51 protein-coding genes and 3 tRNA genes (1 of these 54 running past the window's edge) are annotated in these 57,122 nt (G+C 73.2%); 23 read left to right on the top strand and 31 right to left on the bottom strand.

Translation table 11 applies throughout. The annotated features are described in order from the left end of the window. Positions 1 to 1,244, bottom strand: partial view of a PucR family transcriptional regulator gene (locus tag QWJ41_RS16010; RefSeq protein WP_302709396.1) — the 5' portion only. The gene continues 454 nt to the left of window position 1, outside the view; only the first 1,244 of its 1,698 coding nucleotides appear in the window; the start codon lies at positions 1,242 to 1,244; the stop codon falls past the left edge of the window. A 97-nt stretch (positions 1,245 to 1,341) separates the two neighbouring features. Here QWJ41_RS16010 and QWJ41_RS16005 point away from each other — a divergent pair, with 97 nt between their 5' ends. The 3 genes from QWJ41_RS16005 to QWJ41_RS15995 are packed head-to-tail and all read left to right on the top strand — an operon-like array spanning position 1,342 to position 5,104. Then, the gene (locus QWJ41_RS16005) at positions 1,342 to 2,181 is read left to right on the top strand and encodes an oxamate carbamoyltransferase subunit AllH family protein (protein WP_302709395.1); all 840 of its coding nucleotides are present in this window, start codon (positions 1,342 to 1,344) and stop codon (positions 2,179 to 2,181) included. After that, on the top strand, positions 2,178 to 3,680 hold the full coding sequence (locus QWJ41_RS16000) for an AllF/FdrA family protein (RefSeq protein WP_302709394.1): 1,503 nt from the start codon (positions 2,178 to 2,180) through the stop codon (positions 3,678 to 3,680). The genes QWJ41_RS16005 and QWJ41_RS16000 overlap by 4 nt, the downstream gene beginning before the upstream one ends. Continuing rightward, on the top strand, positions 3,677 to 5,104 hold the full coding sequence (locus QWJ41_RS15995) for a YlbE family protein (RefSeq protein ID WP_302709393.1): 1,428 nt from the start codon (positions 3,677 to 3,679) through the stop codon (positions 5,102 to 5,104). The genes QWJ41_RS16000 and QWJ41_RS15995 overlap by 4 nt, the downstream gene beginning before the upstream one ends. A 195-nt stretch (positions 5,105 to 5,299) precedes the next feature. Here the strand turns inward: QWJ41_RS15995 and QWJ41_RS15990 are convergent. Beyond that, positions 5,300 to 5,386, bottom strand: a tRNA-Leu gene (locus QWJ41_RS15990). Between the two features lie 186 nt (positions 5,387 to 5,572). On the opposite strand from QWJ41_RS15990, the gene QWJ41_RS15985 reads away from it, so the two are divergent. Genes QWJ41_RS15985 through pknB form a run of 7 tightly spaced genes read left to right on the top strand, consistent with a single transcriptional unit; the run spans position 5,573 to position 14,412 of the window. Continuing rightward, entirely contained in the window at positions 5,573 to 6,286 is a 714-nt protein-coding gene (locus QWJ41_RS15985) for an FHA domain-containing protein (protein ID WP_302709392.1), read from the top strand. Continuing rightward, a complete protein-coding gene (locus QWJ41_RS15980) occupies positions 6,279 to 6,767 on the top strand; it encodes an FHA domain-containing protein FhaB/FipA (protein ID WP_302709391.1) in 489 nt (162 codons plus the stop codon). Before QWJ41_RS15985 ends, QWJ41_RS15980 begins: the two co-directional genes overlap by 8 nt. Continuing rightward, positions 6,764 to 8,086, top strand: coding sequence for a PP2C family protein-serine/threonine phosphatase (locus QWJ41_RS15975; RefSeq protein ID WP_302709390.1), 1,323 nt, complete (start codon positions 6,764 to 6,766; stop codon positions 8,084 to 8,086). The genes QWJ41_RS15980 and QWJ41_RS15975 overlap by 4 nt, the downstream gene beginning before the upstream one ends. Next, positions 8,083 to 9,489 (top strand): FtsW/RodA/SpoVE family cell cycle protein, encoded by a 1,407-nt coding sequence (locus QWJ41_RS15970; protein WP_302709389.1) that lies wholly within the window; start codon positions 8,083 to 8,085, stop codon positions 9,487 to 9,489. Before QWJ41_RS15975 ends, QWJ41_RS15970 begins: the two co-directional genes overlap by 4 nt. After that, positions 9,486 to 10,988, top strand: coding sequence for a peptidoglycan D,D-transpeptidase FtsI family protein (locus tag QWJ41_RS15965; protein WP_302709388.1), 1,503 nt, complete (start codon positions 9,486 to 9,488; stop codon positions 10,986 to 10,988). Before QWJ41_RS15970 ends, QWJ41_RS15965 begins: the two co-directional genes overlap by 4 nt. Beyond that, entirely contained in the window at positions 10,985 to 12,586 is a 1,602-nt protein-coding gene (locus QWJ41_RS15960) for a protein kinase domain-containing protein (protein WP_302709387.1), read from the top strand. Before QWJ41_RS15965 ends, QWJ41_RS15960 begins: the two co-directional genes overlap by 4 nt. Further along, a complete protein-coding gene (gene pknB / locus QWJ41_RS15955; RefSeq protein WP_302709386.1) occupies positions 12,583 to 14,412 on the top strand; it encodes a Stk1 family PASTA domain-containing Ser/Thr kinase in 1,830 nt (609 codons plus the stop codon). The genes QWJ41_RS15960 and pknB overlap by 4 nt, the downstream gene beginning before the upstream one ends. Before the next feature lie 39 nt (positions 14,413 to 14,451). Here the strand turns inward: pknB and QWJ41_RS15950 are convergent, their stop codons facing one another. Beyond that, positions 14,452 to 15,276, bottom strand: coding sequence for a DUF881 domain-containing protein (locus tag QWJ41_RS15950; RefSeq protein WP_302709385.1), 825 nt, complete (start codon positions 15,274 to 15,276; stop codon positions 14,452 to 14,454). Between the two features lie 95 nt (positions 15,277 to 15,371). Between QWJ41_RS15950 and QWJ41_RS15945 the strand changes: the two genes are divergently transcribed. Next, complete coding sequence (locus QWJ41_RS15945; RefSeq protein WP_302709384.1) at positions 15,372 to 15,830, top strand: cell division protein CrgA; 459 nt, start codon at positions 15,372 to 15,374, stop codon at positions 15,828 to 15,830. Positions 15,831 to 16,201: 371 nt separating this feature from the next. Here QWJ41_RS15945 and QWJ41_RS15940 read toward each other — a convergent pair whose 3' ends face one another. Together QWJ41_RS15940 and QWJ41_RS15935 are read right to left on the bottom strand one after the other, a co-directional pair. Then, positions 16,202 to 17,134 (bottom strand): rhomboid family intramembrane serine protease, encoded by a 933-nt coding sequence (locus QWJ41_RS15940; protein WP_302709383.1) that lies wholly within the window; start codon positions 17,132 to 17,134, stop codon positions 16,202 to 16,204. 45 nt (positions 17,135 to 17,179) lie between these two features. Further along, a complete protein-coding gene (locus QWJ41_RS15935; RefSeq protein WP_193670554.1) occupies positions 17,180 to 17,692 on the bottom strand; it encodes a peptidylprolyl isomerase in 513 nt (170 codons plus the stop codon). 205 nt (positions 17,693 to 17,897) lie between these two features. On the opposite strand from QWJ41_RS15935, the gene QWJ41_RS15930 reads away from it, so the two are divergent. Further along, on the top strand, positions 17,898 to 18,698 hold the full coding sequence (locus QWJ41_RS15930; RefSeq protein ID WP_302709382.1) for a hypothetical protein: 801 nt from the start codon (positions 17,898 to 17,900) through the stop codon (positions 18,696 to 18,698). A gap of 13 nt (positions 18,699 to 18,711) precedes the next feature. On the opposite strand, the gene QWJ41_RS15925 is transcribed toward QWJ41_RS15930, so the two are convergent. The 17 genes from QWJ41_RS15925 to dnaA form a co-directional block, all read right to left on the bottom strand. Further along, positions 18,712 to 19,731: a 1-acyl-sn-glycerol-3-phosphate acyltransferase gene (locus QWJ41_RS15925; protein ID WP_302709381.1), complete on the bottom strand. Its 1,020-nt coding sequence runs from the start codon at positions 19,729 to 19,731 to the stop codon at positions 18,712 to 18,714. A 20-nt stretch (positions 19,732 to 19,751) separates the two neighbouring features. Next, entirely contained in the window at positions 19,752 to 20,591 is an 840-nt protein-coding gene (locus QWJ41_RS15920) for a patatin-like phospholipase family protein (protein ID WP_302709380.1), read from the bottom strand. A 22-nt stretch (positions 20,592 to 20,613) separates the two neighbouring features. Continuing rightward, on the bottom strand, positions 20,614 to 21,003 hold the full coding sequence (locus tag QWJ41_RS15915; RefSeq protein ID WP_302709379.1) for a DUF3817 domain-containing protein: 390 nt from the start codon (positions 21,001 to 21,003) through the stop codon (positions 20,614 to 20,616). Beyond that, entirely contained in the window at positions 21,000 to 21,794 is a 795-nt protein-coding gene (locus QWJ41_RS15910) for an SURF1 family protein (protein WP_302709378.1), read from the bottom strand. The genes QWJ41_RS15915 and QWJ41_RS15910 overlap by 4 nt, the downstream gene beginning before the upstream one ends. A 46-nt stretch (positions 21,795 to 21,840) precedes the next feature. Continuing rightward, the gene (locus QWJ41_RS15905) at positions 21,841 to 22,746 is read right to left on the bottom strand and encodes a hypothetical protein (protein ID WP_302709377.1); all 906 of its coding nucleotides are present in this window, start codon (positions 22,744 to 22,746) and stop codon (positions 21,841 to 21,843) included. Positions 22,747 to 22,829: 83 nt separating this feature from the next. Next, positions 22,830 to 24,290, bottom strand: coding sequence for a plasmid pRiA4b ORF-3 family protein (locus tag QWJ41_RS15900; protein WP_302709376.1), 1,461 nt, complete (start codon positions 24,288 to 24,290; stop codon positions 22,830 to 22,832). A gap of 35 nt (positions 24,291 to 24,325) precedes the next feature. Further along, positions 24,326 to 24,401, bottom strand: a tRNA-Ala gene (locus QWJ41_RS15895). 15 nt (positions 24,402 to 24,416) lie between these two features. After that, positions 24,417 to 24,542, bottom strand: coding sequence for a DLW-39 family protein (locus QWJ41_RS15890; protein WP_302709375.1), 126 nt, complete (start codon positions 24,540 to 24,542; stop codon positions 24,417 to 24,419). A gap of 48 nt (positions 24,543 to 24,590) precedes the next feature. Next, a tRNA-Ile gene (locus QWJ41_RS15885) sits at positions 24,591 to 24,667 on the bottom strand. A 118-nt stretch (positions 24,668 to 24,785) separates the two neighbouring features. Beyond that, positions 24,786 to 25,478, bottom strand: a complete 693-nt coding sequence (locus tag QWJ41_RS15880) for a DUF3566 domain-containing protein (protein ID WP_302709374.1) — start codon at positions 25,476 to 25,478, stop codon at positions 24,786 to 24,788. Next, positions 25,478 to 28,189, bottom strand: coding sequence for a DNA gyrase subunit A (gene gyrA / locus QWJ41_RS15875; RefSeq protein WP_439117341.1), 2,712 nt, complete (start codon positions 28,187 to 28,189; stop codon positions 25,478 to 25,480). The genes QWJ41_RS15880 and gyrA overlap by 1 nt, the downstream gene beginning before the upstream one ends. Positions 28,190 to 28,327: 138 nt before the next feature. After that, on the bottom strand, positions 28,328 to 30,451 hold the full coding sequence (gene gyrB, locus QWJ41_RS15870; RefSeq protein ID WP_439117340.1) for a DNA topoisomerase (ATP-hydrolyzing) subunit B: 2,124 nt from the start codon (positions 30,449 to 30,451) through the stop codon (positions 28,328 to 28,330). A gap of 299 nt (positions 30,452 to 30,750) precedes the next feature. After that, the gene (locus QWJ41_RS15865; RefSeq protein WP_302709371.1) at positions 30,751 to 31,326 is read right to left on the bottom strand and encodes a DciA family protein; all 576 of its coding nucleotides are present in this window, start codon (positions 31,324 to 31,326) and stop codon (positions 30,751 to 30,753) included. After that, entirely contained in the window at positions 31,316 to 32,515 is a 1,200-nt protein-coding gene (recF, locus tag QWJ41_RS15860) for a DNA replication/repair protein RecF (RefSeq protein ID WP_302709370.1), read from the bottom strand. The genes QWJ41_RS15865 and recF overlap by 11 nt, the downstream gene beginning before the upstream one ends. 1 nt (position 32,516) lies before the next feature. Further along, positions 32,517 to 33,434, bottom strand: coding sequence for a phosphogluconate dehydrogenase (NAD(+)-dependent, decarboxylating) (gene gnd / locus QWJ41_RS15855; RefSeq protein WP_302709369.1), 918 nt, complete (start codon positions 33,432 to 33,434; stop codon positions 32,517 to 32,519). A gap of 58 nt (positions 33,435 to 33,492) precedes the next feature. Further along, complete coding sequence (dnaN, locus tag QWJ41_RS15850) at positions 33,493 to 34,632, bottom strand: DNA polymerase III subunit beta (RefSeq protein ID WP_302709368.1); 1,140 nt, start codon at positions 34,630 to 34,632, stop codon at positions 33,493 to 33,495. Between the two features lie 386 nt (positions 34,633 to 35,018). Continuing rightward, positions 35,019 to 36,503: a chromosomal replication initiator protein DnaA gene (gene dnaA / locus QWJ41_RS15845; RefSeq protein ID WP_439117339.1), complete on the bottom strand. Its 1,485-nt coding sequence runs from the start codon at positions 36,501 to 36,503 to the stop codon at positions 35,019 to 35,021. 509 nt (positions 36,504 to 37,012) lie between these two features. Here dnaA and rpmH point away from each other — a divergent pair. From rpmH to QWJ41_RS15805, 8 genes are all read left to right on the top strand, one after another. Further along, positions 37,013 to 37,150, top strand: a complete 138-nt coding sequence (rpmH, locus tag QWJ41_RS15840) for a 50S ribosomal protein L34 (RefSeq protein WP_302709367.1) — start codon at positions 37,013 to 37,015, stop codon at positions 37,148 to 37,150. A 19-nt stretch (positions 37,151 to 37,169) separates the two neighbouring features. After that, complete coding sequence (gene rnpA, locus QWJ41_RS15835; RefSeq protein ID WP_302709366.1) at positions 37,170 to 37,505, top strand: ribonuclease P protein component; 336 nt, start codon at positions 37,170 to 37,172, stop codon at positions 37,503 to 37,505. Next, entirely contained in the window at positions 37,502 to 37,798 is a 297-nt protein-coding gene (gene yidD / locus QWJ41_RS15830) for a membrane protein insertion efficiency factor YidD (RefSeq protein ID WP_302709365.1), read from the top strand. Before rnpA ends, yidD begins: the two co-directional genes overlap by 4 nt. A gap of 3 nt (positions 37,799 to 37,801) precedes the next feature. Beyond that, complete coding sequence (gene yidC / locus QWJ41_RS15825; protein WP_302709364.1) at positions 37,802 to 38,806, top strand: membrane protein insertase YidC; 1,005 nt, start codon at positions 37,802 to 37,804, stop codon at positions 38,804 to 38,806. Next, positions 38,803 to 39,354 carry a Jag family protein gene (locus tag QWJ41_RS15820; RefSeq protein WP_439117338.1) on the top strand — a complete coding sequence of 184 codons (552 nt, stop codon included), beginning with the start codon at positions 38,803 to 38,805 and terminating at the stop codon, positions 39,352 to 39,354. Before yidC ends, QWJ41_RS15820 begins: the two co-directional genes overlap by 4 nt. Before the next feature lie 40 nt (positions 39,355 to 39,394). Next, entirely contained in the window at positions 39,395 to 40,123 is a 729-nt protein-coding gene (gene rsmG, locus QWJ41_RS15815) for a 16S rRNA (guanine(527)-N(7))-methyltransferase RsmG (protein WP_302709363.1), read from the top strand. A 204-nt stretch (positions 40,124 to 40,327) separates the two neighbouring features. Beyond that, the gene (locus tag QWJ41_RS15810) at positions 40,328 to 41,290 is read left to right on the top strand and encodes a ParA family protein (RefSeq protein WP_439117337.1); all 963 of its coding nucleotides are present in this window, start codon (positions 40,328 to 40,330) and stop codon (positions 41,288 to 41,290) included. Then, complete coding sequence (locus QWJ41_RS15805) at positions 41,287 to 42,345, top strand: ParB/RepB/Spo0J family partition protein (protein WP_302709361.1); 1,059 nt, start codon at positions 41,287 to 41,289, stop codon at positions 42,343 to 42,345. Before QWJ41_RS15810 ends, QWJ41_RS15805 begins: the two co-directional genes overlap by 4 nt. A 160-nt stretch (positions 42,346 to 42,505) precedes the next feature. Here QWJ41_RS15805 and QWJ41_RS15800 read toward each other — a convergent pair whose 3' ends face one another. Together QWJ41_RS15800 and QWJ41_RS15795 are read right to left on the bottom strand one after the other, a co-directional pair. Then, positions 42,506 to 43,273 (bottom strand): lysophospholipid acyltransferase family protein, encoded by a 768-nt coding sequence (locus tag QWJ41_RS15800; protein WP_302709360.1) that lies wholly within the window; start codon positions 43,271 to 43,273, stop codon positions 42,506 to 42,508. Positions 43,274 to 43,316: 43 nt separating this feature from the next. Beyond that, positions 43,317 to 44,630, bottom strand: a complete 1,314-nt coding sequence (locus QWJ41_RS15795) for an aminotransferase-like domain-containing protein (RefSeq protein ID WP_302709359.1) — start codon at positions 44,628 to 44,630, stop codon at positions 43,317 to 43,319. A gap of 91 nt (positions 44,631 to 44,721) precedes the next feature. On the opposite strand from QWJ41_RS15795, the gene QWJ41_RS15790 reads away from it, so the two are divergent. Further along, positions 44,722 to 45,405, top strand: coding sequence for a GNAT family N-acetyltransferase (locus tag QWJ41_RS15790; protein ID WP_302709358.1), 684 nt, complete (start codon positions 44,722 to 44,724; stop codon positions 45,403 to 45,405). Between the two features lie 36 nt (positions 45,406 to 45,441). Here the strand turns inward: QWJ41_RS15790 and trxA are convergent, their stop codons facing one another. From trxA to QWJ41_RS15755, 7 genes are all read right to left on the bottom strand, one after another. Then, positions 45,442 to 45,765 carry a thioredoxin gene (trxA, locus tag QWJ41_RS15785; RefSeq protein WP_302709357.1) on the bottom strand — a complete coding sequence of 108 codons (324 nt, stop codon included), beginning with the start codon at positions 45,763 to 45,765 and terminating at the stop codon, positions 45,442 to 45,444. Between the two features lie 116 nt (positions 45,766 to 45,881). Further along, the gene (gene trxB / locus QWJ41_RS15780; protein ID WP_302709356.1) at positions 45,882 to 46,883 is read right to left on the bottom strand and encodes a thioredoxin-disulfide reductase; all 1,002 of its coding nucleotides are present in this window, start codon (positions 46,881 to 46,883) and stop codon (positions 45,882 to 45,884) included. Between the two features lie 141 nt (positions 46,884 to 47,024). After that, a complete protein-coding gene (locus tag QWJ41_RS15775) occupies positions 47,025 to 47,822 on the bottom strand; it encodes a hypothetical protein (RefSeq protein ID WP_302709355.1) in 798 nt (265 codons plus the stop codon). Between the two features lie 136 nt (positions 47,823 to 47,958). Further along, positions 47,959 to 48,681, bottom strand: a complete 723-nt coding sequence (sigM, locus tag QWJ41_RS15770) for an RNA polymerase sigma factor SigM (RefSeq protein WP_302709354.1) — start codon at positions 48,679 to 48,681, stop codon at positions 47,959 to 47,961. Positions 48,682 to 48,688: 7 nt separating this feature from the next. Further along, positions 48,689 to 50,782: a hypothetical protein gene (locus QWJ41_RS15765; protein ID WP_302709353.1), complete on the bottom strand. Its 2,094-nt coding sequence runs from the start codon at positions 50,780 to 50,782 to the stop codon at positions 48,689 to 48,691. Between the two features lie 54 nt (positions 50,783 to 50,836). Next, a complete protein-coding gene (gene murJ / locus QWJ41_RS15760; protein ID WP_302709352.1) occupies positions 50,837 to 52,489 on the bottom strand; it encodes a murein biosynthesis integral membrane protein MurJ in 1,653 nt (550 codons plus the stop codon). After that, positions 52,486 to 54,852 (bottom strand): DUF6049 family protein, encoded by a 2,367-nt coding sequence (locus QWJ41_RS15755; protein ID WP_302709351.1) that lies wholly within the window; start codon positions 54,850 to 54,852, stop codon positions 52,486 to 52,488. Before QWJ41_RS15755 ends, murJ begins: the two co-directional genes overlap by 4 nt. A gap of 71 nt (positions 54,853 to 54,923) precedes the next feature. Between QWJ41_RS15755 and QWJ41_RS15750 the strand changes: the two genes are divergently transcribed. Together QWJ41_RS15750 and QWJ41_RS15745 are read left to right on the top strand one after the other, a co-directional pair. Then, on the top strand, positions 54,924 to 56,339 hold the full coding sequence (locus tag QWJ41_RS15750) for a CCA tRNA nucleotidyltransferase (RefSeq protein WP_302709422.1): 1,416 nt from the start codon (positions 54,924 to 54,926) through the stop codon (positions 56,337 to 56,339). Between the two features lie 34 nt (positions 56,340 to 56,373). Then, complete coding sequence (locus tag QWJ41_RS15745; RefSeq protein WP_302709350.1) at positions 56,374 to 56,883, top strand: SRPBCC family protein; 510 nt, start codon at positions 56,374 to 56,376, stop codon at positions 56,881 to 56,883. Positions 56,884 to 57,122: the final 239 nt, after the last annotated feature.

The raw sequence follows: 57,122 nt of genomic DNA, 5'->3' as shown, positions 1-57,122 counted from the left end.
TCGCCCTGCACCGCGGCGACCAGCCGGTCCACCGGGCTGGCCCCGTCGGGCCCCGGCTCGCCCACGGGCACCAGGGCCACCACCTCGGCGGTGAAGTCCACGGTCGGCACGACCGGCCGGCGGCCCTCGCAGACCTGGCGCCACGCGGTCGCGAAGCGCTCCTGCCAGCTGCGGCGCACCCGGCCCGAGACCGGCGGCTCGTCGGGCGCCATCGGGTCGAGCTCGGCGGAGACGACGTGCATGTGCCCGTCGAGGTCCCAGCCCAGGCTGGCGGCGTGCTCGGTGACGTAGGTGCTGTCGCCGGCCCGGCCCAGGAACACGTCGCGCAGGAAGTCGCCTCGGTACTTGTTCTCGACCGCGGCGACCGCCTCCTGCCGGGTCACCAGGAGCGCGGCCACGGTCGCGGCACGCTCCATGGCCACCACGTCGTCGTGGGAGAGGGGCCGGTGCGGGCTGAAGCACACCAGCCGGGCCAGGTCGGTGCCGCCGGCCACGATCGGCTGCAGGCGGACCTCGCCGTCGCCGACGGGCGCCGGGCGGGTGCTGGCCCGCTCCACGCGGAACCGGCCGCCCGGCTCGAGCAGGTCGGCCTCCTCGAGCCGGCGGCGCAACGGGTCGGGCAGCGCGGCGGCGCGCTCGCGGCCGTCCGTCGAGGTCACCAGCACGCCCAGGTCGAGCACCCGGGCCACCTCGGCCGCGATCTGGTCGAGGTCGCCGCCCTCGAGCACCAGCAGGGTCAGGGCCCGGTGCAGGGCGTCGATGCGCTCCAGGACCCCCGCGGTGAGCTCGTTGAGCCGGCCGTAGGCCTGGCGCAGCAGCTCGTCGAAGGCCAGAGCCATCGGCAGCCCCAGCACCGGGAAGTCGAGCTCGTCGGCCAGGGCCAGGGCCTCGGGGTCGAGGGTGTCGACGTAGCGCCCGAGCTTGACCCCGAGGCCGGCGAGGCCCCGGGTGTGCAGGTCGCGCACCAGCCGGGCGAACGGGACCGCGCCGCCGCGCTGGTCCCCGCCCGAGGCCAGGGGGAAGCCGGTGGTGACCAGCAGGTCGTGCGGCTTGACCCAGTCGGCGATGTCGGGGACCTCCATCACGTTGACCCCGAGGACCATCCGGTCCAGGCCGCCGTGGCCCGCGAGCACGGTGACGCCCTTCATCCCCTCCAGGCGGAGCAGGTCGCGCAGCGCCACGCCGTACGTCGGACTTATCAACGGTTGCACCCCCAGCGACCAAGACTTGGCAATACCTACCATCGGCAGACCCTACGCCAGCGCACTAGCGTCGAGGGCGCCCCCGGAAGTGCAGGGGTCACCGGACCCGGAAGGACGCATGAGGACCCACCGTCGCGTCGTGGCTGCGGCTCCCGCCCTGGTGGGCGAGCTGCTGGCCGGGCCCGCCCGGACGGTGCCGGTGCTGCACAGCGGCGCCGACGCGGTCTACCTCGACCTGCGCGGCTCGACGCCCTCCACCTCGCCCTCCTCGGCGGCACCGGACCTCGCCGTCCTCGGCGTGCTGTCGACGGCGGCGACCGCCGTGCCCTGCGGCCTGCAGACCACCCTGCCCCGGCTGCCGGCCGACGTCGCCGGCGCGACCCGGGCGGTGCTCGGTGACGGGAGGGTGCTGCTCGGTGGCACCGAGGCGGTCGTGACCCGCACCGTCGACGCCACCGTGCCCCGGGTCCCGGCCGCGGCCGTCGTGCCGGCTGCCCGGGTGCTGGCTGAGGTCGTCGGCGACCGGTCGGCGGGGGTGCGCGCAGAGCTGCCCGCAGAGGCCCTCGCCGCGCTCGCCGAGGGCTCCGCCGGCTGCGCGCCCGGGCTGCTCGGCCGCGGCAGCGGTTTGACCCCCGTCGGCGACGACGTGCTCTGCGGTTGGTTGGCCACGGCGGTCGCGACCCGCGCCCCCGTCGGGGGCGCCGTGGGGACCGATCTCGCCGACGCCGTACGCCGCCTCGCGCCCGCTGCGACCACCGCACTGTCGGCCACGCTGCTGGGCTGCGCGACGCGCGGCGAGGTGCTGCCCCAGTTCCGTCGGCTGGTCATGGGCCTCGCCGACCCCGCCCCCGATCTCGACGCCCGCGTCGCTGTCGACGTCGACGCGCTGCTGCGGGTCGGCCACACCTCCGGCGCCGGGCTCCTGCTCGGCGCCTCGATCGCCCTCCACCACCTCGCGTCAAGGAGCCTCACACCATGACCAGTCCCCCGCTCGCCGCCCACCGCCAGCACGTGGAGGTGCGCTCCGGTGCGTACGCCGACTCCGTCGCCCTGCTCCAGGTCAGCAAGGACGTGGCCGCGACCGCCGGCGTGAGCAGCGCCCAGGTGGCGATGGCGACCCCGCTCAACCTCGAGGTGCTCGAGTCGATGGGCTTCGACCTGCCGGTCACGACGCCCAACGACATGGTCGTGGCCCTGATGCTCGACGAGGACGGCGACGTGCAGAGCGCGCTGGCCGCGGTCGACGCGGCGCTGGCCGCCTCGAGCCGTCGTGGTGGCGGCAGCGTCGAGGAGGCCCCGACCCGCACCACCGGTCGCGCGCTCGCCGAGTCGGGAGCCGACCTGGCGCTGGTCTCGGTGCCCGGCCAGCACGCGATGGTCGAGGCCATGGACGCCCTCGACGCCGGGCGCGACGTGATGATCTTCAGCGACAACATGCCCGTCGAGCAGGAGATCGCGCTCAAGGACGTCGCTACCGAGCGCGGGCTGCTGGTGATGGGCCCCGACTGCGGCACGGCGATGGTCGGCGGCCTGGGCCTCGGCTTCGCCAACACCACCCGGCCCGGTCCCGTCGGGATCGTCGCGGCGTCGGGCACCGGCTGCCAGCAGCTGATGTGCCTGCTGGACGCGGCCGGCGTCGGCGTGGGCGCCGCCCTCGGCGTCGGCGGCCGCGACCTGGGCAGCCAGGTCGCGGGCCGCTCCACCCGTGAGGCGCTGCGCCGCCTCGACGCGGACCCGACCATCGAGATGGTCGTGGTGGTCTCCAAGCCCCCGGCCGAGGAGGTGGCCGCCGAGCTGCGCGAGCTCGCCGCGACCCTGTCCACCCCGGTCCACCTGGCCCTGCTCGGCGCCGGCCAGCCCGACCTCACCGAGGCGGCCGAGGCCGTCCTCGGCGCCCTCGGCACCACCGCGCCGGACTGGCCCTCGTGGGGCAGCACCGCGGACACCACCAGCGGCACCCACCTGCGCGGCCTTTTCGTCGGCGGCACCCTGTGCGACGAGTCGATGCTGATCGCCGCGGCCGAGCTCGGCGGCATCCGCAGCAACATCCCGCTCTCCCCCGAGCTGGCGCTCGACTCCTCGCTCACCGCCGACGCGCACACGATGATCGACTTCGGCGACGACACGCTGACCGCCGGGCGCGCGCACCCGATGATCGACCCGACGCTGCGCCTGGACCACCTGGCCCGCGCCGCGGCCGACCCCGCGACGGCCTGCATCCTGATGGACGTGGTGCTCGGCCACGGCGCCGAGCCCGACCCGGCCGGCGCGCTGGCCCCCGCCATCACCGCCGCCATCGAGACCGCTCGCGCCGACGGCCGGGACCTCCCGGTGGTGGTCGCGTGCGTCGGCACCGAGTCCGACCCGCAGCAGCTGTCCCGCCAGGCCCGCACCCTGGCCGAGGCCGGCGCCGAGGTCCACCTGTCCAACGCCCGGGCCACGCGCCGGGCCATCGCCCTGACCGGAGGCACCCGATGACCGCCCGTACGACGCCCGCCCGCCCCACCGCCGCTCCCGAGGGCGTGGCCGCCACCGGCGTCGACCTCTTCGCCGACGCCGTCGACCTGCAGGCCGTGCCGGTCTCCCGGGTCGACTGGCGCCCCCCGATGGAGGGCACCGCCGACGACCTCGCGGTCGTCTCCGCCGACCCGCTGCGCCGCGACGCCAACGCCCGCGCCGTCCAGGCGATGCTCGACGTGCAGGCCGTGCTCGTCGACGTGGCCCCCGCCTCGGAGGTGCTCGGCCTCGAGGCCGGCCAGTTCCTGCATGCCGGGCCGCCCATCGCGTGGGAGGCCGCCACCGGCCCGCTGCGCGGCGGGCTGATGGCCGCGGCCGCGCTCGAGGGCCTGGTCGACGACCCGGAGGACGCGGTCGCGCTCTTCGAGCGGGGCGACGCGGTCTCCCTGGAGCCGTGCCACCACCGCAGTGCCGTCGGGCCGATGGCCGGCGTGGTCTCGCCCTCGATGTGGATGTTCGTGCTGGAGGACCCCGCCAGCGGTCGCCGCACCTACTGCTCGCTCAACGAGGGCCTCGGCAAGGTGCTGCGCTACGGCGCCTACGGCCCCGAGGTGCTCGAGCGGCTGCGCTGGATGTCGGCGGTGCTCGGCCCCCTGCTGGCGCAGGCCGTCAAGGCCACCGGCCCGGTCGACGTCACCGGCATCCTGACCCAGATGCTGCAGATGGGCGATGAGGCCCACAACCGCAACCGCGCGGGCACCCTGATGCTCCTGCGCGACCTCGCCCCGGCGCTCGCGGAGTCGTCGGCCGACGCCAAGGACGTCGCCGACACGCTGCGCTTCATCGGCGGCAACGACCACTTCTTCCTCAACCTGGCGATGCCGGCGTGCAAGCTCGCGCTCGACGCCGCCCGCGGGATCGAGGGCTCCACGATGGTGGTGGCGATGGCGCGCAACGGCACCGAGTTCGGCATCCAGGTCGCCGGCACCGGCGACCAGTGGTTCACCGGCCCGGCCCAGGTGGCCGACGGCCTGTTCCTCGGCGGCTACGGCCCCGAGGACGCCAACCCCGACATCGGCGACTCCGCGATCACCGAGACCGCCGGCATCGGCGGCTTCTCGATGGCCACCGCGCCGGCGATCGTGCGGCTCGTGGGCGGCACCGTGCCCGACGCCCTGGCGACCACCCGCCGGATGCGGGAGATCACGCTCGCGGAGAACCCGCGCTGGAGCATCCCGGTCCTGGAGTTCGCGGGAGCCCCGACCGGCATCGACGTGAGCCTGGTCTGCCGCACCCAGGTCCTGCCGCAGATCAACACCGGCATGGCCGGCAACAAGGCCGGCGTCGGCCAGGTCGGCGCCGGCCTGGTCACGCCGCCCGCGGAGATCTTCCCCAAGGCGCTGGCCGCGCTCGCGGACCGCGCCCGGGAGCGTGCCGCGCGCTGAGGCCTCCTCGTCCTGACGATCCGCACCCCGGCACCGCGTGTCGTGGTGTGGATCGTCAGGACGACGACCGGGCCTGGCCGCGCTGGACGGCGGCGCGGTGCGCGACATGCGGATCGTGCCGGGCGTCTGAGCCCGCACGACATTTCTACCAAACACAGGAACCCGGCCCAGATCTCTCTGGGCCGGGTTCCTGGGTGGTGCGCGAGGGGGGAGTTGAACCCCCACGTCCTTTCGGACACACGGACCTGAACCGTGCGCGTCTGCCTATTCCGCCACTCGCGCTTGAAGCGTGATGAGGTTAGCCCAGCGGCTCTCCGTTCCCCAAACCGGGCCGCCCCCGGGGGCTGGGGGTGCCCACTCCCACCGCCCGACCCCGTTACGATCGGGTGCGACCCGGCACCCCCGCCGGGCCGGTCGGCCTGCACGAGGAGCCGGCTCCCCGCGTCGCCGAGGACGGAAGGAGGCCGAGTGAGCGCCTTGCAGCGGTTCGAGCAGCGGCTCGAGCAGATGATCTCCGGAGCGTTCGCCCGGGCGTTCCGCTCGGCGGTGCAGCCCGTGGAGATCGCGGCCGCGCTGCAGCGCGAGTGCGACAACAACGCGCAGATCCTCTCCCGCCAGCGACGCCTGGTGCCCAACGACTTCCACGTCGAGCTCTCCGGCACCGACCTCGAGCGGCTGGCGCCGTACGACACCGCGATGGCCGACGAGCTGGTGCGCCAGCTCGAGGAGCACGCGCAGGCCAACGCCTACTCGTTCCCGGGGCCCATCACCATCGAGTTCGAGGGCGCCGACGACCTGACCACCGGCCGGTTCCGGATCCGCAGCCAGGCCCAGGCGCGGGTCACCGGCAACAGCACCCACACCCAGGTCGGGCGCGCCAAGGCCCTGCTGGAGGTCAACGGCACCCGCCACCCCCTGCTCGGCGGCAGCGTCGTGGTCGGGCGGGGCACCGACGCCGACGTGCGCATCAACGACCCGGGCGTCAGCCGGCGCCACATCGAGTTCCGCGTCGACGCCACCGGGGAGCACCCGCGCGTCGACGTGCGCGACCTCGGCTCGACCAACGGCATGCTGGTCGACGGGCAGAAGCTGACCAGCTCGATCGCCGGCGACGGCACCGAGGTCAAGATCGGCAACACCACCATGACCGTGCGGATCGAGCAGGAGCACGCCGATGTCTGAGCTGACCCTGCTGCTGATCCGCATCGCCTACCTGGCGGTGCTGTGGATCTTCGTGCTCTCCGCCATCTCGGTCATCCGCTCCGACATGTTCGGCGCCCGGGTGCCCGAGACCGCCCGCGGCGGCCAGGCCCCGCCGGCCAAGAAGGACAAGAAGGGCAAGGCGGCCAAGCCCCCGGGCAAGCGTCGCGGCGCCCCCACCCACCTGCTGGTCGTCGAGGGCGGCAACGCCGGTGAGCGCGCCGACCTGGCCGACGCACCGCTGCTGATCGGGCGCGGCTCCGACGCCGCCATCCGCCTCGACGACGACTACGTCTCCACCCGCCACGCCCGGGTCGCGGCCTCCGGCGACCAGTGGTTCGTCGAGGACCTCGGCTCCACCAACGGCACCTACATCGGCACCGTGCGCATCACCCAGCCCACCACGATCACCATGGGCACCCAGGTGCGCATCGGCAAGACGATCCTGGAGCTGCGCAAGTGAGCGGCCCCCTCCGGCTCCACTACTCCGCGATCTCCGACGTCGGACGGGTCCGCAAGGACAACCAGGACTCCGGGTACGCCGGTCCGTGGCTGCTCACCGTCTGCGACGGCGTGGGCGGCGCCGCCCGCGGCGACATCGCCAGCGGCACCGCCGTGCAGCAGCTGCGCCGCCTCGACGAGGACCCGCCGGGCGAGCTGACCCCCGACGACCTGCTCGGCCGCGTCGCGGGCGCCCTGCACCGCGCGCACGACCGGATCGGCGAGATCGTCGACGACGACCCCGCCCTCAACGGCACCAGCACCACCGCCACCGTCCTGTACTTCGACGGGCAGCGCGTGGGGGTGGGCCACATCGGCGACAGCCGCGCCTACCTCTACCGGGCCGGCGAGATCAGCCAGCTCACCCACGACCACACCTTCGTGCAGAGCCTCATCGACGAGGGCCGCATCAGCGAGCCGGAGTCGCGGGTGCACCCGCACCGCAACCTGATCCTCAAGGCCCTCGACGGCGTCCACGAGGCCGAGCCCGACCTCTTCCTCGCCGACCTGCAGACCGGCGACCGGCTGCTGGTCTGCTCCGACGGCGCCAGCGGCGTCCTCGACGACGCCCGCCTGGCCGACGTGCTCTCGACCGGCACCCCCGACTACGCCGCCGTCGAGCTCGTGCGGGCCAGCCTCGAGGCCGGCTCGTCCGACAACGTGACCTGCGTGGTCGCCGACGTGCTCGACGAGGAGGCCGCGGGCGCGCGCGCCGACGACCTCGACGACCTGCAGCCGATGCTGGTCGGCGCGGCCGCCGAGCTGCGCCGCCGCGCCCCCAAGGGCTCCCGCCCCACGGGCATCTTCCGCGGGCACCGCTCGGGCGACACCGGCGAGCTCGAGCCGGTGCAGGCCGACCTGCCCGACCTGCCCGACGACGTGCACGCCATCCCCAGCGACCCGATCGACCCCGAGACCGCCCGCTACGCCCCCCGCGAGCCCGCCCGCTTCCAGTGGCTGCGCCGCCTGCTGGGCCTGCTGATCGTCGTGGGCGCGGTGTGGATGGTCGCCGCGGCGGCCTGGTCGTGGAGCCAGGCGCAGTACTACGTCGGTGAGCAGGACGGCACCGTGGTCATCTTCCGCGGCGTCAACACCAGCCTGCCCGGCATCGACCTCTCCGAGCCCTTCGCGACGACCAACGTCGAGCTCGACCGGCTGCCGGCCTTCGTCTCCGAGGGCGTGCGCGACGGCATCGCGGCCGACGACTTCGCCGACGCCGAGTCGATCGTCGACAACCTGGCCGGCGAGATGTCCCCGGCGACCGGCGAGGTCGCCCCGTGACGACCACCTCGCCCGCCCCCTCGGGCCCCCTGGCCTTCGTGCACCGGCGCCGCCGCGGCGCCGAGCTGTTCCTGCTCGTCCTGGCGCTCCTGGTCGGCATCGGCGCCTACGCCGCCGTCGGCATCGGCGTCGAGGAGAGCGTGCCCGCCGACCTCGTCGGCTACGGCGGCTGGCTGGCCGCGCTGATCATCACCTGCCACGTCGTGGTCCGCCTGGCGGCGCCGTACGCCGACCCGGTGCTGCTGCCGGTCGTGGCCGCGCTCAACGGCCTCGGGCTGGCCGTGATCCACCGCATCGACCTCGACCAGGGCAGCGGCTTCGCCTCGCGCCAGCTGACCTGGATGAGCGTCGGGGTGGGCCTGTTCATCGCCACCCTGCTGCTGCTGCGCGACCACCGGGTGCTGACCCGGTTCACCTACACCAGCGGGCTCGGCGCCATCGTGCTGCTGCTGACCCCGATGATGCCGCTGATCGGCAACGAGGTGCGCGGCGCGCGGATCTGGATCCAGCTCGGCCCCTTCAGCCTGCAGCCCGGCGAGGTCGCCAAGGTGCTGCTGGTCGTCGCCTTCGCCGGCTACCTGGTCCAGCACCGCGACGCGCTGGCCCTGGCCGGGCGGCGGGTGCTCTTCGTGGACCTGCCCCGCGGGCGCGACCTGGGACCGGTGCTGGGCATGTGGCTGATCAGCCTGGGCATCCTGGTCTTCCAGAAGGACCTCGGCTCCAGCCTCCTCTTCTTCGGCCTGTTCCTGGTGATGCTCTACGTCGCCACCGAGCGCCCGGGCTGGCTCGTGGTCGGCGGCGCGCTGTTCCTCGGCGGCGCCCTGGCCGCCTGGCGGATCTTCGGCCACGTGCAGACCCGCGTCGACATCTGGCTCGACCCGTTCTCCCACTACGGCGCCGGCACCGACGGTCGCGGCGAGCAGCCCCTCGAGGCGCTCTTCGGGATGGCCTGGGGCGGGCTGATCGGTCGCGGCTTCGGTGACGGCGACCCGGCGCGGGTGCCGTTCGCGGAGTCCGACTTCATCATCGCCGCCATCGGCGAGGAGCTCGGCCTGACCGGGCTGATGGCCGTGCTGCTGCTCTACGGCATCATCGTCGAGCGCGCGCTGCGCGCCGCGCTGATCTCCCGCGACGGCTTCGGCAAGCTCCTGGCCGCCGGTCTCGGCGCGGTCCTGGCGCTGCAGGTCTTCGTCGTGGTCGGCGGTGTCACCGGGCTGATCCCGCTGACCGGCCTGACCACGCCGTTCCTGTCCTACGGCGGCAGCTCGCTGGTGGCCAACTGGGTCATCGTGGCGCTGCTGCTGCGCGTCTCCGACCTCGCCCGGCGCCCGCTGCCCGACCTGACGGGCAGCGCCGACCAGGGCTCCGACGACGACACCCAGGTGGTGAGGGTCCAGCGATGAACAAGCCGATCCGCACGATCTCGGTCTTCTGCCTGCTGCTCTTCGTGGCGCTGCTCGCCAACGTCACCTACCTGCAGTTCTGGCGCGCCGACGGGCTCAACGACGACCCCAACAACCGCCGTGCCCTCGACGAGCGCTTCTCCCAGCAGCGCGGCGCGATCCTGGTCGGCAACGACCCGATCGCGCGCAGCGAGCCGGTCGACGACCGCTACGACTACCAGCGCACCTACCTCAAGCCGCTGCTCTACAGCCACCTGACCGGCTGGTTCAACTTCTACAACGCCCAGCCGGCCACCTGCGCCGGCTGCCAGCAGCGCGTCGAGCAGACCTACAACGAACTGCTCTCCGGCGAGGACGACCGGCTCTTCGTGACCCGCCTGGTCGACCTGCTCAGCAACAAGGAGACCCAGGGCGGCAACGTCCAGCTCACCATCGACCCCGCGGCCCAGCAGGCGGCGTACGACGGCCTGCGCGCCGTGGTGGGCCCCGAGGGCGAGGGCTCCGTCGTGGCGATCGAGCCGCGCTCGGGCAAGGTGCTGGCGATGGTCTCGCTGCCGACCTTCGACCCCAACGCCCTGGCCTCCCACGACCTCAGCGAGGTCAACGAGGCCGCCGAGCGGCTCGAGGCCGACGACGACGAGCCGCTGCTGAACCGCTCGATCCAGACCACCCTGCCGCCGGGCTCGACCTTCAAGATCGTCACCGCCGCCGCCGCGATCGAGAGCGGCGACTACGAGGCCGACGACCTCGTGCCCGGCGGGCCGAGCTACCAGCTGCCGCTGACCAGCGACGACTCCGGGCTGATCGACAACGAGGGCCGCGACTGCGGCTCCGACCGGATCCCCTTCGCCCAGGCGATGGAGAACTCCTGCAACACCACGTTCGCGCGGCTGGCCGTCGACCTGGGCGCCGAGGCGATGCAGGAGCAGGCCGAGGCGTTCGGCTTCAACCAGCAGTACTTCGAGGACCTGCTGCCGCAGGCCACCTCGCGCTTCCCCGAGGGCATGAACGAGCCGCAGACCGGCCAGACCGGCATCGGGCAGTTCGAGGTCGCCGCGACCCCGCTGCAGATGGCCATGGTCGTGGCCGGCATCGCCAACGACGGCTCGGTGATGAAGCCCTACCTCGTCGACGAGGTGCAGAGCCCCGAGTTCGACCAGATCGACGCCACCGACGAGGAGGAGCTCTCCGAGGCGGTCTCGGCCTCCACGGCCGACCAGCTCACCGAGCTGATGGTCTCCACCGTCGACGTCGGCACCGCGAACCCGGCCGCGATCCCGGGCATCCAGGTCGCCGGCAAGACCGGCACCGCCCAGAGCGGGCAGGACGACGTGGCGCCGTACGCCTGGTTCGTCTCGTTCGCGCCCGCCGACGACCCCGAGGTCGCGGTCGCGGTGATGATCCAGGACGCCCCCGGCCGGGCCCGCGGCGAGATCGCCGGCGGCCTGCTGGGCGGCCCGATCGCGAAGGCCGTCATGGAGGCGGTGATCAACCGATGAGCGACGACACCCCCACCGGCGTCATGCCCACCGGCGGCGACGACGAGCGCTTCGCCGACGACGCGCGCCGCTACCGCCTCGACTCGCTGCTGGCCACCGGCGGGATGGGCACGGTGTGGCGCGGCACCGACACCACCCTGGGCCGCTCGGTGGCCGTCAAGCTGCTCAAGCCGGAGTACGCCGAGGACCTGGAGTTCCGTCGTCGCTTCGAGACCGAGGCCCAGCACGCCGCCTCGCTGCACCACCCGGGCATCGCCGCGGTCTACGACTTCGGCGAGGCGGGCGACCGGGCCGGCTCGACGATGGCCCAGCCCTACCTGGTGATGGAGCTGGTCGAGGGCCAGCCGCTCTCGGCGCTGCTGCGCCCGGGGCAGCCGATGGATCCCGAGGTCGCCTCCGACCTGATGGCCCAGACCGCGACCGCGCTGGCCGCCGCGCACGCCGCCGGGATCGTGCACCGCGACGTCAAGCCGGCCAACCTGCTGGTCACCCCCGACCGCCGGGTCAAGGTCACCGACTTCGGCATCGCGCGGGCCGCCGAGGCGGTCGGCGTCACCCAGACCGGCCAGGTGATGGGCACCCCCCAGTACCTGTCCCCCGAGCAGGCCCGCGGCCAGACCGCGACCGCCGCCTCCGACGTCTACGCGCTGGGCGTGGTGGCCTTCGAGTGCCTCGCGGGCCGCCGGCCCTTCCAGACCGACTCGCCGGTGACCACGGCGCTGGCGCACCTCAACCAGCCCGTCCCCGAGCTGCCCGACGAGGTGCCGGCACCGCTCGCCGCCGTCGTACGCCGCGCGCTGGCGAAGGCGCCGGCCGACCGCTGGCCCGACGCGACCGCCATGGCCGCGGCCCTGCGCGACCCCAGCGGGCACAGTGCCGCCGCCGCGGGCGACGCCCCGACCGCCGTCGTCGACCAGCCCTCCCCCGACGCCACCCAGGTGCTGCCGGCCGCCGGCGCGGGGGCCGGCGCCGCCGCGGGGCTCGCCGCCGCCGCCGCGGCCGGGTCCGGCTCGGCCACGCCGGTGCACGGCACCCCCGCGACCGGCCCGGCCACCACCACGACGACCACGACCGGGACCCCCGGCGAGGGCACGGGCGACGGCCGCTCCCGGCGCGGACCGTGGGCGGTGGCGCTGATGGTGCTGCTGCTCGCGGCCGTCGGTGCGCTGATCATCGTGCTGCTGGTGACCGGCGGCGACGACGAGGAGCCGGTCGAGGAGCCCACCCGCGAGCCGTCCCCCACGTCGTCGTCCGCCGAGCCGAGCCCGACCCCGCCGACCCCGACGGCGACCCAGCCGGCCACCGTCGAGGTCGTCGCCTCCGACTACGTGGGACGACCGGTCGGCGACGTCGAGGCCGACCTGCGCGGCCAGGGCCTGTCGGTGACCCTCGACGAGCTCGACAACGACGGCACGCAGGAGGAGGGCGCCGTGGAGTCGGTGAACCCGACCGGCACCCTGCAGGAGGGCGACACCGTCACCGTGCGCTACTGGGGACAGGCCCCGGCTCCCGAGCCCACCCCGACCGAGGAGCCCGAGCCGACCGAGGAGCCGAGCGCGACGCCCACCGAGACCCCCACGGACGGAGCCACCGGATGAGCGGCACCCCTTCCACCGTCGGCGGGCGCTACCAGCTCGGCGAGATGCTCGGACGCGGCGGCATGGCCGAGGTCCGCAAGGGCACCGACGAGCGGCTCGGCCGGGTGGTGGCGGTCAAGCGGCTGCGCACCGACCTGGCCAGCGACGCGACGTTCCAGGCCCGGTTCCGCCGCGAGGCGCAGTCGTCGGCCTCGCTCAACCACCCCGCCATCGTCGCCGTCTACGACACCGGCGAGGAGGAGGCCACCGACGGCTCGGGGGTCCAGCAGCCCTACATCGTGATGGAGTACGTCGCCGGCCGCACGCTGCGCGACATCCTGCGCGAGGGCCGCAAGATCCTGCCCGAGCGGGCGCTCGAGATCACCAGCGGCGTGCTGGCCGCCCTCGACTACAGCCACCGGGCCGGGATCATCCACCGCGACATCAAGCCCGGCAACGTGATGCTCACGCCCACCGGCGACGTCAAGGTGATGGACTTCGGGATCGCGCGCGCCATCAGCGACGCCTCCTCGACGATGACCCAGACCGCCGCGGTGGTGGGCACCGCGCAGTACCTCTCCCCCGAGCAGGCGCGCGGCGAGACCGTCGACTCCCGCTCCGACGTCTACTCCGCGGGCTGCCTGCTCTACGAGCTCCTCACCGGTCGGCCGCCGTTCGTCGGCGACTCCCCGGTCGCGGTGGCCTACCAGCACGTGCGCGAGCCGGCCCAGCCGCCCTCCGACCACGACACCGACCTGCCGCCCGAGGTCGACGCGATCGTGATGAAGGCCCTGGCCAAGCGGGTCGAGGACCGCTACCAGTCGGCGGCGGCGATGCGCTCCGACATCGAGCGCTACCTGGCCGGGCGACCCGTCCAGGCGACCGCGCCCCCGCCGCCGCCCGCGCCGGCCACCGCGGTGGCGGCCCGCCCGGTGCCCGCCACCCAGCCGGCCCCGCTGCCCACCGCCGAGGACGAGCGTCGCCCCGTGGGGTGGCTCGTCGCGCTCGGCCTGCTCATGATCGGGCTCGTGGTGGCCGGGGTGCTGCTGTGGCCCCGCCTCTTCCCGGCCGCGCCCGACGAGGTGGCCGTGCCCGACGTCGTGGGGCGCCAGGAGGCCGCCGCCAGCCGGATCCTCGGTGAGGAGGGCTTCGGCGTCGACACCGAGTTCGAGACCTCCGACCGTCCCGCCGGGCGGGTCATCGGCCAGGACCCCTCCGGCGACAGCTTCGTCGACCCGGGCTCGACCGTGCTGCTCACCGTCTCGGCGGGCCTGCCCGAGGTGGCCGTTCCCCAGGTCACCGGCTTCTTCCGCGACCAGGCGGTGACCACGCTGGAGGGCCAGGGCTTCGAGGTCGACGTGCAGCGCCGCTCCTCCGACGAGGACCGCAACCTCGTGCTCGAGCAGCAGCCCCCCGCCGGCACCCAGGTCGAGGACGGCTCCACCGTCACCATCATCACCTCCGAGGGCCCCGAGAAGGTGCCCGACGTCGTGGGCGACCCCCAGCAGGTCGCCGAGCAGAAGGTCCGCGACGCGGGCTTCAACCCGGTGATCCGCGAGGACTCCGACCCCGACGCCGAGCCCGGCACCGTCACCGAGCAGATCCCGGCCGCCGGCGAGCGGCTCAGCCAGGGCCAGGACGTCAACCTCTTCGTGGCCCAGGAGCCCGAGGAGCCCGAGGAGGAGCCGTCCGAGGAGCCCAGCGAGGAGCCCTCGGAAGAGCCGAGCGAGGAGCCGTCGGAGGAGCCCACCGAGTCCAACGGCCTGCTCAACGGCCCCGGGAACGGCAACAACGGGAACAACGGGAACGGCAACCGGCGGCAGGGGCGTCGTCGGCCTACCGCCTGAACCAGGCCGGCTGCGGGTCCTCGCAGCCCTCGCGCCGGGTCAGACGATGGGTTCGGCGTACGACAGGTCGAGCAGGCCGGAGTAGGCCGGCGCCTCGACCTCCTCCTCGAAGGAGGCCTCCCAGCCGATCTGGATGTCCTCCTGCGCCGACTGCTGGCGGTAGAGCGAGAGGTAGCGGTCGCCCTCGACCGAGTCGGCGATCTCCTCGGGGTCCCCGACCGCCGAGATCACGTAGGGCGGCGGGTACGGCACGCCGTGCAGCGTCACCGACGGCCCCTCGCACTTGATGCCGGTGGTCGAGACGACCCGCTGCCCCTGGATGGTCACGGCCTCGGCGCCGGCGCGCCACATCGCGTTGACGACCGCCTGGATGTCCTGCTGGTGCACGACCAGGAAGCGCTCGGGCTGGTCGGTCTCGTCGACCCCCAGCGGGCTGTCGGTGAGGGTGATGGTCACGCCCTCGCCCTCGACCGGCTCGAGCCCCGCGGGGTCGGAGTAGTCCTCGATGCGGCCCTGCACGCGGGCGACGTCGCGGTCGGCCAGGCGGCTGGTCAGCTCGTTGACCTCCTCGGTCAGCGACTCCACCCGGCTGCGCAGCTGCTCGTACTGCTCGGCCTCGGAGCTGACCAGGGTCGTCAGGTCGGTGATGCCCGGGCGCAGGTCGGTGCCGTCCGAGCTGATGGCGCTGACCGCGAAGAGGCTGCCGCTCAGCAGCACGACCGTGGGGGTCAGCACCCGCCACGCGCCGGGCCGGGGCCGCTCGCGCGAACCGCCCGCGACCACGCCCGCCCGGGCGCGCACGCGCGACCACCAACCCGGGGGCGGCTGCCCCGGGGTCGGCCTCGCGTGGGAACCCGGCGTCATGACCACTAAGGTAGCCCGCGACCCGCGGGCGCACCGAGCCCACGGGGGCCGCAGGCTGCGAGAGCGCGTCGTGGCCCACACCTGCAGGAGTAGACGTGAGACAGAAGGTCAAGGACGAGCTGGCCGAGCCGCGGGGCCCGGTCGTGACTCCCCGCTCGGTGGCGGCGCTGCTGCTGGTCGTCGCCGGCATCGCGTGGGTCCTCTACTACTACTTCGGCGTGCGCGCCGACCCCACCGACTTCGAGGCCGAGCCGGGCAGCCCCGCCTGGATGGCCGAGCTGGTCCGGTGGAACTACGTGATCGGCTTCGGGCTGCTCTTCCTGGGCCTGGCCATCAGCGCCCACCCGAGCACCCCGATGGGCCGTGGCCGGGGCGTGGTCACCGGCATGCTGGGCTGCTTCCTGATCGGCCTGGTGTGGATCTGCGTCTACTACATCTTCGCCAACGACAAGCTCGACCAGATCCCGGTCTTCAACGACCTGCTGCAGTCGAACCTCTTCGTGGGCATCGCCTTCATGGGCGTCGGCTTCATCTTCGCCACCCGCTGGGAGTGAGCCCCGGGTCCCGCTGAGGGGCCCCGAGCACAGCAGCACACAGCCTTTCCGGACCGCCCGTCACCTCTCAGGTGGCGGGCGGTTCTGCACACCTGGGGACAACACTGTGGACGAATCACACGCGTGTAGTTCTCCACACCTGTGGACTCATCTGTGGACAAGGTTCCCCACAGCCACCCCCGGCAAACCCGACCCGGCCCGAACTTCCCGCCCACCCGGCCCGAACTTCCCGCTGACCCGGCCCAGACTTCGCCTCGAGCCGGCCCATACTTCGTCTCGAGCCGGCCCGGACCGGCAGGGTGCGGGCACAGCGAGACCTGCGCCGGGTGGGCGCGAGATCCAGGCCGGGTGGGCGGGAAGTTTGCGCCGGGTCAGCTGAGGGCGGCGATGCGCAGGACGGCCGCGGCCAGCAGCGACAGGGTGACCAGCACGAGGCCGACGAGCTGAAAGGCCGAGCGGCGTGGCCCGCGGGGGGCGTGCACCAGCAGCGCGGCCACGAGGGCGCCGCCGAGGAAGCCGCCGAGGTGGCCCTGCCAGGAGATGTTCGGCACCGCGAAGGTGATCACGACGTTGATGCCGACCAGGATCACCAGCTGGCGCATGTCGGCGCCGATCTTGCGGGCCACGACCAGCAGGGCGGCGAAGAGGCCGTAGATGGCGCCCGAGGCGCCCACGGTGGCGCCGTACTGGTTGGCGGCCCAGAGCACCACGACCGAGCCCGCCAGCAGGGAGGTCAGGTAGAGCGCGAGGAAGCGGGCGCGCCCGAGCACGGCCTCGAGCTGCGGGCCGATGATGTAGAGCGCGAGCATGTTGAAGCCCAGGTGCATCAGCTGCACGTGGGTGAAGCCCGAGCTGAGGACCTGCCACAGGGCCCCGTCGACGAAGCCGGGCAGCCAGGTGCCGCTGCCCTCGCAGACCGCGCGGGGCACGTCGAAGCCGCCGTCGCTGGTCAGGCACACGCCGTTGGTGCGCAGGGCCAGCAGGTCGACCAGGCGGCTGCCCGAGCCACCGGTCAGCGCGATGGCCAGCCAGACCCCGACGTTGAGCGAGATCAGCGCGATCGAGGTGCGCGTCGCGTCGGTGGGCCGCAGCCCGCCGTACGCCGTGCGGTTCTGGCGGGTCTGTCGCGCGCCGGCGGAGATGCACTCGGGGCACTGGAAGCCCACGGAGGCGTCGTGCATGCAGTCCGGGCAGATCGGCCGGCTGCAGCGCTGGCAGCGGATGTAGGTCTCGCGGTCGGGGTGCCGGTAGCAGACCGGCACCCCGACCCCAGGCGCCGGCTCGGGCGCGGGCGACTGGTTCACGAGCTCGTGCTGGTGGGGGTTCGGTGGGGGCGTGAGGCGGGTGCCTCAGGCCTCCACGATCTCCACGGACTCCATGACCACGGGCTCGACCGGACGGTCGCCCGCACCGGTCGCGGTGCTGCCGATGGCGTCGACGACGTCGCGCGAGGCCTGGTCGGCGACCTCGCCGAAGATGGTGTGCTTGTGGTTGAGCCACGTGGTGGCGCCCAGGGTGATGAAGAACTGCGAGCCGTTGGTGCCCGGGCCGGCGTTGGCCATCGCGAGCAGGTAGGGCTTGTCGAAGACCAGCTCGGGGTGCGGCTCGTCCTTGAACGTGTAGCCGGGGCCGCCGGTGCCGGTGCCCAGCGGGCAGCCGCCCTGGATCATGAAGCCCGCGATGACGCGGTGGAAGCCCAGGCCGTCGTAGAACGGGCCGGTCTTGCCGTTGCCGGCGTCGTACTTCTTCTCGCCGGTCGCGAGGCCGGTGAAGTTCGCGACCGTCTCGGGCGCGTGGTTCGGGAAGAGGTTCAGGACGATGTCGCCCCGGTTGGTCTTGAGGATGGCCTGCGGGTCCGCCATGACTGCCTTTCGCGAGAGGGGGTACTTCAGGGTGTACGACGACGCGTCGTGCGTGCGGGACGATCCTCGCACGGAGGCGCAAAAGGCCCTCCTGCAGGTGACCTCGCACCAGAGGTGCGGCCCCGACAGGGGCACAGGGTGCCTGGATGGGCCCGAAGCAGTCGTGGTCGAATGGATCACAAACCGACGAGAGGAAGTGACGCGGATGCGTCTGCGCAGGAAGAAGTCCCTCATCGAGCAGGCCGGTGACTACGTGGAGCAGGTCGTCGACTCCGTGCGTCCCCAGGTCGAGTCGGCGGTCAGCACCGCCCGCGACGAGGCTCGCCACCTGGTGGCCGACGCCAAGGAGAAGGCCGGCCCGGCGATCGCCGACGCCCGCGCCAAGGCGGGACCGGCGCTGACCGACGCCCGCACCCGGGCGACGCCCTACGTCATCGACGCCCGCGACCGTGCCGTCGTGCTGGGCCAGGAGGCCCGCGAGAAGGCGGCCCCGGCGATCGCCGACGCGCGTGCCAAGGCGGCCCCGCTGGTCGCCTCGGGTGCGGCGTACGCCGGTGCCAAGGCCTCCGACCTCAACGGCCGGGCGACGACCCGCGCCGGCGAGCTGGGCGACAAGGCCTCGGCCAAGGTCGCCGGGCTCAAGGGCGAGGAGCCGAAGAAGAAGAAGGGCTCCAAGCTCAAGAAGCTCGTCCTGGTCGGCGGCCTGGCGGCCGTGGCCGGGGTCGTGGCCAAGAAGCTGCAGGGCGGCTCGGAGTCGCAGAACTGGCAGTCCTCCTACGTGCCGAGCCCGCCGGCGAGCGGCACCGGCGCGGCCGCGGCGACGACGTCGACGGGCGCGGGCGCTGCGCCCACGCCGGCCGCGCCGATGGCCGGGGCCAGCGACGACACCGGCGGATCCTCGCCCGACGAGGCGCTGGCCGACGAGGCGGAGACCGTGCACCCGGTCACCACCCCCGACGAGCCGGCCGAGGTCGTCGACATCGAGGACGACAAGAACAACAGCTGAGCCGGCGCCAGGATCAGCGACGGGCGGCCCGGCCGGAGGACATCTCCTCCGGCCGGTGCTGCTCGACCCAGTCGTCGATGCGCTGCCACCAGTCGTAGAGCCACGCGATCCGCTCCTCGCGACCCGCGGGGATCTCCTCGCGCGGCACCTGCCACCAGCGCATCACCAGGCGCTTGTCCATCGGCAGCTCGCGCCACAGGTCGCCGATCGTCAGCAGGTGGTCGAGCCCGGTGTGGGCCACCATCACCACGTCGGCCTCCGGGGCGGCGTCGAGCGCGGCCAGCACCCCGCCGGGGCGCGGGGCCAGCACGTGGATCATCGTCTCGGCCCGGCGCGCCATCGCGTGCAGCCCGAGCCCGTCGAGCCGCTCGATGGCGCGGTCGCGGCGCGCCTGGGTGAAGTTGCCGCCCTCGGGGAAGATCACGAACGCGTCGTCGCGGTCGAGCCCGGTCGCCAGCTCGGCGATCTGGGTCTCGAGGTCCTCGCCCGAGCCGGGGCTGATCGCGCGAGCGGGCAGGCGGCGCAGCAGGGTGCCGACCACCGGATCCCAGGCCAGGGTGTCCTTGAGCACCACCCGGGGCTCGCGGTCGTACCAGTCCATCAGCGCGTGCACGAGCGTGAACGAGTCGCCCGGGCCGGCGTGGCGGCAGCAGACCAGCAGCGGCACCCCGGGGTGCGCGTCGGGGGCGGGGCCCTGGGTCTCGATGCTCAGCCTCAGCACCCGCCGGGCCTCGCTGAAGAGCACCCACATCGTGCCCTGCACCAGGTCGTAGTGCACGCCCTCCCAGTACGCCGACCGCAGCCGCGCCCCGAAGCCGCTGGCCAGCCACATGCCCAGCAGCACCGCCAGCAGCAGCGTCTCGACGGTGAGCGCGACCACCAGCAGCCAGGTCAGGCGCAGCGCCCGCCAGCGCCCCGGCACGAACGGTGAGAGCGCCGCGGCGCCGATCAGCCACAGCGGCAGGCTGACCCAGACCAGCACGGTCAGGAGCACCACCAGGGGCGCCGTGACGGCGCGGCGCAGGATGCTCACGCCGCGATCATGTCAGCCGCTCAGCCCGGACCCGGGAGACCCAGCGCGTCGAGGTACTCGCCGCTGGCCACCCGGGTCAGCTCGATGCGGCGCTCGACGTCGCGGAAGTCGGTGCCGGCCCGCACGGAGTCGTCGCGCGCCGAGGTGCCGCGGGCGGGCAGCACGTGGGCCTCCACCTCGGGAGGCAGCTCGGCCAGCTCGCGGTTCATCCGGTGCCGGCGGGCGACCTCGAAGGAGACCCTGGCGACCTCCCAGGGCCGCCGCGGCGGCTGCAGCGGCCGGTCGACGCGACCGACCTGGAGCACGAAGATCCGGGTGGCGCCCAGCTGGTGGGCGCGGGCCACGGGCACCGAGTTGACGATGCCGCCGTCGAGGAAGTGCTCGTCACCGACCCGGGCGGGCGGCAGCAGCCCCGGCACCGCGGCGCTGGCGACGACGGCGTCGACGACCGGGCCCGAGTCGAACCAGTGCTCGGCGGCGCGTTCGATGCTGGCCGCGCACACCTGCAGGCGCACGGCGAGGTCGGCGAAGTCGACGTCGCCGATCTCCTCGCGCAGCCGGGTGGTCAGTGGCCGGGCCGAGTAGAGGTGGGTGCCGGTCGCGACCGCGCGCCGCACGCTGCGCAGCGGCCGGTCGCCGTACACCTCGTGCCGGTTGGCGGCCACCGAGCGCCACAGCCCGGTGAGCCGCTCGACGACGTCGGGGCCGGGGTCCTGGGCAAGGAACGCGCCGTTGATGGCACCCACCGAGGTGCCCAGCACCAGGTCGGGGCGCACGTCGCGCTCGAGGAGGGCGGCCAGCATGCCCACCTCGACGGCACCCAGCGCGCCGCCGCCGCCGAGGACGAACGCGGTGGTCATCTGCTCCTCCTCGACGTGCTCGTCAGCGGCTCGCGGCCGCCGCGTCGCTGCGCTGCAGCGCGCGCACCCGGCGGGTGGCCCGGTGCTCGGCCCAGAAGCTGAGCAGCGGCACCGTGCCGGAGGCCAGGGTCACCGCGGTGAAGCCGATCTCCCACTCGGCGCGACGCGAGAGCCAGAAGGCGCAGAAGAGGAAGATCATGTAGAGCCAGCCGTGGGCGACGCCCAGGTAGGCGGAGATGTCGGAGCCCAGCTGCCAGCCGCTGCCGCTGCCCTCGGCCAGCCACGCGGCGTCGGAGACCAGGTAGCCGTAGTGCAGCGGCAGGCCGATCAGGACCAGCACCACCAGGAGCACTCCCACGATCGTGGCCATCACCCGGTACGCCGCCAGCGGGGCGCGCAGCTCGTCGTTCACGGGCTCGACGCTACCGGGCGGTCCTCGGGCTCGTCCGCGCTCGGTGCCGCCTCGGTGGGTGCCCGGGTGAGGTCGCGCACGTAGCGCCACCACACGAACCCGGCGAACGCGCCGAAGAGAACCCACTCCAGGGCGTAGAGCAGGTTGCGCAGGCCGGTGGAGCCCGCGGCCCGGGGCAGCGCCGCCAGGTCGGCCGGCTCGAGGGCGTCGGCGTCGACCAGGGCGGCGTTGGCCGCGGCGTCGTGGTCGACGACGGCGTAGGCGCCGTAGAGGTCCTGCTCGACGTGCTGGATCAGGTCGGCGGTGCGCACCTGCGGCACGACGTCGTCGCTGCGGTCGACGTCGGCGACGCCGGTGCCCTCGGCGGGCTGCAGCCAGCCCTGGACGGATCCGGCGCCCTCGGGCGGGGCGGTGGCATCGCTCGGGGAGGCCACCCAGCCGCGCACCACCGGCAGCGCCGGCGCGTCGGGGCCCCCGACCGCGAGCGGCGTGAGCACCCAGTAGCCGTCGGCGCCGTCGTGCTCGCGGCCCTCGACGTAGACGGTGCCCCCGGGCACCCAGGTGCCCTCGACGGCGACCGGCTGGCCGACGGACGGGGCCGGGAACGGGTCGTCGGGGCCCATCACCTCAGCCAGCGCCACCGGCTCGGCGCGGGTCAGGTCGCGGGCCTCGGCCTCCTGCTGCGCCTGGTAGGCGGCGTACTGCCACCAGCCCAGGCCGGAGGCGGCGGCCACCAGCACGAGCGCCAGGAGGTGCGCGCCCCAGTAGCGCGGTGCCAGGGCCGTCTTCACCCTCCCAGGATAGGAGGGCGGCGGGCACCCGGGCCCCGCGAGGTCCTCAGCCGGCGCAGGCCGCGAACGGCAGCGCCCGGCGCAGCGTGAGGGCGGCGGCACGGGGCGGCGAGACGACCTCGTAGCCCAGCCGGCCGTTGGAGGGGTCGGCCGCACCGCCGGTGAACACCTCCGAGAAGGAGTCGTCGCCCGCTGCGGTCTCGATGCGGTCGAAGAGGTCGCTGCGACCGTCGCCCAGGCGGGCGGTGGCGAGCACGCTGCCGAAGGAGACGGTGTAGGCCTCGAGCTCGTCGAGGGTGTCGGGCCCCTGCTCGTCGACACACCCCAGCTCGAGGTACGTCGAGGTGGCGGGGCCGTCCACCAGCGGGTCGACCAGGTCGCCACCCCAGGGCTCCTCGACCTGCTCGGCCACGCCCGAGAGCACGAGGCTCTCCTCGGCCAGCACCGTGGCCCCGCGCAGCGGGCCGACGCCCGCATCGACGGCTCGTCGCAGCACGGCGGGATCGATGATCGCGGCCCACGACTGGACGAAGCCGACCTCGCGACCGGCGTCGTCGAAGAGTCGTGCCTCCCACCGCACGTCCTCCTGGCCGATGGAGAAGTCGCGCTGCAGCCGCTCCTGCACCGGGCGCAGCAGCCCGTCGGCGAGCAGCACCGTCTCGGTCTCGGCCCGGCGCCAGAAGTCGGCCCGCTCGCCGGCGTCCAGCTCGCTGGCCAGGTCGACGACCCCCAGCTGCAGGGCCACCTGCTCGTAGTCGGTGACCGTGACGCGGGCGACGTCGGCGGGCACGTAGTCGAGCACGACCCGCGCCGCCGGCGGGCGCTGCTGCTCGACCGCCGGGGTAGCCAGCGGCACCGCCGGCTCGTTCGCGTCGGGCGCCTCGATCGGGCTGCTGCAGCCGCTCAGCGCCACGAGGGCAGCAGCGAGCGCCAGGACCGGTCGAGAGAGCACGGCGCAGAGTCTGCCACCGCCCGTCCCGACCCACGCGCGGATCCCCTGAATGCGACCCGGCCCACGAGCCGGCGCCAGCTCCTCTACCTCGGCGCGGTGACCGCGCGGGCGGTGGCGGCCACCGCCGGGTCCACCTCCTGCAGGTGGTGGGTGCGCACACCCGGTCCCCCGGCCAGGTGCTCGAGGACGTCGAGAGTCGGGCTGTGTGCTGGCGGCGGGGAGACCCGGTCGTCACCGTCGCGCCACCCGAGGGCGTGCAGCAGCAGGGTGACCTCGCCGCGCCACTGCCCGGCCGGTACGCCGCTGCCGGCCACGGCCAGGGCCATCCAGCCGGCCTGCCGGTCCGCGTCGCTGGTGCCGAGCGGGAGCCGGCTCACCACGTGGCACCGGAGAGCCTGGGGGTCCGCGCCCAGGCGTCGAGCGGCAGCCGTCGGCGAGAGCCGGCCCTTGCGCAGGCTGACCAGGCCCAGGGCCCGGGCGGCGGTGCGGACGTGGGCGACGGGGAAGGTCAGGTCCTCCCGGTTCGCCCGGCCGAACCACCACTCGCTCACCCCCAGCCGGTCCGCCAGCTGCTCGACCACCGCCGGCGGCAGGTAGCCGGCCGCGGTCAGCATCACGCCGTCACCGATGACGTCGAGGAAGGTGCGGTAGGTTCCGGTGAGCCGTGCCGCCTGCTCGTCGCCGACGTCGGTGGGACCGTGCGACAGCGGCCGGGCCAGCACCTCCCTGAGCTGGTGGGAGCCGTGACGCTCGAGCTCCTCGACCAGCGATGCCAGCTCGCCGGTGACGGCGGCCGGCTCGGCTGCCGCCGCGGCGAGCGCGAGGTCCACCCGTGCCGGGTCGAAGGCGTCGGGGTCCCAGTCGTCGGGCAGCCAGGAGTGCGCGTGGGCGGGCCCGTCAAAGGCTGCGGGCAGGTGTGCCGCGTCGTACCCGCTGCGCACCCAGGCCGCCAGCTCCTGGTAGCCGCCGATCCCGCCGCAGTCCTCGGGCGGGCAGGCCATCCGCCCGCCCGTGCAGCGCGGCGCCGCGGGCGGTTCGTCGAGCACCGCCTCGACGACCAGCCGGTGCTCCCAGCCGTCGCCGAAGTCGTACTCGTACCAGAGCTGGTCGCCCTGCTGCGCGACCAGCTGGTCGAGACGCACGCCGTCCTCGAGCGTGCCCTCCTCGCCCTCCTCGACGTCGAAGCTGGTGACGAACCCGGGCGCGCGTGGGTCGCTGCCGGTGCGGAACCGGTGCAGGTGGCAGTCGTACCACCCCATCGCGGACTGGATGACGCCGTGCAGCGCGGGCAGGTCGAGGTCGCCCGGCAGCTCGAGCCGGCGCCAGACCGGCGGCTCGGCCCCGCTCAGGTCCAGGCGCACCCGGAACCCGCGGACCTCGGCGGGGACCGGCAGCAGCCTCGGGGCCTCGACGGCCTGCAGCTTCTCGAGCAGGCTGCTCACCCGGCCGTCCAAGAGGCCCTCGAGGAGCGCCCGGCTCTCAGCGGACCCGGGGTCGGCCATCAGCTGTTCGACGAGGCGCTGGGCATCGGGCGGTGTCGTCACGACACCCAGTCAAGCACCCGGGAGGGACGCAGCGGTGGTGGAGCCTAGGGGACTCGAACCCCTAACCCCCTGCTTGCAAAGCAGGTGCGCTACCAATTGCGCCAAGGCCCCTGGAACGGGTCGGGCTCAGCCCTTCGCGACCGGGTCGGTCGCCTCGGCCCACAGAGCCTGCTCGGCCTGCGACTCGTCGTACTTCTTCTTCGCCGCGAGGGCGCCACCGGCGGCGAGCAGGAGCATCAGGATCTTCTTCACGACGAGCCTCCCGGCACGGATCGGATCACGCTGGTGGGACGTGGGTGGTGGTGGGCCTAACAGGACTTGAACCTGTGACCTCTTCCTTATCAGGGAAGCGCTCTAACCGTCTGAGCTATAGGCCCCACACCGGCAGCAGCCGGCGGGATCGGCACGGGTCAGGGACCCGGACGACCGAGAGGGGAGACTACCCGACGCCCTCGCGCGCGGACAAAACGCGGTGCGGGCGAGGGCCGGGTGGCCTCAGTTGTCCTCGGCGAGGGTGACCTCGATGCCGCCGAGCAGCGCGGCGGCCATGTTGTAGAGGAACGCGCCCAGCGTCGCGATCGCGGTCAGCAGCACCACGTCGACGGCCGCGATCAGCATCGTGAAGCCGATGACCCGCGAGGTGCCGATGTAGTTCTCGACGTCGAAGTCGGAGGCGCTCTCCTGGCCCACGACGTCGGTCACGGTGCGGTTGATCGACTCCCACACCCCGGCGCCGTCGAGCACGGTCCACACCATCAGCACGGAGACCACCGTGACGATGCCGAAGGCCACCGAGAGCAGGAAGGCCGTCTTCATCACCGACCAGGGGTCGACCCGGGTCAGCCGCAGCCGGGCCCGGCGTGGGCCGCGGGGCGTGCCCTTCGAGCCCGAGGGTGCTGCGGGCTTGGCGCTGCCGGCGCTGGCGGCCTGCTTCTTGGCCTCCCGGTTCGCCTTGTGCTCCTCGGCCGCCTTGGTGACGCGCCCCTGGATCCGCTCGGTGATCGGCGCGCGCGCCGCGGTGTCGTCGGACGAGGGGCCCGACGACCCCTTTGCCCCCGTCGCACCCTTCGATTCCGAGGAACCCTTCGAGCCCGGCCCCGGGGCCGGCTTCTTGGCGGGCTTGGAGGCGCCCTGGGAGACCGGCTTCGACCCGGAGGTCGAGCGGGACTCGGTGGATCGCTCGGTCATCAGCTCTCATCCTCGGTGTCGTCGGCAGGCACGTCCTCGGTGCTCTGCCCCACCGGGTCGGACGCGTCGTCGGCATCGATTGTTGCACCCGTGGTCGAGTCGTCCGCGATCTCGACCGGCTGGGCACCGTCCTCGACGCCGTCCTCGGCCCCGTCGTCGGCCCCCTCGTCGACACCGTCCTCGGCGTCGACCTTGGCCTCCACGGAGCGAGCCACGACCACCACGGAGTCGTTCTTCTTGGGCGTCACGAACTTCACGCCCATCGCCGAGCGACCGGTGGGCCGGAACTCCGCGTTGACGGGGCTGCGCACCACCTGGCCGGAGGCGGTGATCGAGAGGACCTCGTCGCCCTCCTCCACGATGAAGGCGCCGACCAGGCCGCCGCGGTCCTCGTTGGCCAGGCCCATCGCCTTGACCCCCAGGCCGCCGCGGTTGGTGAGCCGGTAGTCGTTGATGCGGGTCCGCTTGGCGTAGCCGCCGTCGGTGATGGTGAAGACGTACTGCGCCTTGACCTCGGCGGGCTCGACCGGCTCGACCAGCCCGGCCGAGGCCGGGTCGACGTCGGGGGTGTCCTCGTTGGTCTCGCTGAGCCCGGCGGCGACCTCGGCGGCGATCTGGGAGGCCCGGATCACCGACATCGACAGCAGCGAGTCGCCCTCGCGGAACTTCATGCCGGAGACGCCGGAGGTGGCCCGGCCCATCGGGCGCAGCTGGGCGTCGTCGGCACGGAAGCGCACTGCCTGTCCCTTGCGCGAGACCAGCAGGATGTCGTCGTCGGGCCCGACCAGCTCGGCGCCGATCAGCTCGTCGTCGTCCTCGCGGAAGTTGATGGCGATGACGCCGGCCTGGCGCGGGGAGTTGTAGTCGCCCAGGCGGGTCTTCTTCACCAGGCCGCTGCGGGTGCCGAGCACGAGGTACGGCGCCTGGTCGTAGTCGCGGATCGCCAGCACCTGCGCGATCGACTCGTCGGGCTGGAAGGACAGCAGCCCGGCCACGTGGCCGCCCTTGGCGTCGCGCGAGGCCTCGGGCAGGTTGTAGGCCTTGGTGCGGTAGACCCGCCCGGCCGTGGTGAAGAACAGCAGCCAGTGGTGGTTGGTGGTGGCGATGAAGTGCTCGACGACGTCGTCGCCGCGCAGGGTCGCGCCGCGCACGCCCTTGCCGCCACGCTTCTGCAGCCGGTACTGGTGGCGCAGGGTGCGCTTGGCGTAGCCGCCGCGGGTGATGGAGACGACCAGCTCCTCGTCGGGGATCAGGTCCTCCATCGAGAGGTCGCCGTCGGCGGCGATGATCTGCGAGCGCCGGTCGTCGCCGTACTTCTCCTCGATCTCGCCGAGCTCGTCGGAGATGATCTGACGCTGGCGGGCCTCGTTGGCCAGGATGTCCTCGAGGTCGGCGATGATCAGCTCGAGCTCGGCCAGGCGGTCCATGATCTTCTGGCGCTCCAGCGCCGCGAGGCGCCGCAGCTGCATGGCCAGGATCGCCTCGGCCTGCACGTCGTCGATGTCGAGCAGCTCGATCAGCCCGGTGCGGGCCTCGTCGGCGTCGGGCGAGCGACGGATCAGCGCGATGACCTCGTCGAGGGCGTCGAGCGCCTTGACCAGGCCGCGGTAGACGTGGGCGTTGCGCTCGGCCTCGGCGAGGCGGAAGCGGGTGCGTCGCTGGATGACGTCGATCTGGTGGGCGACCCAGTTGCTGATGAACGCATCGATCGACAGGGTGCGCGGCACGCCGTCGACCAGCGCCAGCATGTTGGCGCTGAAGTTGCTCTGCAGCTCGGTGTGCTTGAGCAGGTTGTTGAGCACGACCCGGGCCACGGCGTCGCGGCGCAGCACGACCACGAGGCGCTGGCCGGTGCGGTCGGAGGTGTCGTCGCGCACGTCGGAGATGCCCTGCACCTTGCCCGAGTCGGCGAGCTCGGCGATCTTGAGCGCCAGGTTGTCGGGGTTGACCATGTAGGGCAGCTCGGTGATCACCAGGCAGGTGCGCCCGTTGGTGTCCTCGTCGACCTGGATGACCGCGCGCTGGGTGATCGAGCCGCGGCCGGTGCGGTAGGCCTGCTCGATGCCCTCGCGACCCACGATGGTCGCGCCGTTGGGGAAGTCGGGGCCCTTGATCCGCTCGAGCAGCGCGTCGAGCAGCTCCTCCTTGGAGGCCTCGGGGTTGTCCAGGGCCCAGCGGGCGCCGGCCGCGACCTCGCGCAGGTTGTGCGGCGGGATGTTGGTGGCCATGCCGACCGCGATGCCGGCGGATCCGTTGACCAGCAGGTTGGGGAAGCGCGCCGGCAGCACCACGGGCTCGGAGGAGCGGCCGTCGTAGTTGGGCTGGAAGTCGACGGTGTCCTGCTCGATGTCGCGCACCATCTCGAGCGCGAGCGGGGCCATCCGGCACTCGGTGTACCGCATGGCCGCGGCCGAGTCGTTGCCCGGTGAGCCGAAGTTGCCCTGGCCGTTGACCAGCGGGGCCCGCATCACCCACGGCTGCGCCAGGCGCACCAGGGTGTCGTAGATCGCGGTGTCGCCGTGCGGGTGGTACTGACCCATCACGTCACCCACGACGCGGCTGCACTTGGAGAAGCCGCGGTCGGGCCGGTAGCCGCCGTCGAACATCGCGTAGAGCACGCGGCGGTGCACGGGCTTGAGCCCGTCGCGCACGTCGGGCAGGGCGCGCCCGACGATGACGGCCATCGCGTAGTCGATGTAGGCGCGCTGCATGGAGGTCTGCAGCTCGACCGGCTCGATGCGGCCGCCCGGGCCGGGAACGATCGGGCCGCCGCCGTCGGTGGGGGTCTCAGTCACGTCTCTGTGTCTCTCTCGTCGCTTCTACGAATGTCTAAGATCTGGACTAGAAACCTAGATATCGAGGAATCGGACGTCCTTGGCGTTGCGCTGGATGAAGGAGCGGCGCTGCTCGACGTCCTCGCCCATCAGGATCGAGAAGATCTCGTCGGCGTGCGCGGCGTCGTCGAGCGTGACCTGCAGCATCAGCCGCTGGTCGGGGTTCATCGTGGTCTCCCACAGCTCCTTGGCGTTCATCTCGCCCAGACCCTTGTAGCGCTGGACCGCGTTCTCCTTGGGCAGCTTCTTGCCCTGGGCCTGGCCCTCGAGCAGCAGCGCGTCGCGCTCGGCGTCGGAGAAGACGAACTCGTGCTCGGCCGGCTTGTTCCAGCGCAGCCGGTAGAGCGGCGGCTGGGCCATGTAGACGTAGCCGTGCTCGATCAGCGGACGCATGAACCGGAACAGCAGCGTCAGCAGCAAGGTGTTGATGTGGTGGCCGTCGACGTCGGCGTCGGCCATCAGCACGACCTTGTGGTAGCGCAGCTTGTCGCCGTCGAACTCCTCCTGGATGCCGGTGCCCAGGGCGGAGATGATCGACTGGACCTCGGTGTTGCCGAGCACCTTGTCGATGCGCGCCTTCTCGACGTTGAGGATCTTGCCGCGGATCGGGAGGATCGCCTGGATGCGCGGGTCGCGGCCCTGGCGGGCCGAGCCGCCGGCCGAGTCGCCCTCGACGATGAAGACCTCGCACTCGGCGGGGTTGGTCGACTGGCAGTCCGACAGCTTGCCGGGCAGGCCGCCGCCGCCGAGCAGGCCCTTGCGCGAGCGGGCCAGGTCGCGCGCCTTGCGCGCAGCCACCCGCGCCTGCGCCGCGGCCTGGGCCTTGCGGATGATCTCGCGGCCCTCCTGCGGGTTCTGCTCCAGCCAGGCGCCGAGCTGGTCGTTGACGACGCGCTGCACGAAGCCCTTGGCCTCGGTGTTGCCGAGCTTGGTCTTGGTCTGGCCCTCGAACTGCGGCTCGCCGAGCTTGAGCGAGATGATCGCGGTCAGGCCCTCGCGGATGTCGTCACCGGTGATCCGGTCCTCCTGCTTCTTCATCAACCCCCAGTCGAAGCCGGCGTTGTTCATCAGCGAGGTGAGCGCGGAGCGGAAGCCCTCCTCGTGGGTGCCGCCCTCGTGGGTGTTGATGGTGTTGGCGAAGGTGTGCACCGACTCGGCGTACGAGGTGTTCCACTGCATCGCCACCTCGAGGCTCATGTGGTTCTCGACCGACTCGGGGGTGTCGGCCTCGAACGAGATGACCGAGGGGTTGGCGACGGTCTTGGTGCGGTTGAGGTGCTCGACGAAGTCGACGAGGCCGCGGTCGTAGCGGAAGACCTGCTCGGAGCCGCCCTCGGCGCCGCGCTGCATCGCGTCGGGGCCGCTGCGGTCGACGTCGTCGCCGACCGTGTCGTCCTCGACCGCGTCCATCACCGCGTCGGCGGCCGGGCGCTCGTCGCGCACGACGATCTCGAGGCCCTTGTTGAGGAAGGCGTACTCCCGCACCCGCGAGGTGATCGTCTCGAGCGAGTGCGTGATCGTCTCGAAGATGTCGGGCGAGGGGTAGTAGGTGATCGTGGTGCCGGTGCCCTCGTCGTCGCGCAGCGGGCGCACCTGCTCGAGGTCGCCGTCGGGCACGCCGATGGTGAAGGACTGGCGCCACAGGTGGCCGCGGTTCTTGACCTCGGCCACGACGTGCGAGGACAACGCGTTGACGACCGAGACGCCGACGCCGTGCAGTCCGCCGGAGACCTTGTAGCCGCCGCCGCCGAACTTGCCGCCCGCGTGCAGCACGGTCAGGGCGAGCGTGAGCGCCGGCAGCTCCTGGCCGGGCGCGGTGTCGGTGGGGATGCCGCGGCCGTTGTCCTCGACCCGCACGCCGCCGTCGTTGAGCAGCGTCAGCACGATCCGGTCGCAGTAGCCGGCCAGCGACTCGTCGACCGCGTTGTCGACGATCTCCCAGATCAGGTGGTGCAGGCCGCGCTCGCCGGTGGAGCCGATGTACATGCCGGGGCGCTTGCGGACGGCCTCGAGGCCCTCGAGCACCTGGATCGCCGAGGCGTCGTAGTCGACGCCGTTGGGGCGCAGGTCGGCCGGTGCGGCCGGGGCTGCGGCGGGAGGTGCGGGAGGCGCCGGGGGGGTCGCCGTGGGGTCCTGCAGGTCGTCCGGGGTCGGGGTCTCGTCGGACACGTCCACCTCTTCGTTGCAGGCTCGTGTGACGAGCCAGGACATGGGTCGGGTCGCCAGAGGCGACCCGGGGGCCATGCTACCGCTCTGCGGGCCCCAGGACACGCTTCGTCCCCAGGTGTCAGGTCTCGCGACGCCGAAAAGACTCCGTCACGGCCGCAGGGAGGTGTCTGGGAGCGCCTCCCAGGGGTGTCGACGGGTACGGGTACCACCGAGAGGGCCCCAGATCGCCTGTGCGGGAGCTGCCCCCGCGGCGCGACGACGGGCCCGGCTCAGCCGTAGGTGTCGCGCGGGCCCCTCCCGTCGCGCACCGAGCGCGGGCCCTTGCGCCAGGTGGGCAGGTGCGGGCCGAGCACCTCGATCACGATCACCGTGCCGTGGCCCAGCTCCTCGTTGAGGCGGCGTACGAGGGAGGGCGCCAGCAGCCGCAGCTGGGTGGCCCAGGCGGTGGAGTCGGTGCGCACCACCAGCCGGCCGTCGGCGAACGACTCGGGCGTGCAGTGCCCGGCCACCTCGGCGCCCACCATCTCCACCCAGCGCCCGAAGACGCCGTGGACCCGCAGGTCGAGCTCCCAGCCGTGGTCGGCCACCAGCCGGCCCAGGGTCGCGTCGAGGGTCTGCGGGTCGCGGTCGTCCGGGTGCGAACCGGAGCCCTTGTTGCCGGAGGTGTCTCCCCCCGCGCGTCGCGGCTTGCGGCGTCGCGCCGGGGACCCGCCCGCGCCCGCGGTGGCCCGGGCGATGCGGCGGGCCAGGTCGAGCCCGTCGGCCCGGTGCTCCTGCTCCTCGGTGGGCTGCCCGGGCGGCTCCTGCTCCTCACCCGGTGAACCCTCCGGGGCCTCAGGGCTCACGACGCACCTCTCCGCCGCCCACGAGGTAGCGCACCCCGGCCAACGCCTTCGGCACGTCGGCGGCCACCGCCGCGGTCACCAGCACCTGCTCGGCGCCGGCCACCAGGTCGGCGAGCTGCTCGCGGCGCTCGGTGTCGAGCTCGGCGAAGACGTCGTCGAGGATCAGGATCGGGTCGTCGCCGTCGTCGCGCAGCAGGTCGTACGACGCCAGTCGCAGCGCCAGCGCGAAGGACCAGGACTCGCCGTGGGAGGCGTAGCCCTTCACCGGCAGCCGAGGCGGGGCCTGCGGCTCGTCGTCAGGGCCGGCACCGGGGCCCGCACCGGCGCCCGCGCCGTGGCCCAGGCTGAGCAGCAGGTCGTCGCGGTGCGGACCCACCAGCGAGACGCCGCGGTCGAGCTCGTCGCCGCGCCGGCGCTCCACCTCGGCCAGCAGCGCCGCGGCGAGCTCACCGGCCGACCGGGCACCGTCGATCTCCAGGCTGGGGCGGTACTCCAGCTCGGCGTCGTCGCGGCCGGCGCCGCGCGCCACGCTCTGGTAGGCGCGGGCCAGGTAGGGCCGCAGCGCGTCGACGAGGGCGATGCGCTCGGCGAGCAGCTCGCCCCCGACCCGGGTCAGGTGGTCGTCCCACACCGACAAGGTGGCCAGCGCCCCCTCCTGCGAGGAGGATCCGCGCCGCGCCTGGCCCGCGGTCTTGAGCAGCGAGTTGCGCTGGCGCAGCACCCGGTCGTAGTCGGCGCGCACCCCCGCCAGCCGGGGGGCGCGCAGCACCAGCAGGTCGTCGAGGAAGCGCCGCCGGTCGGACGGGTCGCCCTTGACCAGGACGAGGTCCTCGGGCGAGAAGACGACCGTGCGCACCAGCCCGATGATCTCGCGGGCCCGCGGCAGCGGGGAGCGGTTGACCCGGGCCCGGTTGCTGCGCCCGGGGTTCAGCTCGACCTCGAGCACCGCCGTACGCCCGTCGCGGACCACCGCGGCGCGCACCACCGCCTGGTCCGCGCCCGCCCGCACCAGCGGTGCGTCGGAGGCCACCCGGTGCGAGGAGAGCCGCGAGAGGTAGTCGATGGCCTCCACCAGGTTGGTCTTGCCCTGGCCGTTGCGGCCGATGAACGCCGTGGCACCCGGCTCCAGCGCCACCTCGGCCGAGGCGTAGGAGCGGAAGTCGTGCAGGGTCAGGTGCGAGACGTGCACGTCATGCCAGGTCGGGTTCCGGGCCGGGCTCGCCGCCGGACTTCTCCACGCCCTTGACCGCGTGGCCACCGAACTGGTTGCGCATGGCGGCCACCGCCTTCATGGCCGGGGAGTCGTCCTGGCGCGAGACGAAGCGCGCGTAGAGCGCCGCGGTGATGGCCGGGGTGGCCACAGCGTTCTCGATGCCGGCCTCGACGGTCCAGCGGCCCTCGCCCGAGTCGTCGGCGTAGCCCGCGATGGAGGCCAGGCCCGGGTCGTCGTCGAGGGCGCCGACCAGCAGGTCGAGCAGCCACGAGCGGATCACGGTGCCCTCCCGCCAGGAGCGGAAGACCTCGGTGGTGTTGTCGACGACGTCGACGGCCTGCAGCAGCTCCCAGCCCTCGGCGTAGGACTGCATCACGGCGTACTCGATGCCGTTGTGCACCATCTTGGAGAAGTGCCCGGCGCCGACCTTGCCGGCGTGCACCGCCCCGAAGTCGCCCTCGGGCTTGAGCGCGTCGAAGATCGGCTGGGCGGTCTTGACGTCCTCGGCGCTGCCGCCGTACATCAGCGCGTAGCCGTTCTCGAGGCCCCAGACCCCGCCGGAGACGCCGCAGTCGACGAAGCCGATGCCCTTCTCGCCGAGCTGGGCGGCGTGCGCCTGGTCGTCGGTCCAGCGCGAGTTGCCGCCGTCGATCACCAGGTCGCCCTCGCCGAGCAGCTCGCCCAGCGCGTCGACGGTGTCCTGGGTGACCTTGCCGGAGGGGACCATCACCCACACGACCTTGGGCGAGGGCAGCGCCTCGACCATCGCCTCGAGGCTGTCGACGTCGCGTCGCTCGGGATCGAGGTCGAAGCCGACGACGGTGTGGCCGGCGTTGCGCAGACGGGTGCGCATGTTGCCGCCCATCTTGCCGAGTCCGACGAGTCCGATGTCCATGGTGCGCTCCTTGCTGTGGGGCCGGTCTGCGGGTGGTCGGTCTGCGTGGTGCGCGGGCCTACGAGAGCAGGCGTCGCGGCATCAGCAGGTAGCGGAAGCCGGGGTCGGTGTCTCCCTCGGCGGGCGAGCCGCTGATCACCACGGGCTTGGAGGCCTGGGTGAAGGCCAGCTCGACGACCGACTCGTCGATCGCGGTCAGGCCGTCGAGCAGGAACTGGGGGTTGAACCCGGTGGTCAGGGCCTCGCCGTCGACGTCGGCCTCGATCGACTCGGAGGCCTGCGCCTCGTCGCCGGAGCCGGCGTCGAGGGTCAGCACGCCCTCGCTGAAGGCGAGCTGGACCGCGGTGTTGCGCTCGGCGACCAGCGAGACGCGCTTGACCGACTCGATCAGCGCCGCCTTGTCGACCTTCGCCACCGTCAGGTGCTCGCTGGGGAAGAGGCTGCGGACCTTGGGGAACTCGCCGTCGAGCAGCCGCGTCGTCGTACGACGGATCCCGCCGCCGGCCGCGCCCTCGAAGCCGATGATGCCCTCGCCCGAGCCGCTGGCGGCCAGGGCGATCGTGACCTCGCTGCCGGCGGTCAGCGACTTGGCGGTGTCGCCGAGCACCTTGGCCGGCACCAGCGCGGCCATCGACTCGTCGGGTGTGCGCGGGTCCCAGCCGAGCTCGCGCTGGGAGAGCCGGAAGCGGTCGGTGGCCAGCAGCGAGATCGACGAGCCGTCGATCTCGATGCGCACGCCGGTGAGCACCGGGAGCATGTCGTCGCGACCGGCCGCGGTGACGGCCTGAGCGACGGCGTGGGCGAACACGTCGCTCTGCACGGTGCCGGTCGCGGCCGGCATCTCGGGCAGGGACGGGTAGTCCTCGACCGGCATCGTCTGCAGGCTGAACCGCGCGGATCCGCAGGTGAGCGAGACCCGGGCCCCGTCGAGCACCATCTCGACCGGCTTGGCGGGCAGGCTGCGGCAGATGTCGGCCAGGAGGCGGCCGCTGACGAGCGCCCGGCCCTCGTCGGAGACCTCCGCGGGCAGGGTGGCGCGCGCCGAGGTCTCGTAGTCGAAGGTCGACAGGACCAGGCCCTGGTCGGTGGCTTCGACCAGCAGACCGGCGAGCACGGGCACGCTGGGTCGGACCGGGAGGCTGCGGGCTGCCCACGCGACGGCGTCGGCGAGCACGTCACGTTCGACGCGGAACTTCACGGTGGGGAGTCCTTCTTCGAGGCGGGCGCGGTCAGCGGGCGGTGGGAGACGAATCCTGCCACGAGGGCGGCGCCGTCGGGAGGCCCGGGGCGTTTTCCCCAGGGAGGGGGCCTGGGAGGAGTTGACGGGTCTCGTGACCTTGATGGAGGTCCGTAGGAGTCATAGCAACGGTGGAATCTGTGGAGGAGATGGATAGGTGCAGGTCAGCACGCTCGATCGTCGTGCACAGGGGGTGTGGAGGAGGATCCGGACGAGCGGCGTCGGCGTGTGCACCCGGGAGTCGTCGTGCCGGCCCCGGTGCTGCGGTTCCACAGATCCTCCCCGTGTAGTTCGTACCCCCGGACGTGGTTCCTCCACAGGCACCGACGCCGGCACGGGGTCGGGGATCAGCCCTGGCGGGCCTGCAGCTTGACCCGGTTGGTGAGCTCGCTGACCTGGTTGAAGACCGCGCGGCGCTCGGCGAGCAGCTGGTTGATCTTGCGGTCGGCGTACATCACGGTCGTGTGGTCACGGTTGCCGAACTGCGCGCCGATCTTGGGCAGCGACAGCTCGGTCAGCTCGCGGCACAGGTACATCGCGATCTGGCGGGCCATCACCAGGTGCCGCCCGCGGCTGGGGCCGGTGAGCTCGTCGATGGCCAGCCCGAAGTAGGCGGCCGTCTGGGCGATGATCAGCCCGGCGGTGATCTCGGGCTCGCCGCCCTCGGGGATCAGGTCCTTGAGCACGATCTCGGCCAGGGTCATGTCGACCTCCTGGCGGTTGAGGTTCGCGAAGGCCGTGACCCGGATCAGCGCGCCCTCCAGCTCACGGATGTTGGTCTGGATCTTGGAGGCGATGAACTCGAGCACGTCGGGCGGCGCGGTGAGCCGGTCCATCGCGGCCTTCTTGCGCAGGATGGCGATGCGGGTCTCGAGGTCGGGGGGCTGGACGTCGGTGATCAGGCCCCACTCGAAGCGGTTGCGCAGCCGGTCCTCGAGGGCCTCGAGGCGCTTGGGCGGCCGGTCGGAGGTCAGCACGATCTGCTTGTTGGCGTTGTGCAGCGTGTTGAAGGTGTGGAAGAACTCCTCCTGGGTCTGGGTCTTGCCCTCCAGGAACTGGATGTCGTCGATGAGCAGCACGTCGACGTCGCGGTAGCGGCGCTTGAAGCGGTCCTGCCGGTCGTCGCGGATCGCGTTGATGAACTCGTTGGTGAACTCCTCGCTCGACACGTAGCGCACCTTGGCGCCGTTGTAGAGCGAGCGGACGTAGTGCCCGATGGCGTGCAGCAGGTGGGTCTTGCCCAGCCCGGAGTCGCCGTAGACGAGCAGCGGGTTGTAGGCCTTGCCCGGTGCCTCGGCCACGGCCACCGCGGCGGCGTGGGGGAAGCGGTTGGAGGAGCCGATGACGAACGTCTCGAACGTGTACTTGGGGTTGAGGCGCGTCTCGAGGGCGCTGGCCGCCGGTGCGGGGGCGCCCCGCTCGTCGGGGACCTGCTGCCGCGGGACCTCGACGGGCTCCGCCGGCACCGGGGGCGACATGTCGACATATCGACCTTGATCACCGACGGCCTCGGGCCCGGGCTCGGCGGCGACGCTCTCGTCGAGCTCGGGGTTCACCGTCACCGCGATCCGGATCTCGCGCCCGAAGCGCACCGTGAGGGCGTCCTCCAGCTGGCCGCGCAGCCGGCCCTCGAGCTGGTTGCGAGTGAAGTCGTTGGGCACGGCCACGATCGCGGTGTTGCCGTGCAGGGTCACCGGCTCGCTGGCACGCAGCCAGGCCCGCTGGTTGGGCTGCAGGTCCGCGAGCACGCTGGCCCACGCGTTCCCGAGCTCCGAGCTGCTGTCCTCCACGAGTGGATCTCCTGCCTGGTCCGTTCTGGGGGCCACCTCGATCCACAGGCTTTTCCACAGGCTGTGAGCGGGGCGTTCGGGGCGGTGCTGCCCCGGGCTGCGGTTAGCGCGCTCACGCTGCGCCGAGATGCATCGCTGCAGGTCAGCGCTCTTGCGAGCGGGTGACAGGGGGGCCGGCGAGGGTGTTTCCCGGGCCCGGCTCCCGTCGGTCGAGAGGCTCCTCGACGTCCTCGAACCTAACCCCCGGCCACGGGGACCAGCAAGACGTTGTCCACAGGTTTGCGGGGTTGGTGCACAGGCCGACGGCGAGGGTTTGACCCTGGTCTCGTCGCGCGCGTACCGTTGGCCGGTCACTCGATGTCGACTGGTGCCGCATGTCCACGCCGAACCCCGCACCCGCGGGGCCTGCGTCGTGGGTGGGCGGTGCCAGCCGAAGGGCGACACCGACCGTGCGTCCGCGCACGGGCACAACCTGCGCCGCAGGCGGGGAGACCCCTTCGTCCTGGCCGGGTCGACACTGCACAGACGTCCAGCGAAAGAGAACATCAGCCGTGAGCAAGCGTACGTACCAGCCGAACAACCGCCGCCGCCACAAGGTGCACGGCTTCCGCCTGCGCATGCGCACCCGTGCCGGCCGCGCGATCCTCAACCAGCGGCGCCGCAAGGGCCGCAAGAGCATCTCGGTCTGAGCGACGGCCCCCTCGGCCGTTGCTCCCCGCCGCCCACCGTCTGCGTGACGGCTCGGAATTCCGAGCCGCCTCACGCGGCGGTCGGCGCGCCGGGTCACGGACGCTGGTGACGCACCTGCTGGTCGGAGACGACGACAGCGGGCTGCGCATCGGCTTCGTGGTGAGCAAGGCCGTGGGCAACGCCGTGGCCCGCAACCGCGTGAAGCGCCGCCTGCGACACCTGGCCCGGGAGCACGTCTCGACGCTCCCGGGCTCTGCTGTGCTCGTGGTCCGGGCACTTCCGGCCGCTGCCACGGCGTCGTACGCCGACCTGGGGGCCGACCTCGACCGCTGCCTGCGCCGGGTGCAGCCGTGAAGCACGTGCTGGTCGCGCTGCTGCGGCTCTACCGCGCCGTGGTGAGCCCGATCTACGGCCAGGTCTGCCGCTACCACCCCTCGTGCTCGGCGTACGCCCTCGAGGCCGTGCAGGTGCATGGCAGTCTGAGGGGCACGTGGCTGGCCACCCGGCGCGTCGGCCGCTGCCACCCCTGGGCGGCCGGGGGCTACGACCCGGTGCCGCCCGCGCGGGGCTCCTCACCACCGGGTGAGGAACCTCCCGCACGCAGCAGCCCCGCACCCTCTCCGCACTCGACCCAGCAAGGAGCCTGATCGGTGGGCATCATCGGCGACATCTTCGGCTTCATCGCGACGCCGCTCTACTACGCCATCTCGGGCATCCTGATCGGCTGGCACAAGCTGTTCGAGATGCTCGGTCTCGACCCCGCCGGCGGCATGTCGTGGGTGCTCTCCATCGTGGGACTGACCCTGGTCATCCGCGCGCTGCTGATCCCGCTGTTCGTCAAGCAGATCAAGGCCAGCCGCAACATGCAGCTGATCCAGCCCAAGGTCAAGGAGCTGCAGAAGAAGTACGGCCACGACCGGGAGCGTCTCGCCCAGGAGACGATGAAGCTCTACAAGGACTCGGGCACCAACCCGTTCGCGTCCTGCCTGCCGCTGCTGCTGCAGATGCCGATCTTCTTCACCCTCTTCCGGCTGCTCGACCAGGCGGCCAAGAAGCAGACCGCGCACGGCTTCCTGACCGAGGACCTCGCCCGACAGTTCGGCGAGGCCAAGATCTTCGGGCAGATCCCGATCGCCGACAGCTTCTGGCAGGCCGGCATCTGGCGTGAGGGCGGTGGCGACCCGGGCGTGATGTTCCTGGCGCTGGTCCTGGTGCTGGCGATGACCGCCACCACGTTCTTCACCCAGCGCCAGCTGATGAGCAAGAACATGCCGGCCGACGCGCTGTCCGGCCCCTACGCCCAGCAGCAGAAGCTGCTGCTCTACGTGCTCCCCGTCGCCTTCGGCCTCGGTGGCGTTGCCTTCCCGATCGGCGTGCTCCTCTACTGGACCACCTCCAACCTGTGGACGATGGGCCAGCAGTTCTACGTGATCCGCAACAACCCCGCGCCCGGGACGCCGGCCTTCGAGGCCAAGCAGCAGCGCGACCAGGCCAAGGCGGTCAAGCACGGTGACGTCGTCACCGTCGACGAGCCGGCCGCTCCCCCGACCCCGCGCCGCCCCGCGCAGCGCCAGCAGCCCAAGAAGCAGACCCGGCAGCAGCGCCGGCAGGCCGGCAACCCCAAGCCGGACTCGACCAACGGAGGTTCCTCGTGACCCAGGACGTGACCCAGGACGTGACCCAGGACGTGACCCCCGACCAGGAGCAGGCCGACGCGCCCGCCGCCGGGGAGAGCGACAGCTCGCGCGTCGAGCGCCTCGAGAACGAGGGCGACATCGCGGCCGACTACCTCGAGGAGCTCCTCGACATCGCCGACCTCGACGGCGACCTCGACATGGACGTCGAGGGCGACCGGGCAGCCGTGTCGATCGTCGGCGCCGACCTGTCCCAGCTGGTGGGCTCGCGGGGCGAGGTCCTCGACGCCCTGCAGGAGCTGACCCGCCTGGCGGTCTACCGCGAGACCGGTGAGCGCTCGCGGCTGATGCTCGACATCTCCGGGTTCCGGGCCGACAAGCGCACCCAGCTCGAGGCGCTCGCGGCCGAGAAGTGCGCCGAGGTCCGTGAGTCCGGTCGCCGGGTCGACCTCGACCCGATGAGCCCGTTCGAGCGCAAGGTGGTGCACGACGCCGTCGCCGCGGCCGGGCTGGCCTCGGAGTCCGAGGGCGTCGAGCCGCGTCGCTACGTGGTGATCCTCCCTGAGTGAGGACCGGCCCCCGGGCCCCGTTTCACGTGAAACACCCCCCGTGCCCGAGGCGGCCCGGGGGGTGTTCCCGTCCGAGCGGCTGCCGCTGGTCGAGCGGTACGCCGCCCTGCTCGCCGGCGCCGGCGTCGAGCGTGGCCTCATCGGGCCCCGCGAGGTGCCTCGACTCTGGGACCGGCACGTGCTGAACAGCGCGGTGCTCTCGGAGTGGGTGCCGCAGGCTGTCAGCGTGTGCGACATCGGCTCGGGCGCAGGCCTGCCCGGGCTGGTGCTGGCGCTGGCCCGGCCCGACGTTCAGGTGACGCTGGTCGAGCCGCTGCTGCGGCGCACGACGTTCCTCGACGAGGTCGTCGACGAGCTCGGCCTGGTCGAGCAGGTGGAGGTGGTCCGGGCGCGCGCCGAGGAGGTGCACGGCCGTCGGCGCTTCGACGTGGTGACCTCGCGGGCCGTGGCTCCCCTGGAGCGGCTCCTGGGCTGGTCGATGCCGTTGGTCGCCCCCGAGGGGGCGCTGCTGGCGATGAAGGGCTCCTCCGTGACCGAGGAGGTCGAGCGCTCCCGGAGCGACCTGGCAGCCTGGCGGTGCGCGGCACCTGAGATCGGGCGTCTGGGTGAGTCGGTGCTCGAGGAGGCGACATGGGTGCTGCGAGTGGCTTGGGCCGACCCCTCGTCGGTATCGTGGCCGCCGCAGCGTCCCGACGCCGCTGCGGCGGGTCGCAAGACCAGCGCATCTAGGCGTGGGCGTCGTCAACAGCGGCCCCGGGGTCGCAGGTGAACCGGTGGCCGTCGCGTAGCGCCAGCGCGTCACCGCGTTGACCGGGGGTGTTTGTCCCCAAAGTTATCCACCGGTGAAATGCCCGGTCTGAGCGTGATCGTCCCCAGTTTCAACAGCTTATCCACAGGAGAACCGATGGCCGCCCCCGAGGATGTTTCACGTGAAACCGGAGACCGTGGCACTGATGTTCCACGTGAAACAGGGATGGCCCCGGTGACGCCGTACAAGGTCCGGACCGCGGCGGACCTGGCCGAGCAGCCCGAGGGTCTCGGGGACGAGGCCACTCCCCTGGCCCGGGCCGCCGAGCACAGCCTCTCGGTGCGTCTCCGGTCGCGGTCCCTCCCCCCGGCCCCCCGACCGGACGCCACGCGCATCTTCGTCGTGGCCAACCAGAAGGGCGGCGTGGGCAAGACCACCACCACCGTCAACGTGGCCGCAGCGCTCGCCCAGCTGGGCCAGCGCGTCCTGGTCATCGACCTGGACCCGCAGGGCAACGCCTCCACCGCACTCAACGTCGACCACCACCGCGGCGTGCCCAGCACCTACGACGCGCTGGTCGACGGCGTGCCGCTGGTGGACGTGATCAGCCCCTGCCCCGAGGTGGACAACCTCTGGGTGGTCCCGGCGACCATCGACCTGGCAGGCGCCGAGATCGAGCTCGTCAGCGTGGTCGCCCGGGAGGGGCGGCTGCGCAAGGCCATCCACGGTCACCCCGGCGTCGGTACGGCTGCCGAGGCCGGCGAGGACCGCTACGACTACGTGATCGTCGACTGCCCCCCGTCGCTGGGCCTGCTCACGCTGAACGCGCTGGTCGCGGGTGAGGAGATGATGATCCCGATCCAGGCGGAGTACTACGCGCTGGAGGGCCTGGGACAGCTGCTCGAGACCGTCGACATGGTGCGCGCGCACCTCAACCCGACGCTCGCGGTCTCCACGATCCTGGTCACCATGTACGACGGCCGCACCCGGCTCGCCGCCGGCGTCGCGGAGGAGGTGCGGGAGCACTTCGGGGAGCAGGTGCTGCGCACCGCGATCCCCCGCTCTGTCCGCGTCTCCGAGGCGCCGTCGTACGCGCAGACCGTGATGACCTACGATCCCGGTTCGCCGGGCGCGCTCTCCTACCTGGAGGCGGCACGCGAGATCACCAGTCGAGGAGTCCGCTCGTGAACGCACCCCGTCCCGCCACCCGTCGCGGCCTCGGTCGCGGGCTGGGCTCGCTGATCCCCACCTCCCCCGCTGCCGCGCCGTCCGCTCCCGGCGAGCAGCCCAGCGGCACGGACGGCTCCGGTACGAGCGTCTCGGCGCCCGGCGGTGCTCACGAGGACCACGACTCCGGGCAGGCCGACCACGCCAGACAGGTCAGCCACGCCGAGGACGCGGGGTCGACGGATCCGTCGCTGGCGCCGGTGCACGGCGCCTGGTTCAGCGAGATCCCGGTCGGCCAGATCGTGCCCAACCGCGTGCAGCCGCGTCAGGTCTTCGACGAGGACGCGATGGCCGAGCTGGTGCACTCGATCCGGGAGGTGGGCCTGCTCCAGCCGATCGTGGTCCGGCGCGCCGCGCCCGACAGCTTCGAGCTGGTGATGGGGGAGCGCCGGTGGCGGGCTGCCCAGCAGGCCGGTCTGCAGGCCATCCCAGCCATCGTGCGGGAGACCGACGACACCGACATGCTGCGCGACGCGCTGCTGGAGAACCTGCACCGCTCCGAGCTGAACCCGCTGGAGGAGGCATCGGCGTACGCGCAGCTTCTGGAGGACTTCGGCTGCACGCACGACGAGCTGGCCCAGCGGATTGGCCGGTCCCGGCCGCAGATCTCCAACACGCTGCGGCTGCTGCGGCTCAGCCCCGCGGTCCAGCGGCGCGTGGCGGCCGGCGTGCTGTCGGCGGGTCACGCGCGCAGCCTGCTGGCCGTCGACGACGCCGAGCTGCAGGACCGGCTGGCCCAGCGCGTGGTCTCTGAGGGGATCAGCGTGCGCGGGCTCGAGGAGATCGTGGCCGTGGGCGACCACGGCCGCCCCGGACCGCGCACCCGGCGCTCGAAGCCGGCTGCTCCCGGCCTCGGCGACATCGCCGAGCGGCTCTCTGACCGCCTGGAGACCCGTGTGAAGGTCGACATGGGACGCAGCAAGGGCAAGATCAGCGTCGAGTTCGCCACCCTGGAGGACCTCCAGCGCATCATCGACGTGATCGACCCCCGCAACCGCAAGGACCGGCCGATCTAACCACACGTCGATCAGCCGACAAACCGACATGTCGCTTTGTCGACAAAGTGACTGGGAACAGGTTCAGCGGCCGGCCGACAAAGCTCCCGCCGGGCCGATGAAGCTTCATCGGCCACCCGCCAGGTTCATCGGCCGGCCGATAAAACTCGCGGGCGCCGGTTCAGCCCTGGGCGCGCTTGGCGGCCCGCTTGGCAGCCCGTGCGCGCTTCTCCTCGGCGTCGAGTCGAGCTGCCTCCTCGGGCGTGGGGGCCGAGCCGCCGTGCCGCGCCGGCACCCACCAGGAGCCCGGGGGCTGCTCGTCGGCCGGGTAGGCGGCGATGGCGTCGTCGAGCATCGAAGACATCCGGTCCCGCAGCTGGGCGGTCTGGCCCACGGGGTCGCTGCCGTCGGGGTGCATCGGCTCGCCGACGCTCAACGAGATCGTCTTGCCCCGGGAGAAGTCGCGCGGGTGGTCCTTGGTCATCATCCGCTGGGTGCCCCAGAGGATGACCGGCACGATCGGGACCCCGGCCTCGGCGGCGATCCGCACCGCACCGGTCTTGAACTCCTTGAGGTCCATCGAGCGCGAGATGGTCGCCTCGGGGAAGATCCCCACGGCCTCGCCCTGCTGCAGGAAGTCCACCGCGGTGCGGAAGGAGGCCAGACCCTCGCCGCGGTCGACCTCGATGTGGTGCAGCGAGCGCATCAGCGGCCCGCCCAGCGGGTGGTCGAAGATCTCGCGCTTCGCCATGAAGCGCACCAGGCGCCCCGAGGGGTTCGCGGCCAGCCCGCCGTAGACGAAGTCGACGTACCCGATGTGGTTGCAGGCGATGAGCACCCCACCCTCGCGGGGCACGTGCTCGGTGCCCGTCATGGTGATGCGCTGGCCCAGCAGCCGGAATCCGGTCTTGGCGGCGAGGATGATCGGGGGATAGGTCAGGTCCAGCACAGGGGTGATCCTGCCACGTGTGCGGGCGCCGGCCCGACGTTGCTCAGCTGACGTCGGTGCCGGGCGCGTCGTAGCCGGCGGGCAGGCCGCGTTCGGGCAGCGTCGCCCCGAAGGTCGCGCGCAGCTCGATCTCGGCCTCGAGCACGCCGGCCAGGCGCCGCACTCCCTCGCGGATCCGCTCCGGGGTGGGGTAGCAGAACGACAGGCGCATGGCGCTGGAGCCGAACCCGTCGGCGTAGAAGGCCGTGCCGGGCACGTAGGCCACCCGCGCCGTGACGGCTCGGGGCAGCATCGCCTTGGCGTCGATGCCCGGGGGCAGGCCCAGCCAGACGTAGAAGCCGCCCTCGGGGACGTTCCACGTGCAACCGGCCGGCATCAGGTCGTCGAGCGCGGAGACCATCGCGTCGCGGCGCTCGCGGTACATCTCGCGGAACTCCTTGATCTGGCCCACCCAGTCGTGGCTGGCCAGGTACGCCGACACGGCCATCTGCGAGAACTGCGGGGGGCACAGGGTCGCCGACTCCTGGGCCAGCACGAGCTTCTCGCGCACCGGGTGCGGCGCCAGCGCCCAGCCGACCCGGAACCCGGGGGCGAAGGTCTTGGAGAACGAGCCCAGGTAGATCACGGTGTCGGCCTCGTCGGCGCGCAGCGCCCGCAGCGGCTCCCGCTCGAAGCCCAGCAGCCCGTAGGGGTTGTCCTCGAGGATCAGCACGCCCTCCTCGCGGCAGATCTCGAGCACCTCGGTGCGCCGCTGCGCCGACATGGTCACGCCGGCGGGGTTGTGGAAGTTCGGGATCGTGTAGAGGAACTTGATCGTCTTGCCCGCCGCCTTGACCGAGGCGATGGCCTGGCGCAGCGCCTCGGGCACCAGCCCGTGGGCGTCCATCTCGGCGTGCACGACCTCGGCCTGGTAGGCGCGGAAGACGCCCAGCGCGCCGACGTACGACGGTGCCTCGCAGATGACCACGTCGCCGGGGTCGCAGAAGACCCGGGTGACCAGGTCGACGGCCTGCTGGGAGCCGACCGTGACCACGACGTCGTCGGGGTGGGCCTCGATGCCCTCGAGGCGCATCACGTCGGTGATCTGCTCGCGCAGCTCGGGCACGCCCTGGCCCGAGCCGTACTGCATCGCCACGGTGCCGTGCTGCTCGACGAGCTCACCGATGGCACCACCCACCACGTCGAGCGGCAGCCCCGAGATGTTGGGCATCCCACCGGCGAGCGAGACGACCTCGGGTCGCGAGGCGACGGCGAAGAGGGCGCGGATCTCGGAGGCGGTCATGCCGGCCGTCCGCGCGGCGTAGAGGTCGACGAAGGAGTCGAGGCGGGTCTGCGAGCGCGCGGGTGAGGAATCCATGACAGGTCTAGCATGAGGGATGCCGGGCTCGCACGCACGCGCAGATCGCGTGGTGGGCGGGTCGATCGGCTCACAGTCCACGGTGAGGCGGGTGTGGCAGGTGGCACGCAAGGTCGTCCGGCTGACGCTGGACCTGCTCGAGGAGCTCGACGCGCCGTGCCGCACCTGCGCGACCTGGCAGCTCGACCCGGTGCGCCGCGCCCGCGCCTGCTCGCCGCAGGAGGCCGCCGACGAGCGTGCCGCCTGGGTCTCCCGGGTGCTGCGCGAGTGGGGTTCCTGCGGTCGGGTGGTGCTGGTCGACGGCCGTGCGGTGGGGCACCTAATCTACGCGCCGCCGGCGTTCGTGCCGGGCGCCGACGCGTTCGCGACGTCGCCGGTCTCGCCCGACGCGGTGCTGCTGGTCAGCGGGTACGTCGACCCGGTGCACGCCGGCGGGGGACTGGGCCGGGTGCTGGTGCAGGCGATGGCGCGCGACCTGCTCGGACGGGGCGGCTACCGCGCCGTGGAGGCCTTCGGACGGGCCACTCCGACCGGGAGCGCCCTGGGGGCGTGGCCGGGCCCGCAGGTGGCCCGCTGCGCCCTGCCCGTGGGGTTCCTGGGCGGCGTGGGCTTCGGCACCCAGCGTCCGCACCCACTGACACCGCGGATGCGGATGGACCTGCGCTCGGCCCTGAGCTGGCGCGACGAGGTGGAGGCGGCCATCGAGCGGCTGCGCGGGGCGGTGCGACCCGCTGCGGTCCCGGCCGCCGAACGCAGCGAACCCCCGGCACCGTGAGGTGCCGGGGGTCCGGTGACGCGTTCGAGCCGGGGCTCAGATGAAGTCCGAGAGCTCCTTGAGCAGCGCGGCCTTCGGGCGGGCGCCGACGATGGTCTTGACGACCTGGCCGCCCTGGTAGACGTTGATCGTCGGGATGCCGGTCACGCGGTAGGACGACGGCGTCACCGGGTTCTCGTCGACGTTCATCTTCAGGAAGGTGATCTTGTCGCCGTGCGCACCGGCGAGCTCGTCGAGGATCGGGGCGACCTGGCGGCACGGCCCGCACCACTCGGCCCAGAAGTCCACGAGGACCGGCTTGTCGGCCATCAGGACCGTCTGGTCGAACTCGGCGTCGGTCACGGCGGAGATGTTGCCCATGGTGGGACCTTTCGGATCTGTGTTGCTGACGGTGTGTGGGGGAGCTGCTGCGCTGCGGGTCGTACGGAGAACGCCGATCGGGGCCGCGGTGTTCCGGGGCCCGGGGGGTCCGACGCTCAGGCGTTGACGATCTCGGCCTCGGCGTCGGCGCGCTCCTGCGCCTCGGTGGGGTTGGCGGCGACGTGCTCGAGCTCGGCCAGGAAGCGCTCGGCGTCGAGGGCGGCCGCGCAACCGGTGCCGGCGGCGGTGATGGCCTGGCGGTACTGGTGGTCGACCAGGTCGCCGCAGGCGAAGACACCGGGCTGGTTGGTGCCGGTGTTGGGGTGCTGGGCCAGCACGTAGCCGTTGTCGTCGAGGTCGATCTGGCCGTGGAGCAGCTCGGAGCGCGGGTCGTGCCCGATCGCGATGAACAGCCCGGTGGCGTCGAGGTTGCGCTGCTCGCCGGTGGTGGTGTCCTCGAGGGTGACGGACTCCAGCTTGTCGGTGCCGTTGATCTCGGCGACCTTGCTGTTCCAGATGATCTCGAGCTTGGGGTCGGCGAAGGCACGCTCCTGCATGATCTTGGAGGCGCGCAGCTCGTCACGGCGCACGATCAGGGAGACCTTGGAGCCGAACCGGGTCAGGAAGGTGGCCTCCTCGATCGCGGAGTCGCCACCGCCGACCACGGCGATGTGCTGGTCGCGGAAGAAGAAGCCGTCGCAGGTGGCGCACCAGGACACGCCGCGGCCAGAGAGGGCCTTCTCGTTGGGCAGGCCCAGCTCTCGGTAGCCCGAGCCGGTCGCCAGGATCACGGCGTGGGCGCGGTGGGTGTCGGTGGCGGTGCGGACCGTCTTGACGTCGCCGGTCAGCTCGACCTCGACGACGTCGTCGGCCACCAGCTCGGCGCCGAAGCGCTCGGCCTGGCCGCGCATCTCGTCCATCAGCGCCGGGCCCATGATGCCGTCGCGGAAGCCGGGGAAGTTCTCGACCTCGGTGGTGTTCATCAGCGCGCCACCGGCGGTGACGGAGCCCTCGAACACCAGCGGGTGCAGGTTGGCACGGGCGGCGTAGACCGCCGCGGTGTACCCGGCGGGGCCCGAGCCGATGATGATCACGTTGCGGATGTCGTTCTCGGCCATGCGTCCAGCTGCTCCTCGGTCAGGGGGTTGGACCGGTTCCTGGTCCGTCGGGTCCAACCGATCCTAGGCGAGTGGCATTCCCGGGCGCGCCCTGCGCGGGGTGCCGGGAGGGTGGCCGGTCCCTGACGGGCAGGTGGCCGGTCAGCGCCGGGGGAGCGTGGTGCTGCGCAGCACGCCTCCGGTGCCGCACTGCAGCAGGTCGACGACCTGGCTGTCGCCGGCCGGTGCGCGGAACGCGAGGACCGCCGGCTCGCCGTCGTAGAGGACCGCGACGGGGATGCCCTCGCCCCACTCGGCGGGGGCGCAGTCCTGCCACCTGCGCGCGACCGGCCGCGGGGCCGCCCGCAGCCGGGCGACGCGGGCCGAGGGCCCGCCGCCGGTGCGGATGGCGCGGCGCTGCACGATGGCGGCGTCGTCGCTGAAGGAGTCGTCACCGACCCGGGCGAGGCGGCGGTCGACGACCACGACGGCGCGCGGGGGCTCCTCGCGCGACATCGTGGTGCCCGGGCTGAGCTCGTCGTTGGCGGCCGCGCCGCCCGGGCTCGACCCGCCCTCGCCGGTGTCGCCGCGGTCGGGGGCGATCGAGCGCTCGCGCTCCTGGTCGCGCTCGGCGCTCACGGCGCTCTCGGTCCCGCTGCTGTCGGAGCCGGAACCACTCCCCGAGAGGTCGACGACCTGGCCCAGGCCGATGCCGACGGCGATGACGGCCGCCGCGGCCACCAGCATCGAGGCGGCGCGGCGCCGGCGGGCCGCGGCCAGCTCGAGCACGCCGGTGCCGCTGATGCCGCTGGGCACGTCCTCGCCGGCCTCGAGCCGTCCCAGGACCTCGTCGAGGCGGGCGGCGACGTCGGCGGGCACCGGGGCCTCGTGGCGGGCGTCGGCGAGGAGGCGGCGCAGGCGGGCCTCCTCCTCGGCGGAGGGCGCTGGGTGCCCGGACATCTCGCCTCCTTCGACGTCGTGGAGTGGCTGGGTGCGTGCGGTGCGGGGTCGGGGCCCGTGCCGGGACCGACGGACCATCCTCACCCGTGGCCCCCGGCTGCCGGTGGCCGGGGTCGGCCACCTCACGGGCGGGCGGTCAGGGGCGGGACGGCGACGCGGGTGGTCCGCGCGGGTCGTCCGGTCTGACGTGCGCCGGCCCGTCGGGGTTCCCTGCCGGGGGGCGGTGCTCCTCACCCGGGGTCGTCTCGTCGTCGACGAGGAGGTCGGCTAGGTGCTCCGCGAGCCTCGCCCGGCCGCGCGAGCAGCGCGACTTCACGGTGCCCACGGCGACGTCGAGGATGCGGGCCGCCTCGGCGACGGGGTAGCCCTCCATGTCGACCAGCACGATCGCGGCGCGCTGCTCGGCGCTGAGCCGGCCCAGGGCGTCGAGGACGGCCCGGCGCCGCTCGGCGCGCACCGACTGCTCGGCCGGGTCCTCGGTCTCCGGGGTCGCGCTGCGGGCGTCGCCGCGGTCGCCGTACTCCTCGAGGTCGTCGGGCAGCCGGTCCGTACGCCGCACGCGCGCGGCCCGCAGCCGGTCGAGGCAGGCGTTGACGACGATGCGGTGCAGCCACGTGGTGACCGCGGCGTCGCCACGGAAGGAGCCGGCGCGCCGGTAGGCCGCGACCATGGCGTCCTGCAGGCCGTCGGCGGCGTCCTCGGGCTGGCCGGTCGTGCGCAGCGCCACCGCCCACAGCCGGTCGCGGTGCCGGCCGAACAGCTCGCCGAACGCGCCCTCGCGCCCGGCGACGTGGCCAGCCAGCAGGGCGCGGTCGTCGAGCTCGGCGAGCGGGCGTTCGTCCTGGCGGTGACCTCTCATCGTGTGCTCACCCGAGCACCCGGATCTCCGAGACCTCGCCGCGGAAACCGTCGCCGACGTCGGGCAGCGAGGTGAACCAGATCGTCACGTAGCGCCCCGCGACGGCCTCCTCGAGCTCGATGCTCTCCGCGGTGCCGGCGGTGACGTCGGCGACCGGCTCGAGGTCGGCCACCGCCGTGGGTGCCTCCTCGGTCACGTAGAGCTCGACCTGGGAGCCCTCGCCGACCAGGTCGAGCTCGACCGAGCGGACCTCGGCGGGGCTGCCGAGGTCGACGACGAGGCCGACGCCCGTCTTGAGGCCGGCGGGGCCGAGGTCCTGGTTGTAGGTGTTGGTCCGCCAGCTGGTGGCGGGGTCGCCGTCGACGGCGTTGCCGGTGAGCTCGGGGTTCTCCTCGGGCGGTTCCGCCTGGGGGTCGAGGTCGGTGGCGCTGAGGCCCGTCAGGGGCTCCGGGGTCGCCGAGGCGGATGCCGACGAGCTGGGGGTCGAGGACGCCTCGTCCTCGGGGACGCTGCCCAGCGGGGTGCGGCCGCGGCCGAGGTTGAAGGCCACGGCCACCGCGACCACCAGCAGCACCCCGGCCAGCAGCAGCGCGGCCAGCCGGAAGGTGCTGCGGCCGGGCACCTGGTCGTCGTCGACACCGACGCCCTCGTCGAGGACGCCGCTGCCGGTGTGGGTCATCGACCCGAAGGCACCCGTGCCCGTGTCCGCGCCGGCGTGACCCGTGCCGTGACCGGTACCGGTGTCCCACGGCCAGTAGTCGCCGGCGCCGGTGGAGGACGCGGCCCCCGGGCGGGGGCGCCGCGCCGGGGCGCCGTCGGGGGGCTCGGGGGCGAAGAGGGGTCGGGCGGCGGGCTCCTCCAGCGGCGGCGGCGGGGGCCCGGGCACCGGGCGCTGGCTGCGGCCCTCCCGGCCGTCCCGGTCCTCGGGGTCCTCGGGGTCGCTGAAGGACGGCAGTGCGGCCTCGGTGGGCCGGTCGATGTCGGAGGCGGCCGGGCCCGGCTCGGCCCCGGCATCGGGGTCGGGCTCGGGGTCGGCTTCGGAGTCGGGGTCGAGCGCGGTCACCTGCGTCGGCTCGTCCGGCTGCGCCTGCGTCGGCTCGGGATCGGGGTCGGGATCGGGTGCGGGCGCCTCGCCGAGCGGCACCGCGACGGTCGGGTCGTCGGGCACCGCGGTCGTCGGCTCGTCGCGGGGGAGGTCCTCGGCGCGCACGACGCGGGTGGGCTCGACCTCGGGCTCGTCGGCCGGGCGCAGCCCGAGCTCGGGCACGGCGCTGAACCGCACCGGCCCGCTGCCGCGCGAGACCAGCCGCTCGACGAGCGACTCGGGGATCCCCGCCGGGTCGCCGACGAAGTCCTCGAGCGCCGCGGTCAGGCCGCGCGCCGACTCGGGGGCCCGCAGCCCGCGGCCCCGCCCGGACAGGTCGAGGACCTCGTCGCAGAGCACGTCGAGCGGGCGCGGGATGCCGGCGCGCACCTGGCGCGGGCGCAGCACCCGCCCGTGCTCGCGGGGCGCGGAGGGCACCGCGGAGTCCGAGGCCCCGGCCCAGCGGCCGGTCAGGGCGGCGTAGAGCAGGCCGGCCAGGTCGTCGACGTCGTCCTCGACGCGGGGGTCGGGGTTGCCGTGCAGCGCGGCGTCGACGCACCAGCCGATGACCCGGATCGAGCCGTGCAGGTCGACCAGGACGTTCTCGGGGTTCAGCCGCCCGTGGGCGACGCCGGCGCCGTGCGCGACGGTCGCGGCCGCCCCCACCTCGGCCACGATCCAGGCCGCGCGCCGCGGCGAGAGCACCCCGCCGGCGCCGAGCATGATGTCGAGGGAGGTGCCGGTGCCCCACTCGTTGACGACGTAGCAGAGGCCGTCGACCTCCTCGGCGTCGAGGACCCGCAGGATGTGCGGGTCGAGCACCGTCGCCGAGCGGCGGGCGGCTCGCAGCAGCCCCTCGGAGCGCGGGTCGTCGGCGGCGATCACGTGCAGCGCCACGTGCCGCTCGAGGATCCGGTCGTGGGCACGCCAGAACCGCCCGCTCCCGCTCTCGCTGAGCAGGTCGACGAGGCGGTACCGGCCGGCCAGCAGGTCACCGGGCCGGATCGAGTGGGGCACTGCGCTCCTTCGCGGGACTCGGCGGGTCAAGGACTTCCGGCCATCGTAGGGGGGTCAGTCGCGCTGCGGGGCGGGGACGCGTCGGGTGAGCGTGCGCAGCACGTCGGTGACCTCGCTCAGGCGCACCAGCCGGGCCAGCACCAGGAAGAGCGCCACGTCGACGGCGCCGACGACCGCCACCCGCAGCCCGGCCATCGCCCGGCTCTCCTCGGGGCCGACCTGGTGCAGCGCCCAGGCCACCAGCCCGGCCACCGCGGTGCTCACGGCGACCACCAGCAGGGTGCGCACCGCGAAGCGCAGCAGGGCCCGACCACCGAGGCCGCCGACCCGGCGCGACAGCACGCTCCACGAGACGAACGAGCCGACGGCGTACGCCGCCGCGTAGGCCAGCACGAGCGAGGGCGCGGTCGCGGCGGGGCCGGTGTTGAGCACCAGGGCCAGCGCGACCCCGACGTTGGTCAGCCCCACGGCGCACTGGACGAGGAAGACGGTGCGAGTCTGCTCGAGGGAGTAGAAGCCGCGCAGCACCACGTAGTGCACGGTGAAGAAGACCAGGCCGGGCCCGAAGAGCGCCAGCGTCGGCACGTAGTTGCCCACGGTGTCGGCCGCCGCGCCGTAGCCGAACAGGATGCGGGGCAGGTCGGGGGCCAGCAGCGGCAGCAGGGCCGCGAACGGCACGATCACCGCCAGCGCGGTGCGCAGCGTCGACGAGAGCGTCTCGCCCAGCGCCCGCAGGTCGTTGCCGGCGGCGCGGGCCGAGAGCCGCGGCAGGATCGCGGTGGCCAGCGAGACCGTGATGATCGAGTGCGGCACCATCACGATGAGGAACGCGGCCGAGTAGATCGTCGCGCCGGTGCCGTCGGGGTCGCCGCCGGCCGTGCCGGTCGAGGCCAGGTTGATCACGACCGTGTACGCCGCCTGGTTGACGACCACGAAGCCGACCGTCCAGCCGCCCAGGCGCAGGGTGTGGCCCAGGCCGGTGCCGCGGAAGTCGAAGCGCGGCGCGAACCGGAAGCCGGCGCGGCGCAGGAACGGGAGCAGCACCAGCAGCTGGAGCACGATGCCCGCGGTCGAGCCCAGGCCCAGCAGCAGCTCCTCGGAGGCGCTGAACCCGGCGAAGCGCTCGGACTCGCGGGCGGCGCCGAAGACGAGCAGGTAGACCACGAGGGTGGCCACGGCCACGACGTTGTTGGCGATCGGCGCCCACATCATCGGGCCGAAGGTGCCGCGAGCGTTGAGGATCTGCCCGACCAGCACGAACATGCCGTAGAAGAAGACCTGCGGCAGGCAGTAGCGGGCGAAGTCGATGGTCGACTCGCGCACCTCCGGCGGCCAGTCGGTCGTGTAGAGGCCCACCACCAGGGGGGCGGCCACGACCAGCAGCACCGTCACCGCGGCCAGGAAGAGCCCGGCCAACGTCACGATCCGGTTGGTGTAGGCCTCGCCCCCGTCGTCGTCGTGCTGCAGCGCCCGCACCAGCTGAGGGACCAGCACCGCGTTGAACACGCCGCCGGCCAGCAGGATGTAGAGCATGTTCGGGATCGTGTTGGCGATGTTGAACGCGTCGGCGTGCAGCAGGTTGCCCAGCGCCGCGGCCAGCAGCGAGGCCCGGATGAAGCCGCTGAGGCGCGAGAACGTGGTGCCCGCGGCCATCACGGCCGACGAGCCGAGGATGCTGGAGCGCTCCTCGTCGGTGCTGGTGCTCACGCCTGCTCCTGGGTCGCGTCGGGCCGGTCGGCGTCGGGCTGGTCGGGCTGGTCGTGGGAGGAGGCGCGGGCCGCGCGCACGCGGCGTACGAGCCGGACCACGATGGCGCCCAGCAGCAGCGCCGCCCCGGCGCCCATGATCAGCCAGATCACCCGGCTCACCTGGGCCGCACGGATCGGCACCACGTCGACGTCGCCGAGCGGCACGTCGTTGACGTCGGTGAGCACCAGGGTCACGTTGTGCACGCCCTGCTGCTCGGTGGTGGCGTTGAGCAGCACCGTGGTCGAGCTCTCGGGGCCGATCTCGATGCTCTCGGGGACCCGCAGGGTCATCGGCTGGTCGGAGCGGGCGTCGAGGCGCACCGTCACGGTCTGGTCGAGGTTGTTGGTGATCGTCGCCGGCAGCCGTCCGCTGGCGCTCGACAGGGTCACGCCCGGGGGCGCGCTGACCTCGACCGAGCCGAGCAGGTCGCGCACGTCCTCGGTCGCGGCCGCGGCCGAGCGCAGGGCGGCGGCCCGCGCGGGCCGGGTCAGGAACGAGGCGGTGGGGTAGGCGGTCGCCGAGACCACCGAGCCGATGCGGTCGTTGAAGGTGAGCAGGTCCTGCAGGTGCTGGCCGGCCTCGACGAGCTCGGTGACGGCGGCGAGGTCGGTGGGTCCGAGCTCGGCCTCGAGCTGGCTGTCGGGGTACCTCAGCTCGTCGGGGTCGACCGGCTGGGGGCGGCGTCCGGCCGTCGCCTCGGCGACCGTGTCGAGGTCGACCCAGGAGGTGCCGAGGCCGTCGAAGAAGGCGGCGCCGTCGCCGTCGGGCACCCAGCCCAGCGGGAGGGTCAGCACCAGCGGGGAGCGGCGGCCGGTGTCGAGGAGCCGCACGGCGGCCTCGCTGAGCGTGCGCTGGCGCAGCGCGAGCGTCGAGAGCCGCTCACCCGGGCCCGGCCCGCCGTCGACGGCGCCCGAGGACGACAGCACCACGGTGCGGTTCCCCACCGAGATCACGGTGGGCAGCGGGTCGACGGCCCGCTGGCCGTCGAGCATCCGGTCGGTGAGCAGGATCGTCTCGTCCGCACGGGCCTCGGCCAGCGTCTCCGGCGGCAGGAAGCCCAGGGGGGAGGAGAGCGCCGGGCCGGTGCTGCGGTCGACTCCCTCCAGCTCCGAGCCGGAGCGACGACGGGCCGAGCGGTAGAGCTCGGGGGAGAGGCGCGCGGCGGCGGCGACGTCGAGGTCGCCGTACGGCAGCGCGAGCACCTGGGTGCCCGGCCCCGCGGCCGCGGTGAGGGCGTCGAGCCAGTCGGCGGCGTCGCGCGCCAGCTGCTCGGTCGCGGGATCCAGCTCGGAGAGGGCCTCCTCGTCGAGGCGCGGGGGCACGGTGCTGCCGGTCGGGTCCGGCGCGGGAGGGCCGGGCTCCTCGGAGGGCGTGCCAGTGCCGGGCGCCGTCGAGGAGTCGTCCGGGCCCGGCGAGCCGCTTTGTCCCGTCCCGTCGGCGTCGGGGGCACCGGGCGTGCCCGGGTCGATGGTCGGCTCGAGGGAGCGCGGCGGGTTGCCGGCGGCCAGGCGACCGGCCGCGTCCACCACAGCGGGGTCGACCAGCCAGGTCAAGGAGGCGTCGTCGGCGGCGGCCCCTAGCTCGACGACCTCGGCGAGGGTCCCGCCCGGGGCCAGAGCCCGGGCCCACGACTCGAGGCCGGTGACCCGCCCCTGCGCGTCGTGGAGCACCCGCTTGCGCAGCGGCAGCACCACCGAGACCGGCAGGCTGCGCTGCTCGGCCCCCACCCAGGGCAGGAACGTGCGGGCCCGGCCGTCGGCGTTGAGGTCGCGGCCGACGGCGTCCTGGCCCAGCGCGTGCACCCCGAACCAGTAGACGCCGCGCTCGTCGACGTCGAGGCGCGACCGGGCCACGGTGAAGGAGTAGTCGGCCGACTCGCCGGGCTCGAGGGCCTCGATGGTCGCGTACGGGCCGGGGTCGGTGACCCGGGCTCCGACGAAGTCGCGCACCGGGGTCCGGCGCGCCCGGCTCAGCTCGGCGGGCGTGGTCATCGCGGTGTCGCCGAGGAAGGGGTAGAGGTTGACGGTGGTCCAGGTCTCGTCGTCGACGTTGGTCACGGTGCCGCTGACCTCGATCGGGCCCGAGCGGGGCAGCTCGCCGGGGCTCAGCGACTCGATGGTGACGCTGAGCGGCTCCGGGCCGTCCTCCTCGGCGGCAGCGCCGGCAGCGGCGTACGCCGCCCCGGTCGGGGTGACGAGGCCGCCGGCCGCGCTCATCGCCACCACGACGCCCGCGACACCGCCGGCCACCAGGCGTCCGGCACGCCCGCGTCGACCGTGCCGGGCCCCGGGGGCAGGGCGCAGTGAGCGGGGGAGGACCACGCCCCGACTGTAGTGGGGGGCGGCACCTAGACTGTCGGCCCGTGCCCCACGACGAGCCCGCCCCCCTCAGCATGGTCGAGGTGCAGCGATCGGTCGCCGCCGAGCTCGACCGCATCGCCCCCGTCATCGACGAGCTCGGTCGACGCTTCACCGAAGCCGGCCACGAGATCGCCCTGGTCGGCGGTCCGGTCCGCGACGCGATGCTGGGCCGCCACCACAACGACCTCGACCTGACGACCTCGGCGCGCCCGGAGCAGACCGAGCGGCTGCTCAAGGGCTGGGCCGACGCGATGTGGGACATGGGCCGCGACTTCGGCACCATCGGCTGCCGCAAGGGCGAGTGGCAGGTCGAGATCACGACCTACCGCTCGGAGTCCTACGACCCGTCCTCGCGCAACCCCGACGTCGCCTTCGGCGACACCCTGGCCGGTGACCTGGGCCGGCGCGACTTCACCGTCAACGCGATGGCGGTGCGGCTGCCCGGCCGCGAGGTCGAGGATCCCTACGGCGGCGTGCTCGACCTGGCCCACCGGGTGCTGCGCACCCCCGGCACCCCCGAGGACTCCTTCTCCGACGACCCGCTGCGGATGATGCGTGCCGCGCGCTTCGCCGCCCAGCTCGGCTTCGAGGTCGACGAGTCGGTGGTGGCGGCGATGACCGCGATGGCCGAGCGCATCGAGATCATCTCCGCCGAGCGGGTGCGCGACGAGCTGGTCAAGCTGGTGATGGGGGCCTACCCCCGGCGCGGGCTCACGCTGCTGGTCGACACCGGCCTCGCCGAGCTGGTGCTGCCCGAGCTGCCGGCCCTCGCGCTCGAGCGCGACGAGCACCACCGTCACAAGGACGTCTACGAGCACACCCTGACGGTGCTGGAGCAGGCGATCGACCAGGAGCAGGAGCGCTTCGGCGGACCCGACCTGGTCTCCCGCCTGGCGGCGCTGATGCACGACGTCGGCAAGCCCCGCACCCGGCGCTTCCTCGACGACGGCACGGTCACCTTCCACCACCACGACGTGGTGGGCGCCAAGCTCACCCGCAAGCGGATGAAGGCGCTGCGCTTCTCCAACGACGACATCGACGCGGTCAGCGCCCTGGTCGAGCTGCACCTGCGCTTCCACGGCTACGGCAGCGGGGAGTGGACCGACTCGGCGGTGCGCCGCTACGTCCGCGACGCCGGTGACCAGCTGACCCGCCTGCACGTGCTGACCCGGGCCGACTCCACCACCCGCAACCGGCGCAAGGCCGAGCGGCTGGCTCGCACCTACGACGACCTCGAGGCGCGCATCGAGCGGCTGGCCGAGGCCGAGGAGCTGGGCGCGATGCGCCCCGACCTCGACGGCAACCAGATCATGGAGATCCTCGGCGTCGGCCCGGGCCGCGAGGTCGGCGAGGCCTACCGGCACCTGCTCGAGCTGCGGATGGACGAAGGGCCGCTGGGCGAGGAGCGGGCCCGCGAGGAGCTGCTCGCCTGGTGGGCGCGGCGCTAGCCGGGGCCGGCATACCGGCGGTACGGTCACGGCCATGACGACCGCACCCAGCCCCGACTCCTCCAGCACCGGGTCCAGCACCGAGTCCAGCACCGACCTCCACGCCGAGATCGAGGTCGACGCGACCCCGGCCCAGACCTGGGCCCTGGTCAGCGACGTGCGCCGGATGCCGGAGTGGAGCCCGCAGGTGCGGCGCACCTTCGTGCCCGGCGGCGCGGTGCGCCTCGGCAGCCGGATGGTCAACCTCAACCACCGCGGCTGGATGCACTGGCCCACCCAGGCCAAGGTGGTGCGCTACGAGCCGCACCGCGAGGTGGCCTTCCGGGTCGTCGAGAACCGCACCGTGTGGTCCTTCACCCTCGAGCCGCTCGACGGCGGCACCCGCACCCGCATCGTGCACCGGCGCGAGACCCCCGAGGGCGTCTCCCCGCTCTCGCTGGGCCTGACCAAGGTCGCCTTCGGCGGCGTCCCCGCCTTCACCGACGAGCTGCGGGCCGGCATGCAGCGCACCCTCGAGCGGATGCGCGACACCCTCGCCTCCTGACCCGCTGCCGTTGGTCGAGCAGCGAGGGTCAAAGGCCCGAGCGACGCCGAGACCCGGTGACCCCATGGCGTACGGCGAGCGTGGTGCTCACTGGGTCTCGGCGACGTTCCTCGCTGGCGCTCGTCGCTGCTCGACCAACGGGGGTCGTTGGTCGAGCAGCGAGGGCCGGAGGCTCGAGCGACGCCGAGACCCGGTGACCCCATGGCGTACGGCGAGCGTGGTGCTCACTGGGTCTCGGC

This window comes from Nocardioides cremeus (genome assembly GCF_030518195.1).
In the GTDB taxonomy this organism is placed as follows: Bacteria; Actinomycetota; Actinomycetes; order Propionibacteriales; family Nocardioidaceae; genus Nocardioides; species Nocardioides cremeus.
This window is presented reverse-complemented; position numbering and strand designations above follow the sequence as displayed.

What these genes read in the sequence shown, in the direction of transcription:
- QWJ41_RS16000 (WP_302709394.1), top strand. Translation starts at nt 2,178, where the DNA reads ATGACCAGTCCCCCGCTCGCCGCCCACCGCCAGCACGTGGAGGTGCGC.
- QWJ41_RS15995 (WP_302709393.1), top strand. Translation starts at nt 3,677, where the DNA reads ATGACCGCCCGTACGACGCCCGCCCGCCCCACCGCCGCTCCCGAGGGC.
- QWJ41_RS15980 (WP_302709391.1), top strand. Translation starts at nt 6,279, where the DNA reads ATGTCTGAGCTGACCCTGCTGCTGATCCGCATCGCCTACCTGGCGGTG.
- QWJ41_RS15965 (WP_302709388.1), top strand. Translation starts at nt 9,486, where the DNA reads ATGAACAAGCCGATCCGCACGATCTCGGTCTTCTGCCTGCTGCTCTTC.
- QWJ41_RS15960 (WP_302709387.1), top strand. Translation starts at nt 10,985, where the DNA reads ATGAGCGACGACACCCCCACCGGCGTCATGCCCACCGGCGGCGACGAC.
- pknB (WP_302709386.1), top strand. Translation starts at nt 12,583, where the DNA reads ATGAGCGGCACCCCTTCCACCGTCGGCGGGCGCTACCAGCTCGGCGAG.
- QWJ41_RS15950 (WP_302709385.1), bottom strand. Translation starts at nt 15,276, where the DNA reads ATGACGCCGGGTTCCCACGCGAGGCCGACCCCGGGGCAGCCGCCCCCG.
- QWJ41_RS15935 (WP_193670554.1), bottom strand. Translation starts at nt 17,692, where the DNA reads ATGGCGGACCCGCAGGCCATCCTCAAGACCAACCGGGGCGACATCGTC.
- QWJ41_RS15930 (WP_302709382.1), top strand. Translation starts at nt 17,898, where the DNA reads ATGCGTCTGCGCAGGAAGAAGTCCCTCATCGAGCAGGCCGGTGACTAC.
- QWJ41_RS15920 (WP_302709380.1), bottom strand. Translation starts at nt 20,591, where the DNA reads ATGACCACCGCGTTCGTCCTCGGCGGCGGCGGCGCGCTGGGTGCCGTC.
- QWJ41_RS15880 (WP_302709374.1), bottom strand. Translation starts at nt 25,478, where the DNA reads ATGACCGAGCGATCCACCGAGTCCCGCTCGACCTCCGGGTCGAAGCCG.
- gyrA (WP_439117341.1), bottom strand. Translation starts at nt 28,189, where the DNA reads ATGCAGCGCGCCTACATCGACTACGCGATGGCCGTCATCGTCGGGCGC.
- gnd (WP_302709369.1), bottom strand. Translation starts at nt 33,434, where the DNA reads ATGGACATCGGACTCGTCGGACTCGGCAAGATGGGCGGCAACATGCGC.
- QWJ41_RS15810 (WP_439117337.1), top strand. Translation starts at nt 40,328, where the DNA reads ATGGCCCCGGTGACGCCGTACAAGGTCCGGACCGCGGCGGACCTGGCC.
- QWJ41_RS15795 (WP_302709359.1), bottom strand. Translation starts at nt 44,630, where the DNA reads ATGGATTCCTCACCCGCGCGCTCGCAGACCCGCCTCGACTCCTTCGTC.
- trxA (WP_302709357.1), bottom strand. Translation starts at nt 45,765, where the DNA reads ATGGGCAACATCTCCGCCGTGACCGACGCCGAGTTCGACCAGACGGTC.
- trxB (WP_302709356.1), bottom strand. Translation starts at nt 46,883, where the DNA reads ATGGCCGAGAACGACATCCGCAACGTGATCATCATCGGCTCGGGCCCC.
- QWJ41_RS15775 (WP_302709355.1), bottom strand. Translation starts at nt 47,822, where the DNA reads ATGTCCGGGCACCCAGCGCCCTCCGCCGAGGAGGAGGCCCGCCTGCGC.
- sigM (WP_302709354.1), bottom strand. Translation starts at nt 48,681, where the DNA reads ATGAGAGGTCACCGCCAGGACGAACGCCCGCTCGCCGAGCTCGACGAC.
- QWJ41_RS15750 (WP_302709422.1), top strand. Translation starts at nt 54,924, where the DNA reads ATGGTCGAGGTGCAGCGATCGGTCGCCGCCGAGCTCGACCGCATCGCC.
- QWJ41_RS15745 (WP_302709350.1), top strand. Translation starts at nt 56,374, where the DNA reads ATGACGACCGCACCCAGCCCCGACTCCTCCAGCACCGGGTCCAGCACC.